Genomic DNA, 40,714 nt, shown 5'->3' with positions numbered 1-40,714 from the left:
ACCGGCCCGCAGAAGAACGCGGGGCCTGGGGGGCGAAGCCCCCGTGGCGGAGTGCAGGGGCCGCAGGCCCCGCCCGGGGTCCGGGGGCGCAGCCCGGGGTCCAGGGGCTCAGCCCGAGGTCCGGGGGCGCAGGCCCGCCCGGGGTCCGGGGGCTCAGCCCGGGGTCCAGGGGCTCAGGCCCCGCCCGGGGTCCGGGGGCTCAGCCCGGGGTCCAGGGGCTCAGGCCCCGCCCGGGGCCCGGGGGCGCAGACCCCGGCAAACCGCCTCCACCCCCGCCCACCCCCGGAGGGCCCGCGGGGTGGGGCCTCAAACCCTCAGCCACGTGCGGCGGTCCCTCGCCGTCCAGTACAGCCCCTCCACGTCCGCCGGTTTCAGAACCCCACCCAGCCGCGCCAGATCAGGAAGTTCCGCGTCGCGGAGGACCCGTACGTCCCGCACCGGGTCGGCAAGCTCGACCCGGTCGGAGTCCGCCACCACCAACACCCCCCGCACGCCCGCCGCCAGCGCCAGCGACGCCCGCTCCGCGTCCCGCCGGACCCACCGCAGTACCGGCGCAGGCGCGGCCCGGCCGACCCCGACCTGGGGGTCGGCGATCCGCACCCGGTGCCGGTGCGCCGCGAGCGTACGGACCGTGAGCACCCCGGCCGGGCCGATCGCCAGGTGGTCGAGGAGGCCGTCGCCCGGCAGCGGCACCGAGTGCAGGACCCGCCACCCCGCCCCCTCCAGCGCGTCGAGGCCCGCCCCGACCCGCTCCTGCGCCGCGAGCAGGACACGGCGCGGGTCCTCGCGGAAGCGGCGCGCCGGGCCCGCGTGTTCCAGTTCGCCGAGGAGCGCCTCGCCGGGGCGGTTCGGCGCCAGGTCGTCGTCGGGGTGGAGGGAGAGCCGGGCCAGGTCGGCGGAGGTCGGTACGGGCGGCGGGCCGACCGTCACCTCGCCCACCACGAAGGGGGCGAGCGCGGCCAGGACGGCGTCGCGGCACTCCTCCAGGAGCAGGCTGACCCGCCCGCTGTCCCTGTCGTACCAGGCGGCGCTCCTGCCGTCCGGGAGGCTGACGTACAGCCGTGCCCGTCCGTGCCGGTGCACCGGTGTCACCCGCAGTCCCGACATCCCGCATCACCCCCACGCCCATGGGAACAGCACCGGCCGCGCAGGGCAATATCGCGGCTCGTATAGTGCGAGCCGCTACTGCGTGCATACGCGCCGCTTTACCTCGGGAGGGGAAGTCCAATGCTCATTTGGGGCACCAAGGGATATCTGTACCAGCTCGCCATGATGACGCTGGTCTGCGGGAACTGCGGCAATCCGGCCGCTCATGGCCTGCGCAAGTACGTCACGAAGTTCACGCTGTTCTTCATCCCGCTCTTCCCGGTCTCCACCAAGTACCGCACGCAGTGCACCTTCTGCGGCATGGAGCAGCAGATCACCAAGGAAGCGGCCGAGCAGCTGCTCGCGACGGCCGCCGGGCCGCAGCCGGGCCACCAGCCGCAGCCGCAGCCGGGGCAGATGCAGGGACAGGCTCCCGGGCAGAACCCCTACCAGCAGTAACGACGCCGTCGCCGCGGCCATGGAGAGCTGTTACAAGGCCGGGAAAGCTCCGCGACACCGCCCGCCTACCGTGGTGGCCATGACTGCGTCCACACCCTCCCGCCTCCGCCCTCGCCGCACGGCCCGGCTCGCGGCCGCCGCCGCGCTCGCCCTCGCCGTGGGCGGCGGGCTGGCAGCCTGCGGCTCGGGTTCGTCCGGGGCCAAGGCTCCGGACGTCACCGTCCAGAACGCCACCACCACACAGGCCCGCCAGCAGGTGGGCCCGCTGAAGGCGGCCGAGCCGACCCGGGTGGTCATCCCGTCCGCGGGCGTCGACGCGAGCCCGGTGCTGCGTCTGGGCGTGGACGAGAAGCAGGAGCTGGAGGTACCCCCGGTCGACAAGGCGGAGCTGGCGGGCTGGTACACCGGCAGCGTCACGCCCGGCGAGAAGGGCGCGTCCGTGATCGTCGCGCACTACGACACCGCCAAGGGCCCGGCCCTGCTGCGCGATGTGAAGAAGATGCGCGTGGGGGATGTCATCGAGGTCGCGAGGGCGGACGGCTCCACCGCCGTCTTCCGGATCCGCGAGACTCAGCAAGTGGACAAAGCAGACTTCCCTACGAATAAGGTTTACGGAAAGACCGACCGTCCGGAACTCCGCCTCATCACCTGCGGCGGCCCGATCAAGAACGGCCACCGCTCGGCCAACATCATCTTCTACGCCGATCTGGTGAAGGTGAAGTAGCCGGGGGCGGCGCCGCTCCCCGGTGCCGACGTCCGCACGACAGGAGCACCTTGACCCGCCACCGCCGCCCCGCCCGCGCAGCACTCCTGCTGCTCACCGCCGGCGCCGCAGCCCTGCTGCTCTCCGGCTGCGGCAGCGCGGGCAGCCTGGAGGGTGCGGGCGCGACTCCCACGGCGGTCGGCCCGGTCCATCTGTGGCCCGATCTGCCCAAGCCCACGACGACGCCGCTGGACTTCGGCGAGGGCCAGACGGAACGGGTGCCCGGCATCAAGGTGCCCGGCGGCGACGTCCGCACCCTCGACCCGGTCGCGGTCGTCCAGGCCGAGGTGCGGGCCCACCCCGACCAGTACACGGGCGCCGACGGGCTCTACGAGGAAACGGTTCGCCAGCTCAATCAGTGCCGCCAGAAGCCGAAGGGCTGCCCGGTGCTCAAGGCGTACTACCGCGATCTGACCGGCGACGGCAAGGACGAGCTGATCCTCGGCATCAAGATGCCGGAGCAGCAGCTGGCCGTGCGGTGCTACATGCCCGACCGCGGCGCCCTCACCCGGATCATGTCCACCTCGGACCAGCTGATCGGCGTGGAGCTGGCCGGGCGGGACGTCATCCTGCACTCGGTGTCGGCGGGCATCCCGGGGTACGAGTACCGCACGGCCTGGTCGTGGGACGACCACCAGCGCGCGATGCTGCCCACCCGCGACGAGATCATCCGGGTGGAGCCGCAGCACTCCCTCAATCCCCTGCCCCACCCCAAGACCTCCGGCCCGTCGCCGCGCGCCTCCGCGAGCGCACGGTGAGAGGGCCCCGGCTGCCCGCCTGGACGGCGACGCTCACCTGGAAGGCCGCGGTCTTCATCACCGTGATGTGCTGCGCGCTCGCGGCGCTGCTCGGTGTGCTCGTCCATGTCTCGGTGACCCGGCAGACCGTCGGCCAGGCCCGCGACAAGGCGCTGGACAAGCTGGAGGAGGTCTCGCGCGCGTACGAGGCGGGCGAGCCGCTGCCGCCGGGCTCGGGCCTTGACCCGCGGGACCTGCCCGCCTCCCTGCGCGCGCTCGCCGTCTCCGGCAAGCGCGGCACGGTCGTCGCCGACGACCGGGGCCGCCCCACCATGTGGGCGGCGGGCCCGGCCGACGGCCGCGCGATCGCGGTCTCGATCGACTACAGCCAGAGCGCCCGCACCATCACGGGCCTGGACCAGGCGATCCTCGGGTCCTCCATCCTCGCCATCGGCGCCACCCTCCTGGTCGGCGTCTTCGGCGTCACCCGGGTCACCCGGCGGCTGCACCAGACGGCGACGGTGGCCCGCCGGATCGGCGCCGGCGACCTGGACGCCCGGGTCAACGACCCCCGTACGAAGGACCCTTCGCGCCCCCAGGACGAGGTGGCCACGGTCGCCGGGGCGCTCGACACCATGGCCGGGACACTCCAGAACAAGCTGCTGAGCGAGCAGCGCTTCACCGCTGACGTGGCCCACGAGCTGCGCACCCCGCTGACCGGGCTGCACGCGGCCGCCGAACTGCTGCCCGAGGGGCGGCCCGCCGAGCTGGTACGGGACCGGGTGAAGGCGATGCGCTCGCTCACCGAGGACCTCCTGGAGATCTCCCGCCTGGAGGCGGGCAGCGAGCGGGTCGACCTGGACCTGGAGCAACTGGGGCCGCTGGTGGAGCGCGTGGTGCGGACCTCCGGGACGCCCACCGAGCTCATGATCGTCCGCGACGCCTTCGTCGAGACCGACAAGCGCCGTCTGGAGCGGGTCCTGGCCAACCTCCTGGGCAACGCCCACAAGCACGGCGCGCTGCCGGTCGAGCTGCGCGTGAACGGGCCGGTGGTGACGGTGCGGGACCACGGCGCCGGCTATCCCCCGTATCTGCTCGACCACGGCCCCCAGCGCTTCAGGACCGAAGGCGGCAGCAAGGGGCACGGGCTCGGCCTGACCATCGCGGCCGGCCAGGCCTCGGTCCTCGGCGCCCGGCTGAGCTTCGCCAACGCGTCGGACGGCGGCGCGCTGGCGAGGCTGACCCTGCCGGAGTACGTGGACCCCGACGGCGCGCCGGAGGACCCCGGGCACCCGGACGGGCAGGCCGGGACGGGTGGCGGGACTCCGGCGCGTACCCCGTCCGGCGGTCCTCGCACCCCTTAGCGCTTTGCGGGCGGCAAGAAGCGAACCTAACGTGAGCGGGGCGAGCCAAGGGCCGTGGAACGCGGCCCTCCTCTCCCCAGGAGGCACTGTGTCCCCCCGTTCTCCGCTTGCCCTGTTGGGTCTGTGCGTGGCCACCGGGGCGGTCGCCGCCCTCGCGGCGGCCGGCCCCGCGACCGCCGAGGAATCCGTCAACAACGACTACCGGGGCCGGGTGACGGCCAAGTCCGGCCTGCTGCTCCGGGACAAGCCGACCCGCAGCAGCCGCATCATCGGCAAGGCGCCGTACAGGTCGATCGTCCACATCTTCTGCAAGACCCGCGGCGGCAGCGTCAAGGGCAACGACCGCTGGTACCTGCTCACCGACGGCACCTGGGCGTGGGGGGCGGCGTTCTACATCGACAACATCGGCCCGGCGCCCCGCTGGTGCTGAGCCCTCACCTCACAGCCCGAGCAGCTTCGCCTTCGCGGCTGTGAACTCCTCGGGAGTGAGCAACCCCTGCTGGGCGAGGCGCCCCAGCTGGGTCAGCCGGTCCACCAGGGCGGCGTCGCCGGGCCCGGGGGTCCCGGGCGGCGCCCCCGTGGCGGGCGCGGGCTTCGCGGGGCGCGGGCCGCCCACCAGGAGGCCGCGCAGCAACGGGGCGCCGGACGGGCGCACCACGGGTCGTACCGCCGCTCGGGCGGGCCGGATGAACATGGCTCAGCCTTCCTCTCGTACGGCCCGGGCCCGTGCGGCCAGGGCCGCCCTGACCTCCTCCAGGCGCTCCGGCGGGATCCGCACCGACCCGGCGACGTGTCCGCCCGCGGCCCGCACCCCCTTCGCCGCCTCCTCGGCCCACAGGTGCTCGATCAGGACCACCAGCGCGCAACTGCCCAGGTCGAGCAGGTCCGCCGCCTCCTTGACGTCCTCCGGTCCGATCAGCCGCTCGATGCCCTCGCCGACCAGCACCCCGGCGAGCTCCTCGAACGCGTCGAGCTCGGCGGCGAGCACCTCGCCGGCCGCGGTCCTGGTGACCACCAGCGCGTCGACCATCCGTACGGCGCGGGATCTGCGCACCCCCACGAGCGAGTCGACGGCCTGCACCCGAAGCTGCTCCTCGGGGAAGGCGAGGACGATGAACTCCACGGGCCCCATGGCCGTACTCCTCAGTGACGGTCCGTCAGTTTTCCGCCCGCGGTTTCCCGTCCCGGCGTTCCCGCCCCTCGGCACACTATGACATAAGGGACATAGCCGCCCCGGCTTGCTACGTTGCCCGACATGACCGCACCGACGGCCGCGGACGAGCCGCCGCCCGCCCTGCGCCTCCCCAAACGCCGGGGCGTCGAACTGACGCTGCTCGTCTGCGCCGTCCTCGCCTCGGTCTACGGGTACGCGGGCGTCGGCCTCGCCAAGAGCGGCGCCGTCCCGCCCGACGCGGCCCGCTACGGCGCGGGGCTCGGGCTGCTCGCCCTCCTCGCCCATCTCGCGGTCCGCCGGCGCGCCCCGTACGCCGACCCGCTGCTGCTGCCCATCGCGGTGCTGCTCAACGGCCTCGGCCTGGTCCTGATCTACCGCCTCGACCTGGAGACCCCGCACAGCGCGGCCGCCGCCACCCAGCTCGTCTGGTCCACGATCGGCGTCGGGCTCTTCATCGCGGTCGTCCTGATCCTGCGCGACCACCGCTTCCTCCAGCGGTACGCCTACCTCTCGGCCGCCTCCGCCCTGGTCCTGATGGCGGTGCCGATCCCGTTCCCCGCGGTGAACGGCGCCAAGATCTGGATCCGGGCAGGCGGATTCTCCTTCCAGCCGGGCGAGTTCGCCAAGATCCTGTTCGCGGTCTTCTTCGCCGGGTACCTGGCCGCCAACCGCAACGCGCTCGCGTACACCGGCCGCCGCTTCTGGCGGCTCCAGCTGCCCACCGGCCGGGTGCTCGGCCCGATCGTGGCGATCTGGGTGCTCAGCGTCGGCGTCCTGGTCCTGGAGCGCGACCTCGGCACCTCGCTGCTCTTCTTCGGCCTTTTCGTGATCATGCTGTACGTGGCGACGGGCCGCACCGGCTGGATCGCGGTCGGGCTGCTCCTGGCGGCGGTCGGCGCGGCGGCCGTCGGCTCGCTGGAACCGCACGTCCACAGCCGGGTGCAGGACTGGCTCCACCCGTTCGCCTCCATCGACGCGGGCCAGGGCCCCGGCCAGCTCGCCCAGTCGCTCTTCGCCTTCGCGGCGGGCGGCATGTTCGGCACCGGCCTCGGCGCCGGCCACTCCATCCTGATCGGGTTCGCCGCCAAGTCCGACTTCATCCTGGCGACTGCGGGCGAGGAGCTGGGCCTGGCGGGGCTGACGGCCGTCTTCCTGCTGTACGCGCTGCTCGTCGCCCGGGGTTACCGCGCGGCCCTGACACTGAGCGACGCGTTCGGGCGGCTGCTCGCCGTCGGGCTCGCCTCGATCCTCGCCCTCCAGGTGTTCGTGATCGCGGGCGGCGTGACGGGGCTGATCCCGCTCACCGGCATGGCGATGCCGTTCCTGGCCCAGGGCGGTTCCTCGGTGGTCACCAACTGGGTGATCGTGGCGCTCCTCATCCGGGTCAGCGACAGCGCGCGCACCCCGCGCCCGGCCGTGGAGACCGGCACGATCACCCCCGTCCGGACGGGAAGCCGATGATCCGTTACATCCGGCGGGCCGCCGCCTGCTGTCTGGTCCTGCTGGTGGCGCTGCTGGTCAACGCGGCCCGCGTCCAGGTCTTCCAGGCCGACGCGCTCGACGGCAACCCCGCCAACCGCCGTACCACGCTGGCCCGTTACGGCCAGCCGCGCGGCGACATCCTGGTGGACGGCCACGCGGTCACCGACTCCAAGGACACCGGGCAGCCGCTGCGGTACGAGCGCACGTACACCGACGGGCCGCTCTACGCGCCCATCACCGGATACGCCTCGCAGGTGTACGGCACGACGCTCGTCGAGGCCGCCGAGGACCCGGTGCTCTCCGGCACCTCCCCGCTGCTCACCCCGCTGTGGGGCGGCCTCACCCGCAAACGGCAGCCCGGCGGCGACGCCGTCACCACCATCAAGGCTGCCATGCAGCGGGCCGCCTACCGGGGGCTGGCGGGAAAGCGGGGCGCGGTCGCCGCCGTGGAGCCGGCCACCGGCAGGATCCTCGCGCTGGTCAGCAGCCCGTCGTACGACCCGGGGAAGCTGTCGGGCACCGGGCGGGCGGTCAAGGGCGCCTGGTCCGCGCTGAACGCCGACCCCGACCAGCCGATGCTCGACCGGGCGATCCGGCAGACCTATCCGCCGGGCTCCGCCTTCAAGATCGTGACGGCTGCGGCCGCGCTCGACGCGGGCGCGGTGACCGATGTCAACGCGCCGACCACCACGCCCGACCCCTACGTCCTGCCCGGCACCAGCACCACGCTGCCCAACGAGGCGGACGGCTGCGGCAAGGCCTCGCTCGCGTACGCCGTGGTCGTCTCCTGCAACACGGTGATGGCGCACCTGGGGGTGAAGGTGGGGTTGCCCGGGATGCTGGAGGCGGTGGGCCGCTTCGGCTTCAACGACACGAGGCTGCGGATCCCGTCCGGGGTGGCCAAGTCCAACTTCGACAAGAAGATGGGCCCGGACCAGCTGGCGCTCTCCTCCATCGGCCAGTTCGACACCACGGCGACGCCCCTGCAGATGGCGATGGTCGCGGCGGCGGTGGCCAACGGCGGGGAGCTCAAGTACCCGTACCTGGTGGAGCGGACGACCACCGCGCGCGGCACGACGGTCGCCCAGAACGGCCCCCGCACCTACCGCCAGGCGATGAACCCGGCCACCGCGTCGCAGCTCCAGCAGCTGATGGTGGACGTGGTGGAGAAGGGCACGGGCAGCAACGCGGCGATCCCCGGGGCGAAGGTGGGCGGCAAGACCGGCACCGCGCAGAACGGCGTGGGCAACCGGGGCCACCCGTACGCCTGGTTCATCTCCTGGGCCCAGGCCGCCGACGCGGGCCAGCCGGCGGTGGCCGTGGCGGTGGTCGTCGAGGACGCGGAGGCCAACCGCGCGGACATCAGCGGCGGCGGCGACGCGGCCCCCATCGCCAAGGCGGTGATGGAGGCGGCGCTGGCCGGATGAGCGCCGCCTCCGAGGACGTCGCGGTCAGCCCGTCGCGCCCTCCGTGATCGCGTCCGCCACCTCCGCGACCCGCGCCGTCTCCTCCCGGGCGAACCGCTCACGGTCCAGCTGCTCCGCGATCTCCTCGTCCTCGGCCATCAGCAGGTCGAGGTCGGAGTCGCCGAGTTCCAGGACGCCCATGTCCACGTACGCCTGCTGGAGGCGCTTGCCCCACAGGCCGATGTCCTTGACGCAGGGGACGATGCGGCTGAACAGCAGCTTGCGGAACAGGTGCAGGAACTCGTTCTGCTCCGAGAACTCCTCGGCCTCCGCCTTGGGGATGCCGAAGTTCTCCAGCACCTCGATCCCGCGCAGCCGGTCGCGCATCAAGTAGCAGCCCTCGATGACGAATTCCTCGCGCTCGCGCAGCTCCGCGTCGCTGAGCTGCTTGTAGTAGTCGCGCAGGGCCATCCGCCCGAACGCCACGTGCCGGGCCTCGTCCTGCATCACATACGCCAGGATCTGCTTGGGCAGCGGCTTGTCGGTGGTGTCGCGGAGCATGCCGAACGCGGCGAGCGCGAGGCCCTCGATGAGGACCTGCATGCCGAGGTAGGGCATGTCCCAGCGCGAGTCGCGCAGGGTGTCGCCGAGCAGCCCCTGGAGGCTGTCGTTGACCGGGTAGAGCATCCCGATCTTCTCGTGCAGGAACCGGCCGTAGACCTCGGCGTGCCGGGCCTCGTCCATGGTCTGGGTGGCGGAGTAGAACTTGGCGTCGAGGTCCGGCACCGACTCCACGATCCGCGCCGCGCACACCATCGCGCCCTGCTCGCCGTGGAGGAACTGGCTGAACTGCCAGGAGGTGTAGTGCCGGCGCAGCTCGCCCTTGTCCTTGTCGGTCAGCTTGGACCAGTAGCGCGTGCCGTAGAGGGTCATCGCCTCGTCGGGCGTCCCGAGCGGGTCGTACGGGTCGACCTCGATGCCCCAGTCGATCCGTTTGGCGCCGTCCCACTGCTTGTCCTTGCCCTTCTGGTACAGGGCGAGAAGGCGCTCGCGTCCGTCGTCGTAGTCCCAGCTGAAGCGGGCCGCTCCCGAGGCCGGGACCTCCCAGAGGGGGTCTTGTGGGCCGTTCACATACAGGTCGTGCGTCGACACGTGCGGCTCCTTCGCCTCGCGGAACTGCCTGATTCGCCTCGCTGGACTTCCTGACCGACTTCCCGACCGACTTCCTGACCGGCTTCCCGACCGGCTTCCCGACCGGCTTCCCGACCGGCTTCCCGACCGGCTTCCTGACCGGCCGTTACACGCTGCTTCATTGGCAGGCTCACACGTTGGTAGACGCCGGGTCAACAAGTCGGGCCCAAGGGATTGACGAGCTTGCTGACAGGCAGTCTCATAAGAGTTGACCGCCGGTAACCCCCTTCGAGGCCGACTCACCGAGGTGCCCCAGCCATGACGACCGAGACGACAAGCGAAGTGCTCCGCGACGCCCTCGGACTGCTCCGGGACCGCGAGGAAGTCGCCGAGCGGCTCCTCGCGTCGTCCGCCAAGCACTCCTTCGACCCCGACAAGGAACTGGACTGGGATGCGCCGTTCGAGGACGGCAAGTGGTTCTGGCCCCCGGAGCTGCTCTCCCTCTACGACACCCCGATGTGGCGCAGGATGTCCGAGGACCAGCGCTTCGAGCTGGCCCGCCACGAGGCCGCCTCGCTCGGCTCGCTCGGCATCTGGTTCGAGATCATCCTGATACAGCTGCTCGTACGGCACATCTACGACAAGCCGGTGACCAGCAACCACGTCCGCTACGCGCTCACCGAGATCGCCGACGAGTGCCGCCACTCGATGATGTTCGCCCGGGTGATCAAGCAGGGCGGGGCGCCGGCCTACCCGGTCCCCCGGCTCTACCACAACCTCGCGCGCGTCCTGAAGACCGTCTCCACCACCCCCGGATCCTTCGCGGCCACCCTGCTCGGCGAGGAGATCCTCGACTGGATGCAGCGGCTGACCTTCCCCGACGAGCGGGTGCAGACCCTGATGCGCGGCGTCACCCGCATCCACGTGGTCGAGGAGGCCCGCCATGTCCGTTACGCCCGCGAGGAGTTGCGGCGCCAGATGGTCACCGCGCCCGCCTGGGAGCGGGAGCTGACCCGGGTCAGCTGCGGCCAGGCGGCCCGTGTCTTCTCCACCTGCTTCGTCAACCCCCAGGTGTACGAGAACGTCGGCCTGGACCGCCGGGAGGCCGTCGCCCAGGTGAAGGCCAGCGGCCACCGGCGCGAGGTCATGCAGAACGGCGCCAAGCGGCTCACCGACTTCCTCGACGACATAGGCGTGCTGCGCGGCGTCGGCCGCCGGCTGTGGCAGAGCTCGGGGCTGCTGGCCTGACCGCCGCGCGTACCTTCACCGTGCCCTTCACTCCCGGCCAACCGCACGCGAGCACCGGCCTGAAGCGCCGACCCGGGGATTACGCTGCCCGTATGACCTCACCGGCCGCCACCCCCGCGTACCGAAGGCTCAGCGTCGAGGAGCGCCGCACCCAGCTCCTCGGCGCCGCGCTGTCGCTCTTCGCGCACCGGGCGCCGGAGGACGTCTCGCTCGACGACGTCGCCGAGGCGGCCGGGGTCTCCCGCCCGCTGGTCTACCGCTACTTCCCCGGCGGCAAGCAGCAGCTGTACGAGGCGGCGCTGCGCTCGGCCGCCGACGAGCTCGAACTCTGCTTCGCCCAGGCCCAGAGCGGCCCGCTCACCCAGCGCCTGACCCACGCCCTGGACCGCTACCTCGCCTTCGTGGACGAGCACGACGCCGGGTTCTCCGCCCTGCTCCAGGGCGGCAGCGTCGCCGAGACCTCCCGGACGACCGCGATAGTCGACGAGGTACGCCGGGCAGCCGCCGAGCAGATCCTCCTCCACCTGGGGGTGGAGCATCCGGGTGCACGGCTGCGGATGATGGTGCGCACCTGGATCGCGGCGGTCGAGGCCGCCTCCCTGATCTGGCTCGACGAGGAGAAGCAGCCGCCGCTGCCGGAGCTGCGCGACTGGCTGGTCGACCACCTGGTGGCCCTGCTCACCGCGACCGCCGCCACCGACCCGCAGGCGGCCACCGTGGTCCGGGCCGCACTGGCCCTGGAGTCGGCCGAAGGCCCGGCCGGACTCCTCGCCCGCCGGGTGGTCCCGGTCCTCTCCGAAGCCACCCACCTGCTGTGACGCGCGCGGCGCGGACCGCCGGTGTGACACTTGAGGCGTGCAGAGCGAGAACACCCTCTTTGTGGGCGGGCCCCTCGACGGGCGCGTCCTGCCCGTACTGATCGGCCCCACCGGCAAGCCGCCCCAGTGGTACGAGGTCCCGGTGCCGGACGCCGACGGCGGCCCGCCGGCCGTCCACGCGTACCGCCTCGAACCCGCCGGGCACAGCAAGCGGCTAGGGCTGCCGCGCGGCTGGAAGTACACCTACGCCCCCGAGGGACGCGAGCCGCGCCGCTGGCCCTGGAGCAAGCCGAAGCCCCGGGCATAGGTGCGCGCTCACGGTGTCCGTGGGGCGCGATAGGCTCGCTGGTCCACGCCGTGCCGCAGGGGGAGTTGAACCATGGAGGCGCTGACCGCCGAGGAACCGCGCGAGCTCGGTCCGTACCGGATGCGGGCCAGGCTGCGCGAGACCGGCACCGCCCGGGTCTATCTCGCCCACGGGGCGGACGGGCGCGGGGTCTCCGTCACCGCCGCCCGCCCCGACCTGGCCGCGCTGCCCGCCTTCCGCAGCCGCTTCCGCGCCGAGGCGCAGGCGGCCGAGCGGCTCGCCGGGCCCTGGGTGCCGCCGGTGCTCGCCACCGGCCCCGAGGAGTGGCTGCCGTGGCTCGCCACCCCGTTCACGGCCGCGCTCACCCTCGCCGAGGCGGTGGCACTGGCCGGACCGCTGCCCGAGCGAGCCGTGCGCACCCTGGGCGCGGCCCTCGCCGCCACCCTGGAGCGGGCGCACGCGGTGACCGGCGAGGCCTTCCAGGGCCTGGGCCCCGATGTCGTGCTGCTCACCGCCGACGGACCGCTGGTCACCGCCTTCGGCGTGCTCGGCGGCGCCAGCGCGGCGAGCGCCGGGGAAGGCGGCCGGCTCGGTGTGACCGTCGGCTATCTGACGCCGGAACAGGTCGCCGGGGAGCAGCCCGGACCCGCCGCCGACGTCTTCATGCTGGGCATGCTCCTCGCCTACGCGGCCGGCGGCGCGGGCCCGTTCGACTCCGGCCCGGCCGACGCGGCCGCCCACCGCATCGCGCACTCCGTCCCGGACCTCACCCCGGTCCCGGCCGCCCTGCGCCCCCTGCTCGGCCGCTGTCTGGCCAAGGCGCCCGGGACGCGCCCGGCCCCGGCCGAGGTGGCCGCCGAGCTGCTCCCCGGCGGGGCGGCCCCGGCGCCCGGCGCGGGGTGGCTGCCGCCGCGCGTGACGGCCGCGATCGCCGAACGGGCCGCGCAGGCCCAGGAGTTGCCGGGCGCGGTGGTGGCGGACCGAGTGCCGGAGCCCGCCGCTCCGCTGCCGCTGCCCGCGCCGGGGCTCAACGGGCACCCGGCCGCCACCGCTCCCCCGCAGCCCGCCTGGCCGTCGCCGCAGCCCCCGCCCGTACGACCGGAGCGGGCCCCGGACACGGCCCGGCCCGCCGCCGCCAAGGCCCTCTCCCGGCTCGCCGCCGACCGGCGGGCGCTGCTGACCGCCGGGCTCGCGGCGCTGGCCGGGCTCGCGGTCGGCACGGCCGGTGTGCTGGCGTTCGACGGGGACGACGGGGACGGCAGGGCCCCCGCCGCCGACAGCAAGCCCGCCGCCCGCCCGCAGCCGGTGCCCGGCACGCCCCCGGCCGCCCGCTGGGGGTACGCGGTGCCCGGCGGCAAGCTCCTCGGCACCCCGCTCGTACAGGGCGCGGTCCTGGTCGTGCCCGGCGCCACGCTCACCGGTGTCGACCTGCGCACCGGCAAGCAGCTGTGGACCCGTCCCGAGCTGGCCGGTCTCGCCCAGCTCCAGCCGGCGGGCCCGGACGCGGCGGTGGCGTTCGGCGTCGGCCCCACCGACTTCACCTGGTTCGCGGTGGCGGACGGCGCGATCCGCCAGAAGGTGGCGTACGCACAGCTCGCACCGGGCATGGGCACCCCCCAGGTGCGCGCGCACGACGGCACGACGGTGTGGTTCACGGCCACGGCCGGCAAGGACACGGCGCTGTACGCGTACGACATCGCGACCCGCACCACACTGTGGCGCCGCCCGCTCGGCCGGGGCGAGACGTTCGAGTGGGCGACCGTCGTAGGCGGCCGACTGATCGCGCGGCGCCCCGCGCCCAGCCCGCCGAAGGGCGCCAAGCAGGTGCTCGCGCAGTTCTTCGCGGTCGACCCGAAGACGGGCAAGGACCTGTGGGCGCGGTCGTACGGGGCGGTGCTGCCCACCGACGGGGCGGTGCTTTCGCCCGACGGCACGCTGCTCACCACGGCCGGCGGCGGCCTCCAGGCGTTCGACCTGGAGACGACGAAGCTGCGCTGGCAGCGGGGCAAGGGCGCGGGGACATACGGAACCCCCTTGGTGAGCAAGGGAGTTGTGTACGCCCCCGACACGACCACCAAGGTGGCTGCGGTCACCTCGGCGGACGGCCGGGAGATGTGGGTCGGCTCGACGGACCTGGCGCCGCCCGCCCCGGTGGAGACCCGCACGGTGGCGAGCGCGTCCGGCCGTACGGTCCTGGCGCTCGACCCGATCCAGGTGACGGCGCTGGACGCGGCGAGCGGCGAGCGGCTGTGGAAGTTCCAGGACGCGGGCAGCAAGGAGCAGTCGGCGGACCGGGGCACCTACCGGGCGGTGGCGGCGGGCACGGACACGGCGGTGGTGTGGCACGGGGCAACGCTGTACGCGCTGCCGGTGCGGTAGTTCGACTCCCCGTACGCACAGGGCGGGCGCTGGGGCAAGCGCCCGCACCGGAGTACGGCCGTACGGGCGACGGATTCGCACCATTCACCCGGCTCGGCGGGCGGCGGCCTGATCACCGTGCCACCATCCGACCGGAGGTGAGCACATGTCAGACAGATCTCTGCGTACGGTGTGCACGGCGGCGGCCGTCGCGGCGGCCCTCGTCTCGGCCGTCCCCACGGCGCAGGCCGCACCCACTCCGCCGACGAGTTCGGTGAGCGGTCTGCTGACGCAGATGCAGACGCTGTACCGGCAGGCCGAGGAGGCGTCCGAGGCGTACAACGCCGCCGAGGAACAGCTGAAGCGGCGCAAGGCGGAAGAGAAAAGGATCGCGGCCGGGCTGACGAAGGCGCGGGTCGCACTGGCGGAGAGCCGGGAGGCGGCGGGCCGGCTGGCCCGGGAGCAGTACCAGGGCCGTTCGGAACTCTCCACGTACATGCAGCTGCTGCTGGCCAGGGACCCGCAGGGGGCACTCGACCAGGGGCACCTCATGCGGCGGGCGACGGACGAGCGCCAGGCGTCGGTCGCGCGGCTCGCGCGGACGGAGAAGCAGGCGGACGGTCTCGCGCGGGCGGCGCGCAAGGCGCTGGACGAACAGACCCTGCTGGCCGCGCGCCAGCGGCGGGCGCGGGACGAGGTATGGAACCGGCTCAAGGACGTGGAGGGCCTGCTGGCGTCGCTGAGCGAGGAGCAACTCGTCGAGCTGGCCCGCCTGGAGCGGGACGGCATGGCGAAGGCCCAGCGGGATCTGCTGGCCACGGGGGCGCTGAGCGGGGCGCGGGCGCCTTCGGAGGAGGGCGAGCAGGCGCTGCGATACGCGGTCGGACAGCTCGGCAAGCCGTACGTCTGGGGGGCGGAGGGGCCCAGGTCTTACGACTGCTCCGGCTTGACCTCGCAGGCGTGGGCGCATGCGGGGCGGGCGATTCCGCGCACGAGCCAGGAGCAGTGGGCGTCGCTGCCGCGCGTCCCGCTCCGGTCGCTGCGGCCCGGGGACCTGGTGGTGTACTACCCCAAGGCGACGCACGTGGCCATGTACCTGGGCGACGGCCTGGTGGTCCAGGCCCCGCGCCCCGGCACCCGGGTCAAGATCTCCCCGATCGCGTCGAATCCTCTCCTGGGAGCGGTCCGGCCCGATCCGGGGGCGCGGGCGCTGCGGTCCTATCGGCCGCCGAAGTTGCCCGTGGGGGCGGCGGGGGTGGGGGCGGATGCGGGGGCGGACTCGGACGAGGGCTACGGGTCGGATGCCCCTCCGGGGGATTAGCCCCACCCCGCCCCTTCACCTGGACCCTCCGGGGGTGGGGGTGGGTTGAGGTGGGTTCTCCGGGGGCTACGCCCCCGGCCCCCCAGCGCGGGACCTGCGGCCCCTGCACCCCGCTCACGGGGGCTCCGCCCCCAATACCCCGCCGGGGCTGCGGCCCCAGGACCCCGCTCACGGGGGCTCCGCCCCCGATACCCCGCTGGGGCTGCGCCCCCGCCCCCGCTTCGGGGCTCCGCCCCGGACCCGGCACGGGGGTGGGTGGGTTAACGGGGCTGCGTGCCCCCCGTCCCCGCTACGGGGCTGCGCCCCCCGGACCCCGCTCCTCAAACGCCGGAGGGGCTGAATTGGCAGGCCCTGCTCCCAGCGCGCGGGAGGAGCTGAATGTGCGGGCCCCGCTCCTTGCACACCGGCGGGGCTGAATGTGCCGCGCCCCGCTCCCCGCACGCCGGAGGAGCTGAATGTGCCGCGCCCCGCTCCCCGCACGCCGGAGGAGCTGGATGTACGGGCCCCGCCCCGCACGCCGGAGGGACTGAATGTGGCCGCGCCCCCTTCTGCCTTCAGGGGCGCGGGGAACTGCGCGACCAGCCCCCACCCGCCCGCAGAAAAACGCGGGGTCCGGGGGCGCAGCCCCGCCCGGAGATCGGGCGAGCTGCCCCGCCCGGGGTCCGGGGGCGCAGCCCCCGGGAAACCCGCCTCAGCCCACCACCCGGGCCACGCGGCGGAGCCGCAAATGTCACAGCGGGAAGGGGCGGGGTGGGGGCTGTCGCCCCCCGGCGTCACGCCGCCCGCGCCGCCACCTCCGCCAAATACGCCCCCGCCTTCTCCTCCTCGAAGAAGAAGTTCTCGAAGTCCGACGGGTCGTCGAAACCGTTCGCGAAGCGGTCCGCGACCGGCTGGAGTTCGGTTGCCGCGCCGATCAGGTTGAGGACGTGCTCCGGCGGCACCCCCAGCATCGCGTTCGTCCACTTCACCACGTGCCGCGCCGTCTCCCAGTACCGGTCGAAGGTCGCACGCATCCACTCCTCGTCGAACGCCTCCTCCCCCCGCTCCACGATCGACGTCAGGTACGACGCCGCGCACTTGGCCGCCGAGTTGGAGCCCTGGCCGGTGATGGGGTCGTTGGCGACGACCACGTCCGCCACGCCCAGGACCAGGCCGCCGCCGGGCAGCCGGCCGACCGGGTTGCGGACCGTGGGGGCGTACCGGCCCGCCAGCGTGCCCCCGGCGTCCGTCAGTTCGACCTTCGTCGCCCGCGCGTACTCCCAGGGCGTGAAGCGCTCCATCAGCTCCAGGGTCAGGGACAGGTGCTCGCCCGGGTCCGTCACACCCCGGAACGCGTCCAGCGGGCCGCCGGGGACGCCCTCCCAGAAGAGGATGTCCGCCCGGCCCGACGTCGTGAGCGTCGGCATCACGAAGAGCTCGCCCACCCCGGGCACCAGGTTGCAGCGGACCGCGTCGAAGTCGGGGTGCTCGGGGCGCGGGCCGAGCCCGTGCACGTACGACACCGCAAGCGCCCGCTGCGGCTCCGTGTACGGGGAGCGCGAGGCGTCGCGGCCGAACATCGACACCAGCTCGCCCTTGCCCGCCGACACCAGCACCAGGTCGTACGTCCGCGCGAAGAAGTCCAGGTCCGAGACCGCCGCCCCGTGGATCACCAGCTGGCCGCCGCGCTGGGCGAACGTCTCCATCCAGCCCGCCATCTTGACCCGCTGGTCGACCGACTGCGCGAAGCCGTCCAGGTGACCGACCCAGTCGACGGGGCGCGAGGCGTCGGGGCCTGCCACCGAGACGCCCAGGCCCTCGATGCGCGGGGCCTGGGACTCCCAGAAGTTCAGGCCCAGGTCCCGCTCGTGCTGGAGCGCCGTGTGGAACATGCACTGCGTCGACATGACCCGCCCGGAGCGGATCTCGTCGGCCGTGCGGTTGGACATCAGGGTGACCTCGTACCCCTTCGACTGGAGTCCGAGGGCCAGCTGGAGCCCGGACTGACCGGCCCCGACTATCAGGATTCTCCGCATGCGAGTGTTCTCCGATACGTCAGCAGATACGTGAGTAAACAAACGAGCGAGTGCCGCGCTACTCCGGCAGCTCTTCCAGCGCGTGCGCCACCAGGGAAAGGAGCGACTCGATCACCGTGATCTTGTCGCGCGCGTCCATGATCACCACAGGAATGTGCGGCGGCACCGTCAGCGCCTCCCGGACGTCCTCGGGCTCGAACGACTCGGTGCCCTCGAAGTGGTTGACCGCCACGATGTACGGCAGGCCGCAGCTCTCGAAGTAGTCGAGCGCCGGGAAGCAGTCGGACAGCCGCCGGGTGTCGGCGAGCACCACCGCGCCGATCGCCCCGCGCACGATGTCGTCCCACATGAACCAGAACCGCTGCTGCCCGGGCGTGCCGAACACGTACAGGACGAGGTCGTCGTCGAGCGTGATGCGGCCGAAGTCCATGGCCACCGTCGTGGTGGTCTTCTCCGGGGTCGACGAGAGGTCGTCCGTACCCTCGCTCGCCCGGGTCATCACCGCCTCCGTCTGGAGCGGGGTGATTTCCGAGACGGACGAGACGAACGTCGTCTTGCCCACGCCGAAGCCGCCCGCCACCACCACCTTCGTCGCGATGGGGGCCCTCGTGCGGTCCTGCTGCCAGGGCCGCAGCTCCTCCTCGGCGGCTTCGGGCGCCAGGAGTTCAGAGGCGGCGGAGTCCACTCATGACCCTTTCGAGCAGTGCGCGGTCGGGCCGCCCGGGGCCGTGCCCGGTCCCGTACACGCGGATCCTTCCCTGGTCGGCCAGGTCGCTGAGCAGCACCCGGACGACCCCCAGCGGCATTCTCAGCAGCGCCGAGATCTCCGCGACCGTACGCATCGCCCGGCAGATCTCCACGATCGCCCGCATCTCCGGCATCATCCGCAGCGGCGATCCGCCCAGCGCCTTGCGCTCCTCGGGCGCCTCGATGGCCGCCACGAACGTCTCCACGAGGAGGACGTGGCCGAAGCGGGTGCGGCCTCCCGTGAGCGAGTACGGGCGGACCCGCGCGGGTTTGTGGCCGACGCCTCGTATCGGCAGCTTGGGGGCGGACGAAGTCACTGGACGGCCTCCATCGACTGGCGCAGCTCGCTGCGGAGCTCGGGGGTGAGCACATGTCCGGCGCGGCCGACGAAGAGGGCCATGTGGTACGCGACGACGCTCACATCGCAGTCCGGGGTCGCGTGCACGCCGAGCAGCGAGCCGTCGCTGATCGCCATGACGAAGACGCTGCCCTCCTCCATCGCGACCACGGTCTGCTTGACGCCGCCGCCGTCCATCAGCCGCGCCGCGCCATGGGTGAGGCTGGCGATGCCGGAGACGATGGTGGCGAGGTCCGCGCTGGAGCCGCGCGGCCCCTCGGGGCGGGGCTCCGTACGGGTCTGCCGCTGGTCCGGGTCGGACGAGAGCAGCAGCAGACCGTCCGAGGAGACGACCGCGACCGACCGCAGGCCGGGCACCTCCTCGACCAGGTTCCGCAACAGCCAGTGCAGATTGCGGGCTTCGCTGCTCAGTCCGAACGTGCCGGTGCCGGTCGCAGTCAACTGCGTGCCTCCTCGACTGTCTCCCCCGTCTGTGGCCTCTGTGCCTTCTTCTCTTCGCCGTGCGTTTCGTTCTGTACTTCGCCCGGTGGTTCCTGGATCTCGGTCTCGGCGTGCCTGCGGCCCTCCAGGGCGCCCTGCTGGAACCCGCCGAGCCGCCGCCGGAGCGCGTCGGCGAGGTCCGCGCCGCCCTTGCGCGCGGCGGGGGCGGCGGAGCCCGCCTTGACCACCTTCGGGGTGCGCTTGGGCAGCCCCTTGTCGGTGACGCGCTGTGCGGGGACGGTGGGCCGTGGCTCGGTTTCCGTCGCCTCGACGGCCGTCTCCGGCGTCGGGAGCCGCATCTCGAACGTCGGCTCGTCGACCCGCTCGTGCGTGTCCGCCTCGGCCGGGACGGCAGCCGGGGCGGGGGCAGGGGGCGGGACCGGGGCCTGGGCCTCTGCCTGGGCCTGGGCCTGGGCCTCTGCCTGGGCCGGAATCGAGATCTCCGCCGTGCGCTCCGCCCGCTCGGGCAGCACGTTGGAGTTGGCCTCCGCCAGCGCGCCCGGCAGTGTGAAGCGCGGCGCCTCGCCCTGCACCGGCACCACGTGCGGCGGCTCGGCCGGGAGCGTCTTCGGCAGGATCGGCTCGGGCAGTACGACCACGGCCGCGAGTCCGCCCTGCTTCTGCTCGCGCAGCTCGATCCGCACCCCGTGACGGCGGGCGAGCAGCGCGGCGACGTGCAGCCCCAGCCCCCCGGTCTCGGTGCCGGGCTCCCCGGGCTCGTACGTGGACGGGTCCGCGAGCCGCATGTTGAGCTCGGTGCGGCGGGCCGGGCTCACGCCGATGCCCTCGTCCTCGACCGACAGCATGACCTCGCCGCTCTCCAGCTGCCAGCCGGAGAGCTGGACCTGGGCGTCCGGCGGCGAGAACGAGGTGGCGTTCTCAAGGAGCTCGGCGACCAGGTGGCTGAGGTCGTCGGCGGCGAACCCGGCCACCTGGGCGTGCGGCGGCAGGGCCTGGATGACGACCCGCTCGTACCGCTCGATCTCGCTGACGGCGGCCCGCAGCACATCGACGAGCGGAACCGGGCCGGGGTGGTTGTGGTGGTGCTCGGCGCCCGCGAGGACCAGCAGGTTCTCGCCATGGCGGCGGATGACCGTGGCCATGTGGTCGAGCTTGAAGAGCGTGGCGAGCTGGTCCGGGTCCTGCTCGCGCTCCTCCAGACCCTCGATGATGCCGAGCTGGCGCTCGACCAGGCCGAGGCTGCGAAGGCCGAGGTTGACGAAGGTGTGCTGCACGGTGCCGCGCACCCGCTCCAGCTGCGCCGTCAACTCCCGTACGGAGGCGGCCAGTTCGGTCCGCTCGGCGGCGAGAGCGGTCTGCCCCTCGCGGGCGTCGTCCAGCTCCGCGCCGAGGGCGTCGGCGCGGGCCGCGTGTTCGCGCAGCCGGTCGTGGAGCGCGTTGAGGGACCGTACGGCCTGGGCGAACTCGTCGTTGCGACCGGTGAAGCGGACCGGCTCCTCCGTCTCGGGGGCCGCCGCGAGCCGGGCCGCGCCGCGCCGCAGCACGGCGAGCGGCCGGGTCAGGCTGCGGGCGCCGGCGGAGGAGACGCCGACGGCGAGCAGCAGCAGCGCGCCGACGAGCGCGACCCGGAGTTCGAGTCCGGTCACGTCGTCGTCGCGCAGCGCCTCGAACCGCTTCACCTCGGCCGCGGCGAGCGCCGACTCGGTGCCGCGCATCCGGTCGATCCGCGCGGTGAGCGCGGCGGCGACCTTGTCGGCGCCCGACTTCCGGTCGGAGGCGCTGAGTTGGGGCTGGTCGGTGAGGCGGGCGAGATAGCGCTCGGCGGCGGCCACGTCCGGGCCGGTCACATTGGTGGAGAGCTTCTCGCGCGCGGTGGCGGAGGCCGCCTGGTCGAAGTCGGCGAGCGCGGACTGCTCGCGCACCCGGGTCTGCTGCCCGGCGGCGCTCAGAGCGTCCCGGGTGCGCCCCTCTTCGCCGTCGCCCGCGTCCTTCTGGACGTACCGCCCGGTGATCGGGTCGTAGACCGTGGTGGCGGGCTTCTGCGGCACCGAGAGCGCGGCGACCAGCAGCCCCCGGGTGGCGGAGGCCTGTTCGACGGCGCGGCCGAGGTCGCCCGGGGCGCGGGTGGCCTCGGCGGCGCGCGGGGGCGTCCTGTCGGCCAGCTCGTCGGCGAGGCCGAGCAGCTTGGTGATCACGTCCGAGTACGTGCGGTGCGCCTCCAGGGCCGTGCCCTTGCCGGTGAGGGCGGTGCGGCGCAGGGAGGGGACGGTGGCCAGGTCGCGGCCGAGGGCCGCGGGCGCGGTGGCGCGGATCTCGTCGATGCGGCGGTCGACGCGGGTGGCGCGGTCCTTGAGGGCGGCGTCCTTGCGCGGGTCGCGGCCCCCCGCGATGTACGCGGTGACGTCGTCGCGTTCGTCGGCGAGGGCGTGGGCCAGGGTGACGGCCTGCTGGTTCAGCTCGGCCAGGGTGACCAGGCTCTGGGAGTCGTTGAGGTCCGAGGAGGCGGTGAGCAGCGCGGGGGCGCCCGCGCCCAGGACGGTGAGCGAGACCACGGCGACCGAGGTGACCAGCCGGGTCCGTACGCGCACGGTGCGCGCGGCGCCCGCGGTGTCCGCGGCGCCCTTGACGCTCTCGCCGCCCTTGCCCCGAGGCCGCTTGTTCTGCACCGGTGCTCTCAATCCTGTTTCGTCCACCCATGAAGCCGAGGTGACGACCGGTCATGCGTCTCTTGCGCCGTTGCGACGCGTTCCCACCCCTGCACGGCTTCCGACCATTCCAGTGGTTTTGGGAAGGAGGCATGCAACATCCACTCCGCCACCCGAACGAGTGAACAACACTCGGGAGTTGGGCATCAACTCCCGCGGAATGGCCGCCCCCGCTCGTGCGGGGGGCCGGTTGGAACTTCCGCGCGGCCTTTGGCAGGATGCCCGCGCACAGCTTCCCGGCGGCCCGTCAGGCCCGGCCGGAGCCGCACTCCGACCCAGTGGTCCAGGCCAATTGGCGGCCATGAAGGCCAGGTGGAGGCGTCGTGCAGACTGGCCGTATGCGCATCGAAATCGCCACGGCCCCCGGCGACCCCGCACGCCCCAACGAGGACTGGGCCGCCACCGCGCTGCCCGCCGCCGGACGGGGCGGGGTGCTGGTGTTGCTCGACGGGGTGACCCCACCGCCGGGCAACGGCGACTGTGTGCACGACGTGCCCTGGTTCACCGCGCGGCTCGGCGGCGCTCTGACCGAACTGTCCGGTTCGCGGCGCGAGATACCGCTGACCGAGATCCTCGCCGAGTCCATCAGGCGCACCGCCGATGCCCACCGCTCCACCTGTGACCTTTCTCACCCGCGCACACCTCAGGCGACCGTGGTCGTGGCGCGTTGGGACGAGGAGGCCGTGGAGCATCTGGTGCTCTCCGACTCCGCGCTGCTCCTGGAGTCCCCCGAGGGCGTGGTCCGGGCGGTCCTGGACGACCGGCTCGACCGGGTGCCGCGGTCCGCGCTCGTGTCGGACGAGGTGGCGGACGCGGTGGCCCGTAACCGGGAGGGTGGGTTCTTCACGGCCGCGGCGGATCCGGCCGTGGCCGGCCGTGCGGTGACCGGGCGCACCCCTGCCGGGGACGTGCGGGCGCTGGCCGCGCTCACGGACGGGGCGGCGCGGTGGGTGGAGACCTTTCGCGAGGGCGACTGGGCGAGGTGTCTGGCCGTGGTGGCCAAGACCGGGCCGCAGGGGCTGATCGACCGGGTGCGGGAACTGGAGCGTGCCGATACCGACCGTACGTATCTGGGGCGCAGCAAGACGCACGATGACGCGACCGCGGTGTACGTCGAGCTCTGAGCTCGGCTGCGCGCCGGTGGGGGCTGGTCGCGCCCACGCGGCGGAGCCGCATATGTCACAGCCCCGCGCCCCTGAAAGCAGGGGCCGTGGCGCGGCAGGACTCTCCCCGCGCCCCCGAAGGCGCGCCCCTATACCTGGCCCGGCTCCTGCATGTCCGCTCTCGCGTTCAGCTGGTGAAGGAGCCTCGCCAGTTCCGCGATCTCCCGGCGGTCCCAGTCGGCCAGCTTGGTGACGTACTGGGCGCGGCGGGCGTCGCGGACGCGGCGGAAGCGGGCCAGGCCCTCCTCGGTGAGGCGCACCAGCGAGGCGCGCCCGTCGGCCGGGTCCGGCTCGCGTGCCACCAGGCCCAGGTCCTCCAGGGCGCGCAGCTGGCGGCTCATGGTCGCCTTGCCCACGCCGAAGTACGCGGCGAGCTCGGTGGCCCGCTGCGGGCCGCCCTCCTCCAGGCGCACGAAGAGCCCGTAGGCCGCGGCCTCCAGCTCGGGATGGACCGCGCGGGCCATCTCGCCGGAGGACGCCCGGGCACGCCTCAGGAACACCGCCAGCTCGCGTTCGAGTGCGAGAAACTCCTGGTCCGGACCGTGCACATCAGCTCCCATCCCACGCTGTCCCGACGGGACAGTATTTCCCAGTCCCCTGTGGACAGGGGCCCCCGGCGCCGCGCACCGGGGGCCCTTTGGCTCAATTACGAGTCACGCGGGGAGCGCTTTTCAGCAGGTGCCCGCCGGCCGCTCCCGGGTGACCAGGTCCGTCCAGCCGGTGGTGCCGTCCAGCCAGACGACCTGCCGCCCGCCCGCGGCGGACGGGTACAGCTGTTCGCCGCGGTTGCAGGAGAGGCGCTCCTTACGAGTGCCGTCGGCGCTGAGCTGCCACAGCTTGGGCAGGGTCTCATTGCGGTACTGGGTGTCCGGCAGCAGGGTGTTCACCGTGACCGCGTCGTCCGTCGCCGTCAGGTCGAACGGGATGAGCGCGCCGGGGCCGGACTCGGCGCTGATGTCCGCCGTGCCGGTGCCCTCCAGGGTGGACCGGCGCACCGCCAGCTGACCCTGGTCGGCCAGGTTCTCGTCGACGAGCCAGAACACGTTCTTGCCGGTGATGCCGGTCTGGCCGATCGCCTGCGGCTCACCGAGCTGCTGGGCGAGGTGTGTCTTCCCGGTGGCGATGTCGTACGTCTCGACACCGATCCTGTAGTCGCTCTCGCCCGGGTAGAGCTTGGCGTACGCGATCCTGCCGTTCTTCAGCGAGGGCAGCGCGGTGCCGAGCTCGTACTTGCCGCCGTCCACCCAGGTGGGCTCGCGGTCGCCGGGCTTGAGGAAGCCGACGTGCCGCCCGCCGAACGGGTCGAAGGACTCGAAGACCACGGTGCCGTTCTCGACGTGCAGGTTCTGGACGTTGGTGTACGAGGTGTACAGCGTCCTGATGGGGCCGCCCGCGATCGGCCGGGACAGGATGTCGAGGCTGGACGTACCGAACGCGGCCCAGACCACCGTCTTGCCGTCGGTGGCCGGATACACGTGGAAGCGCCCGTCGTTGGGGCTGATCAGCTTGGGCGTGCCCTTGCCGTCGACCCGCCCGGCGTAGATCGAGTATGCCTCGCTGCCGTCGTCGTTGGACTTGGACGTGGCCCACCAGCCGCCGCCCGCGGCCGTGCCCGTACCGGCGATGTTGAGCTTGCCGAAGAGGCGGTCGGAGTCGACGCCGATGGCGTTCTCCCAGCCGGGCACGATGCCGTGGGCGTTGAACGACCGCTTGACGACGTTCTGCTGCTTCGCGGTCAGGCCCAGGTCCTTGGCGGCCGCGACGACCGCGTTGCGGGCCTCGGTGTAGCCGTCCAGCGGGGTCATGTACGTGGAGAGCGCCTTGTAGACCAGCCGGTCCGCGAGGAAGGGGTTCTTCGGGTCGAGGTCCTGGCGGATGTCCCACAGGGCGCCGGAGAAGATCGTCGAGTTGAGGTGGACGCCGCCGTTGTCGGTGCCGAAGGAGACACCGAGGAAGTCCTTGGCCGTGGTGCGGCCGTCGTTGAGGTCCCGGAAGGCGCACTCGCGCGGTTTGGTGGTGCGGCACAGGTCCTCGCCGATGAGCCCGGCGTCCGGGTCGTCCATCTTCGCGCCGCTCGCGGTGACGTCGATGGCGTTGCCGAAGTAGTCCGCGAGCGCCTCGTTGAGGGCGCCGGACTGGCCCGCGTAGACGAGGTTCGCGGTGTTCTCGACCACGCCGTGCGTCATCTCGTGGCCGACGACGTCGAGGTCGGCGGAGAGCGTCTTGTACTGCTCGTCCCCGGCGCCGTACACCATCTTCTGGCCGTCCCAGAAGGCGTTGACGAACGGGCCGCCCGCGTACGTCACACCGACCAGCGAGTTGATGGTCATGCCGCGCCCGTCCAGGCTGTCGCGGCCGTGCACGTTCTTGTAGTAGTCGTAGACCTGCCCGGCCGCCCAGTGGGCGTCGACCGCGCCGGACTCGGTGGCGTCGCCGCTGTAGTCGGGGGCCGGGTTGGTGAACTCCTTGAGCCCGTCCGGCCAGCGGCCCGAGGCGTCGTTGACGTCGACCGCGCGCGCGTCCCAGGTGTGCAGGGTGTTCTTGCTGGAGCCCGCCATCCGCGCGTAGTCGACGAGGCTGTACTGCTTGGCCGCGCCGTCGAAGTAGATGTCCAGCGGGACCTGGTCGCCGTTGGACCTGACGCCGGTGCCGCTGGTGCCGGGGTTGGTGGTGGCGGCCGGCGCCTGCCGTCCGGCGGCCTTCACGGCGGCCTTCCCGGCCGGGTGCGCGGTTTCGCCCCCGGGCTTCGGCGCGGTGATCGTCTTGATCAGGCTGTACTGGAGCACCGGGAAGCCCGCGTGGGCGTCCACGTACACGTCCTGCAGGACCGGCCTGCCGGTGGCGGTGTCGGTGCCGCGCACGGTGACGCGGTAGGTGAGGATGCCCGCGCCCTTGGGGATGACGACCAGGCCGCCCGCCCGCCCGGTGAGCGCGGCCGCCGCCTTCGTCTTCGCGCCCTCGGAGGGCTGGACGTCCTTCTTGCCGAGGGTGGCGCCGCCGACGCGGGCGGCGACCGAGGAGACGGCCCGGCGCACGGCGACATCCTCGGCGACGGTCGCCTTCGTGGCGGTGGTCAGGCCGGTGAAGTACTTGCCGGAGGTTCCGGTGACGACGCGCTTGCCGTCCTTCTTCTCCATCCGCACCACGTACTGGCCGCCGAGCACCTCGACGCCGTGGTGCTTCTGCTGCAGCCGTACGGTCTCGTCCTCGCCCTGCTTGAGGGTCTGGACGGGGCTGAGGTCGCGGCCGGGGTCGGCTATCCGGTAGCGGCTCTCCTTGGCGGCGAGGTGGCCGCGGGCCGCGTCGGCGGGCGCCGCCTTGGCGTCGGCGCTCTCGTGGAGGCCGTCCACGAGGGCGGGCGTCTCGGTGCCGGTGCCGGGCACGACGTCGGCGGCCGGCGCCTGCGCCGGGGGCGCGGCCTGGGCCGCCGGTACCGCGGTGGCGAGGAGGGCCGCGGCCCCGAGGAGCGCGGCGACGCCCGCGCCCCGGGCCGGTGAGCCGGCCGTCCTGTTCCCCCGGGTGCCGTCTGCTCCGGCTCTGCCTGCTCTGGGCTTGTGCAAGGTCTTTCCTCCACGGGCCGATGCGGATGCCTCCCGCGCACGGCGTCGGCCGCGCGGGGAGGCCGGTGGCGCCGGTGGGCGCCGACTGGTCATGGCCATGCAAGCCTGTGGGGCCTGAACTCCTCAATGGGGCATGTGAGTTGAGATGAGGACTTTGGCGCGAATGCGATCGGGGCGACCGGACGGGAAGGCGGGCAGCACGGGAAGACGGGCTGATTGTCCGTCAACTGCCCACGGCTGAAAGTTACTTGCAGGCACTCGCGGTCGGCGCAGCTCGCACCCGCTTGAGCCGTCCCGTCAGAGGCCTGGGCCAATGACAGTTCCAGAACCTCTTTCGCGTCACGTTCTACGTGCGTAGCTTTTCTCGTATGACATGTCCACAACGACATGTCGAATCCCCGGCACGTCCCCCCACCCACGCCTTTCGGAGGCACGCAATGCCCGTGCACAGACCCGGAACGGCCCGTCGCGGTCCCCTCGCCGCGGCCGGAATCCTCCTCTCGGCCCTCGCCCTCCTGCTCACCGCCCCCGGCACGTCCGGCGCGGCCCAGACCCCCGCCCGTGGCTCCGCCACCATGGGCATGGGGGTCGCCGCGCACGACGGCACCGGCGGTCCGCCGCGCGGCACCCGCGCAGTCCAGACCGAGGGCGTCGACACCAGCAGCCACAACGGCAACGTCGCCTGGACAACCCTGTGGAACAGCGGGGTGAAGTGGGCCTACGTCAAGGCCACCGAGGGCACGTACTACACCAACCCGTACTTCGCGCAGCAGTACAACGGCTCGTACAACGTCGGCGTGATCCGCGGCGCTTACCACTTCGCGACGCCGGACACCACGAGCGGCGCGACCCAGGCCAACTACTTCGTGGACCACGGCGGCGGCTGGTCGCGCGACGGCCGTACGCTGCCGGGCGCGCTCGACATCGAGTGGAACCCGTACGGCGCCGCCTGCTACGGGCTCTCCCAGACGGGAATGGTCAACTGGATCCGCGACTTCGTGAACCAGTACCGGGCCCGCACCGGCCGTGACGCGGTCATCTACACCGCCACCAGCTGGTGGACCCAGTGCACCGGCAACTCCGCCGCCTTCGGCTCCACCAACCCCCTGTGGATCGCCCGCTACAACACCGACCCGGGCACCCTCCCGGCCGGCTGGGGCTACTACACGATGTGGCAGTACACCTCGTCCGGCCCGACGGTCGGCGACCACTCGAAGTTCAATGGGGCGTACGACCGGCTACAGGCTCTCGCCAACGGCTAACACGGCCGCCCCGGCTGGGGGTCCGGGGGTTACCCCCCGGGAAAACACAGCCAACGGGGCGTACGACCGGCTACAGGCTCTCGCCAACGGCTAACACGGCCGCCCCGGCTGGGGGTCCGGGGGTTACCCCCCGGGAAAACACAGCCAACGGGGCGTACGACCGGCTACAGGCACTGGCCAACGGCTGGTACGCGCGCTTGTACGTGAGGCCCCCGGCGCGCCGACGCGCGTCGGAGGCCTCACCGCTTTACGTCCCGTCATACGACAGGATGGTCACCATGCGCGTGCTGCGAAAAGTGGGGCGGGTGTCCGCCGCCGGGATGCTGGCCCTGGTCACGGGGTGCGGCTGGTCGGCCGCCTCGGCGCCCCAGCAGGACCGGCCCGACGAGGTGCCGCCCGCGCCCGCCCCGCAGTCGTCCGCCGCCGGGACCGCCGGACTGCCGTCCGTGGGCGTCCTGGTCGACGGCGACAAGCACTGGTGCACGGCCGGCGTCGTCGCCAGCCCCAAGGGCAACGTCGTCGCCACCGCCGCGCACTGCGCGGACTCCGGGTCGGCGGGCTCGATGGCTTTCGCGCCCGGCTTCTCCGGCGCGGTCAAGGGCTCGTACCCGTACGGGACCTGGAAGGTCAGAGCCGTACAGACCGATGAGCGATGGTCCGGGGACGGCGACGACTCCTTCGACTACGCCTTCCTGACGCTGGAGCCGGACGCCAAGGGCCGCAGTGTGCAGAGCGTGGTGGGGGCGGCCGAGCCCGACTGGAGCTCGGGGCCGCGGCGCCGGGTCACCGTCTTCGGCTATCCGGACGAGGACCACAACCCGGAGAACCGGCCCATCGCCTGCACCACCGACACCCGCCCGGACACCGATCTGCCCAGCGACGTACGGATCGACTGCGCCGGGTTCTGGACCGGCACCAGCGGCAGTCCGTGGCTGGCGGACTACCGGGGGCCTGACCACCTCGGGCGGCTCATCGGCGTGCTGAGCGGCGGCGACACCGACGTGGCCTCCACGGCCGTGCTCTTCGACGCGCGGGCACGGCAGCTGTACGAACGTGCCGGGCGCGCTTAGGACTCCGCGGGAATTTGGAGTGCCTTGCCTGCGGGCCGGTGGGGGCTGAGCGCGCCCACGCGGCGGAGCCGCAAATGTCACAGCCCCGCGCCCCCAACCCCCCAGGGGCGCGGGGAACTGCGCGACCAGCCACAGACAACCCGCAGCCGAATGTCACCGCACTCCCAGCGGCTACGCCGCTACCGGCACCCGCACCTCCGCCGGGGCCAGGGCGATCTCCAGGACCTGGCGGACATCGCTGACCGGGTGGACGTCCAGCTTCTCCAGCACCTCCGCCGGCACGTCGTCCAGATCCGGCTCGTTGCGCTTGGGGATCACCACCGTGGTGATGCCCGCCCGGTGCGCGGCGAGCAGCTTCTGCTTGAGGCCGCCGATCGGAAGCACCCGGCCGGTCAGCGACACCTCACCCGTCATCGCCACATCGGTGCGCACCAGCCGCCCGCTGAGCAGCGAGGACAGGGCGGTCACCAGGGTGATGCCCGCGCTCGGGCCGTCCTTGGGGACCGCGCCCGCCGGGAAGTGGACGTGCACGCCCCGGTCCTTGAGGTCGGCCACCGGCAGCTCCAGCTCGGCGCCGTGCGAGCGCAGGAAGCTCAGCGCGATCTGCGCCGACTCCTTCATCACGTCGCCCAGCTGGCCGGTGAGGGTCAGCCCCGCCGCGCCCGTCTCCGGGTCGGCCAGGGACGCCTCGACGAACAGGACGTCGCCGCCGGCCCCGGTCACCGCGAGGCCGGTGGCCACGCCGGGCACCGAGGTGCGCCGCTCCGCCGGGTCCTGGGCGGACTCGGGGACGTGGTGCGGGCGGCCGATGAGCGCGCGCAGATCGTCGGGTGTGACCGTGAAGGGCAGTGCGCGCTCGCCGGTCTCGTGCTGGGCCGCGGCCTTGCGCAGCAGCCGGGCGAGCGAGCGCTCCAGGTTCCGCACACCCGCCTCGCGGGTGTACTCGCCCGCGAGCTTGCGCAGCGCGGCCTCCTCCAGGACCACCTCACCGGCGTCGAGTCCGGCCCGCTCCAGCTGGCGCGGGAGCAGGTGGTCGCGGGCGATGACGACCTTCTCGTCCTCGGTGTAGCCGTCGAGGCGGACGAGCTCCATACGGTCGAGCAGCGCCTCCGGGACGGCCTCCAGGACGTTGGCCGTGGCCAGGAAGACGACGTCGCTCAGATCGAGCTCGACCTCCAGGTAGTGGTCGCGGAACGTGTGGTTCTGCGCCGGGTCGAGGACTTCGAGCAGGGCCGCGGCCGGGTCGCCGCGGAAGTCGGAGCCGATCTTGTCGATCTCGTCGAGCAGCACCACCGGGTTCATCGACCCGGCCTCCTTGACGGCCCGGACGATCCGGCCGGGCAGCGCGCCCACGTACGTACGCCGGTGGCCGCGGATCTCGGCCTCGTCGCGGACGCCGCCGAGGGCCACGCGGACGAACTTGCGGCCCATGGCGTGGGCCACGCTCTCCGCGACGCTCGTCTTTCCCACGCCGGGCGGGCCGACGAGCGCGAGCACCGCGCCCCCGCGCCGCCCGCCGACCACACCGAGGCCCCGGTCGGCGCGCCGCTTGCGGACCGCCAGGTACTCGGTGATGCGCTCCTTCACGTCCTCCAGGCCCGCGTGCTCGGCGTCCAGGACCGCACGGGCGCCCGTGATGTCGTACACGTCCTCCGTCCGCTCCTGCCACGGCAGTTCCAGGACGGTGTCCAGCCAGGTGCGGATCCAGGAGCCCTCGGGGGACTGGTCGCTGGAGCGCTCCAGCTTCTCGACCTCCTTGAGGGCTGCCTCGCGGACCTTCTCGGGCAGGTCGGCGGCCTCCACGCGGGCCCGGTAGTCGTCGGACTCGTCGCCCTCCGACTCGCCGTTGAGCTCGCGCAGCTCCTTGCGCACGGCGTCGAGCTGGCGGCGCAGCAGGAACTCGCGCTGCTGCTTGTCCACGCCCTCCTGGACGTCCTTGGCGATGGACTCGGCCACGTCCTGCTCGGCGAGGTGCTCGCGCAGGTGCTCGGTGGCGAGCTTGAGACGGGCGACCGGGTCGGCCGTCTCCAGGAGCTCGACCTTCTGGGCGGTGGTGAGGAACGGCGAGTAGCCGGAGTTGTCGGCGAGGGCCGCGACGCCCTCGATCTGCTGGACGCGGTCGACGACCTGCCAGGCGCCGCGCTTCTTCAGCCACTCGGTGGCGAGCGCCTTGTACTCCTTGACCAGTTCGGTGACCTGGCCGGGCAGGGGTTCGGGGACGGTCTCCTCGACCGTCGCGCCCTCCACCCACAGGGCTCCGCCCGGGCCGGTGGTCCCGGCGCCGATGCGTACCCGGGACACACCGCGGATGAGCGCCCCCGGGTCGCCGTCGGAGAGCCGGCCGACCTGCTCCACGGTGCCGAGCACGCCGGTCGCGGCGTAGGCCCCGTCGATGCGCGGGACGAGCAGCACCCTGGGCTTGCCCGCCGAGGGGCCGTCGGCCCGGACGGCCGCCTGGGCGGCCTCCACGGCCGCCCGCACCTCGGTGTCGGACAGATCCAGCGGCACGACCATCCCGGGCAGCACGACCTCGTCGTCGAGCGGCAGCACGGGCAGGGTGAGCGGTGCGGACGAGTGAGCCATGATCTCCCCTTCGGCAGTCAAGTTGAGCTATGCCGACTCAATGCATGTGAGCTGAGGAATGTTCCCCCATGACTGTTCGCTCTGAGCGATCATCACTTGTAATGGTCACAGATAACAACAGACTATTACTCGTATCGCTACCACGGAGGGACAGCCATGGAATCCGTACCGGAGGTCGTCGAGGCCTGGGCCAAGGGGTGGGTCGCCTCGCGCGGCGCGGCGGCGCCGGTCGCCGAGCCCTGGGGCTGGACCATCGACGTCGGCCAGGTCAAGCAGGTCGCCCGGCACGTCCTGCCCGAGCCCGACGAGGCCTCGGTGCGCAAGCTGGTCGAGGCGACCTCCGCGCCCGGCACCTGGCTGAAGCTCTTCGCGGACGACGAGACGGTCCGGCCGTGGCTCGGCCCCGGCTGGCGGGACGACCTGCCCGGCTACCTGATGACGGTGCCGCTGGCCCCGGCCCGTACCGAGGTCCCGGCCGGTTACACGCTCACCCGCTGGACCACCGGCGGCGTGCTGCGCGTCCTGGTGCGCACCGAGGCGGGCCACTTCGCCGCGCGCGGCCAGATCGCCCCCACCGGCGCCACCGCCGTGGCCGACCAGATCGAGACGTCGCCCGAGCACCGGCGCCGGGGGCTCGGCAGCCTGGTCATGCGCGCGCTCCAGAACGGCGCGTACGCGTCGGGGGCCACCACCGGCGTCCTGGTCGGCACCCCCGAGGGGCAGGCCCTGTACGAAGCGCTCGGCTGGACGACGCGCTCACCCATGGCCAGCCTGTACTTCGCTCCCACTGATCCGGCATCCTCGGCTGCATGAGCCTCACCGGCAGGACCAGGACGACGGCCGGCGCGCTGCTGCTCGTCACTTTGCTCGCGGCGACGGCCTGCGACTCCACGAGCTCCACGGCGGACGGCGCCTCCAAGTCGCCCAGCCCGGCGCCGAGCACGACCCTGAGCGCGCAGACCCCGCCGCCCGCCTCACCGGACAGCGCCACGCCCACGCCGCCGGCCCAGCACGGGCAGCTGCTCAAGATGGTGGTGAGCGGCGGGTTCGCGGGGCTGCACAACGAGCTGGTGGTCAAGGCCGACGGCTCGTACACCTCGACGCGCCGCGACGGGCGGACCACCAGCGGCCGGCTGTCGCCCGACGCCCTGGCCAAGCTCCGCGAGGCCCTCAAGGACGCCGACTTCGCGCATCTGCCGCCGCGCCCGACCGGGCGCCCGATCGCCGACGCGCTGATGTACCAGTTCACGTACGAGGGACATGTCGTCCTCACCGACGACATCCATCAGAGCCCGGCGCTACGGGACGTACGAGCCAATCTGCCCGTCGGCTACCGCTGACGGCCCCTCATCGCGCCGGGCGGCCCGGCGCCCGTCCGCCCGGCGCAGCACCGGCCAGCAGGCGATGCCGACGAGCAGGGCGGTCGGATGGCCCCAGCTGGCCAGCGGATCCACCATGTCCAGCAGGTCCTGGGTGAGGAGCACGGTCATCACGCCGAGCAGCGGCCACCGCAGCAGCGGGGACAGCAGCCCCGCGAGCGCGCCGACGCTGGCCATCAGGCCGAAGCTGATGCCGTAGTCGAGGCGGTGCAGCGACGAGTCCGGCAGCTGCCCCGCCATGACGGAGACGCCCACCGGCACCTCGGTGACCAGCGTCGCCACCACATGCCCGAGCAGGAACACCCCGGCCGTGCGCAGCCCGCCGACGCGGCGCTCAAGCGCGGTGAGGATGAAGACGAAGCCGACGGCCCACGGCGAGGAGATGCCGCCCGCGATCCACAGCGCGCTGGCGACCAGCACGAGCACCGGGGTGCGGGTGAGGTGCTGCACATCGGTGCTGGAGCCTTCGAGCAGCGTGCGGACCGTGTCCTGGTCGCCGAACTCCATGTACAGCGACGTCATGAGCAGCAGCAGCGTGTACGCGAAGGTGAAGGGCGTGCCCGTCGGGGTCGGCACCAGCCGGACGGCGCGGCGCAGACAGGCACGCGCCCGCGGCCCGGCGGGCGCCTCGGCGGACCCGGCCGTCACAGGGGGCTTCGCGATGTCCCCGCCCTCCGGCATCTCGTCCGCCGTCAACCGAGCCGTCGGCCGCTGCCGCGGGATGCCGTCGAGCAGCCCAGCATGGTCCCGCGTTCTTCCAGGGTGCACCGGTGAGGCCCCTTCCACCGGGCGCCGCACGCTCGCACCCGGAACCACAAGCCACGCCGGTGATCGTCCGGCCTTGCCGCTTACGTTTCTACAACGCTCACCCTCTGCGAACGCTCCCCACCACGTCTATGACTTGTGCCACATTGGACAACCTTTGGCGCGGACCGCGCGTCCGTCCCCGAGCCGTTCGCTCCGTTTACGAGGAGGTCCTTCGATGCCCATCGCCGACCCGATCGACGCCCCGGTCGTACTCGACCGGCGCGAGGGACCGTACGGAGAGGTGGTGCTCCGGCGGCGCGGCCCGCACTTCGAGATCATCGCCAACGGCACCTTCCTGATGGACACCTCCGACGGACGCTCGGAGAGGCTGCTGGTGGACGCCGCGTACGAGGCGCTGCCGGGCGGCCGCGAGCGGCCCTCGGTGCTCATCGGCGGGCTCGGCGTCGCCTTCTCGCTGGCGCACGCGGCCGCCGACGCCCGGTGGGGCCGGATCGCCGTGGTGGAACGCGAGTTGGCGGTCATCGACTGGCACCGCTCCGGCCCCCTGGCACCGCTCTCCCGGGCCGCCCTGGCCGACCCCCGCACCGAGGTCCTGCACACCGATCTGGTCTCCTACGTGACCAGCGCCCCGGACACCTTCGACGCACTCTGCCTGGACATCGACAACGGGCCCGACTGGACCGTCACCCAGAGCAACGACAGCCTCTACTCCCCCACCGGTCTCGCGGCCTGCCGGGACCGGCTCACCCCCGGCGGAGTACTGGCGGTGTGGTCCGCACAGCCGTCCCCCGCCTTCGAGGAAGCTCTCCGTAATGCCGGATTCTCCGGGGTTAGGACCGAAGAGATCACAGTTGCCCGGGGCGTCCCTGACGTGGTCCATCTCGCCGTTCGCCCTGCGTAGCCGGGACGCGGCCGGTGCCTCTAGTCTCTGACGGACACAGGGGATCACCCCACGGATCCCCGGAAGCAATATCAGGGCGGGGCGATGGAGCAGGGACACAACACCCACAACGGCGTCGCGGCGACCCCCGGCGCCCAGCGCCGGGTGCTGGTCGTCGAGGACGACACGACGATCGTCGACGCCATCGCGGCACGGCTGAGGGCCGAGGGCTTCCAGGTCCAGACCGCCCTCGACGGCCCCGCGGCCGTGGACACGGCCGAGGCGTGGCAGCCGGACCTGATGGTCCTGGACATCATGCTGCCGGGCTTCGACGGCCTGGAGGTCTGCCGCCGGGTCCAGGCCCGCCGGCCGGTACCGGTGCTGATGCTGACGGCCCGCGACGACGAGACGGACATGCTGGTCGGGCTCGGCGTCGGCGCGGACGACTACATGACCAAGCCGTTCTCCATGCGGGAGCTGGCGGCCCGGGTGCACGTCCTGCTGCGCCGGGTAGAGCGGGCCACGCTCGCGGCGGCCACCCCGCGCACCGGGATCCTGCGCCTGGGCGAGCTGGAGATCGACCACGCACAGCGCCGGGTCCGGGTGCGCGGCGAGGACGTCCACCTCACCCCGACCGAGTTCGACCTGCTGAGCTGTCTGGCCAACACCCCGCGCGCGGTGCTCTCCCGCGAGCAGCTGCTCGCGGAGGTCTGGGACTGGGCGGACGCCTCGGGCACCCGGACCGTGGACAGCCACATCAAGGCGCTGCGCCGGAAGATCGGGGCCGAGCGCATCCGTACGGTCCACGGCGTGGGCTACGCGCTGGAGACCCCGGCGCCATGAGCCGGGCGGCGGCCGGGGCGGTGAACGGGCGGGCCCGGCGCAGCGAGCCGCGCGTCCGGGCCCGCGACCGGGTGCGCGACCGGCTCAGGGGCGGCCTGCGGGAGGTATCGATCTCCATCAAGACGAAGCTGGGCACGCTCGTCGTGGTCTCGGTCTTCATCACCACCGGGCTGCTCATGGTGGCCGTGCAGACCCGCACCGAGCTGCGGTTCATCACCGTCTTCTCGGTGATAGCCACCCTGCTGATCACCCAGTTCGTGGCGCACGGCCTGACCGCGCCGCTGGACGAGATGAACACCGTCGCCCGGGCGATCTCGCACGGCGACTACACCCGCCGGGTGCGCGGCGACGGCCGCCGCGACGAGCTGGGCGACCTCGCCTCCACCATCAACCGCATGGCGGACGACCTGGAGGCCGTGGACCGTCACCGCAAGGAGCTGGTGGCGAATGTCTCGCACGAGCTGCGCACACCGATCGCGGCGCTGCGGGCGGTCCTGGAGAACGTGGTGGACGGCGTCTCGGCCGCCGACCCCGAGACGATGCGCACGGCCCTGAAGCAGACGGAACGGCTGGGGCGCCTGGTGGAGACCCTGCTGGACCTGTCCCGCCTGGACAACGGCGTCGTACCGCTGCGGGCGCACCGCTTCGAGGTGTGGCCGTACCTCTCCGGGGTGCTCAAGGAGGCCAATCTGGCGGCCTCCCGGCGCGGGCTCTCCTCCGGCTCCGGCAACCACACCCGTACCGACGTCCATCTGCACCTGGACGTCTCGCCGCCGGAGCTGACCGCGCACGCGGACCGCGAGCGGCTGCACCAGGTGGTGGCCAACCTCATCGACAACGCGGTCAAGCACTCGCCGCCGCACGGCCGCGTCACCGTACGGGCCCGGCGCGGCCCGCAGCCCGAGTCGCTGGACCTGGAGGTCCTGGACGAGGGCCCGGGCATCCCGAAGTCCGAGTGGCACCGGGTCTTCGAGCGGTTCAACCGGGGCGACGCCTCGGCGCCGCACGGGCCGGGCAGCGACGGCGGTACGGGCCTGGGCCTGGCGATCGCCCGCTGGGCGGTGGATCTGCACGGCGGCCACATCGGCGTGGCCGAATCGTCGCGCGGATGCCGCATCCAGGTCACTCTTCCGGGCGCCCCCCGGACGACGAATTGACGTAGGGTTCGAACCGGAAGCACACGTTCTGCGTGTATGTGGTGAGGGTCACACTCCCCAGGGGGCCGTGGCCGCTGCGAGTCGTACCCACTCGCTAGCAGAACCTGATCCGTTTCCCGCCAAATCCTGCCCTGAAACTCGCTTTCCGGTGTGACTTACGCGACTGTGGCACGCCCGGTCTGCACCTCCAGGCCAGGGAGGCGTAGCCTTTATTTCCGCTGTCCATCACCTTGTGAAGCGGAAGAGGGCGGTTGCCGCCGTGTCGTCTCAGTCCCCCAGTAATTCGAGCGTCTCGACCGACCAAGACGGGCAGGGCAAGAACCCTGCAGCCGGCTTTGGTGCCAATGAGTGGCTCGTCGACGAGATCTACCAGCAGTACCTCCAGGACCCCAATTCGGTCGACCGTGCCTGGTGGGACTTCTTCGCCGACTACAAGCCGGGTTCCACCGGCACGGCGGACAAGCCCGTTGAGGGCGCTCCCGCCGCAGCCGCGGGGGCTGCGGTAGCCGCCCCCGACGCCGCTGCCCCGGCCGCCGCGCCCGCCACCCCGGCGCCCGCCGTCCAGGCCCCGGCTCCGGCCGTTCCCGCGCCGGCCGCTGCCGCCCCGGCCGCCCCGGCGCAGCCTGCCGCGGCTGCTCCGGCGCCCGCCGTGGCGAAGCCCGCGGCCAAGGCCCCCGGTGCAAGCACCGGCTCCACTGGAGCGGCTAACGCCGCGCAGCCTGCTGCCGAGGCCCCGGCCGGTCCGGAGTACGTCACGCTGCGCGGCCCCGCCGCCGCCGTGGCGAAGAACATGCACGCCTCCATCGAGGTCCCGACGGCCACGTCCGTCCGCGCGGTCCCGGTGAAGCTGCTGTTCGACAACCGGATCGTCATCAACAACCACCTGAAGCGCGCCCGGGGCGGGAAGATCTCCTTCACCCACCTCATCGGGTACGCGATGGTGCAGGCCATCAAGGCCATGCCGTCGATGAACTACTCCTTCACGGAGAAGGACGGCAAGCCCACCCTGGTCAAGCCGGAGCACATCAACTTCGGTCTCGCCATCGACCTGGTGAAGCCCAACGGCGACCGCCAGCTGGTCGTCGCGGGCATCAAGAAGGCCGAGACGCTCAACTTCTTCGAGTTCTGGCAGGCGTACGAGGACATCGTCAAGCGGGCCCGCCAGGGCAAGCTGACGATGGACGACTTCTCGGGTGTGACGGTCTCCCTCACCAACCCGGGCGGCCTCGGCACCGTCCACTCCGTGCCGCGTCTGATGCCCGGACAGTCGGTCATCATGGGCGTCGGCTCGATGGACTACCCGGCCGAGTTCCAGGGCACCTCCCAGGACACCCTGAACAAGCTGGGCATCTCCAAGGTGATGACCCTCACCTCGACGTACGACCACCGCGTGATCCAGGGCGCCGCCTCCGGCGAGTTCCTGCGGATCGTCGCCAACCTCCTCCTCGGCGACGGCGGCTTCTACGACGACATCTTCGAGTCGCTGCGCATCCCCTACGAGCCGGTCCGCTGGCTCAAGGACATCGACGCCTCGCACGACGACGACGTCACCAAGGCCGCGCGCGTCTTCGAGCTGATCCACTCCTACCGGGTCCGCGGCCACGTCATGGCCGACACCGACCCGCTGGAGTACCGCCAGCGCAAGCACCCCGACCTGGACATCACCGAGCACGGGCTCACGCTGTGGGACCTGGAGCGCGAGTTCGCGGTCGGCGGCTTCGCGGGCAAGTCCCTGATGAAGCTGCGCGACGTCCTCGGCGTCCTGCGCGACTCGTACTGCCGCACCACCGGCATCGAGTTCATGCACATCCAGGACCCCAAGCAGCGCAAGTGGATCCAGGACCGCGTGGAGCGCCCGCACTCCAAGCCGGAGCGCGAGGAGCAGCTGCGGATCCTGCGCCGTCTGAACGCGGCGGAGGCGTTCGAGACGTTCCTGCAGACCAAGTACGTCGGCCAGAAGCGCTTCTCCCTTGAGGGCGGCGAGTCGGTCATCCCGCTGCTCGACGCGGTCATCGACAGCGCCGCCGAGTCGCGTCTGGACGAGGTCGTCATCGGCATGGCCCACCGCGGCCGCCTGAACGTCCTCGCCAACATCGTCGGCAAGTCGTACGCGCAGATCTTCCGCGAGTTCGAGGGCAACCTCGACCCGAAGTCGATGCACGGCTCCGGCGACGTCAAGTACCACCTGGGCGCCGAGGGCACCTTCACGGGCCTGGACGGCGAGCAGATCAAGGTCTCGCTCGTCGCCAACCCCTCGCACCTGGAGGCGGTGGACCCGGTCCTGGAGGGCGTCGTCCGCGCCAAGCAGGACGTCATCAACAAGGGCGGCACGGACTTCACGGTCCTGCCGGTCGCCCTGCACGGTGACGCGGCCTTCGCGGGCCAGGGTGTCGTGGCCGAGACCCTGAACATGTCGCAGCTGCGCGGCTACCGCACCGGCGGCACGGTCCACATCGTCATCAACAACCAGGTCGGCTTCACCGCCGCCCCGGAGTCGTCGCGCTCCTCCATGTACGCCACGGACGTGGCCCGCATGATCGAGGCGCCGATCATCCACGTGAACGGCGACGACCCGGAGGCCGTGGTCCGCGTGGCCCGCCTGGCCTTCGAGTTCCGCCAGACGTTCAACAAGGACGTCGTGATCGACCTCATCTGCTACCGCCGCCGCGGTCACAACGAGGGCGACAACCCGCAGTTCACCAACCCGCAGATGTACAACCTGATCGACAAGAAGCGCTCGGTGCGCAAGCTGTACACCGAGTCGCTGATCGGTCGCGGCGACATCACCCTGGAAGAGGCGGAGCAGGCGCTCCAGGACTTCCAGGGCCAGCTGGAGAAGGTCTTCGCCGAGGTCCGCGAGGCCACCTCGCACCCGGGCGAGATCCAGTCCCCGGAGCCGCAGGCCGAGTTCCCGGCGGCGGTGACCACCGCGGTCTCCCAGGAGGTCGTGAAGCGCATCGCCGAGTCGCAGGTGAACATCCCCGACCGGATCAAGGTCCACCCGCGACTGATGCCGCAGCTGCAGCGCCGCGCCGCCTCGGTCGAGGACGGCACGATCGACTGGGGCATGGGCGAGACCCTCGCCATCGGCTCGCTGCTGATGGAGGGCACCCCGGTCCGCCTCTCCGGCCAGGACACCCGCCGCGGCACGTTCGGCCAGCGCCACGCGGTCCTGGTCGACCAGGAGACGGGCGAGGACTACACCCCGCTGATGTACCTCACCGAGGAGCAGGCGCGGTACAACGTCTACGACTCGCTGCTCTCCGAGTACGCGGCGATGGGCTTCGAGTACGGCTACTCGCTGGCCCGTCCGGAATCCCTCGTCATGTGGGAAGCGCAGTTCGGCGACTTCGTCAACGGCGCGCAGACGGTCGTGGACGAGTTCATCTCGTCGGCGGAGCAGAAGTGGTCGCAGACGTCCGGCGTCACCCTGCTCCTCCCGCACGGCTACGAGGGCCAGGGCCCGGACCACTCGTCCGCGCGTCCCGAGCGCTTCCTCCAGATGTGCGCGCAGAACAACATGACGGTCGCCATGCCGACGCTCCCGTCGAACTACTTCCACCTCCTGCGCTGGCAGGTGCACAACCCGCACCACAAGCCGCTCATCGTCTTCACCCCGAAGTCGATGCTGCGTCTGAAGGCCGCGGCGTCGAAGGCGGAGGAGTTCACCACCGGCGGCTTCCGCCCGGTGATCGGTGACGAGTTCGTCGACCCGAACGCGGTCCGCAAGGTCGTCTTCTGCGCCGGCAAGGTCTACTACGACCTGAAGGCGGAGCGCGACAAGCGCGGCGCGACGGACACGGCGCTGATCCGTCTGGAGCGTCTGTACCCCCTGCCGGGTGCCGAGCTCCAGGCCGAGATCGCCAAGTTCCCGAACGCCGAGAAGTACCTGTGGGCCCAGGAGGAGCCGGCGAACCAGGGTGCCTGGCCGTTCATCGCGCTCAACCTGATCGACCACCTGGACCTGGCGGTCGGCGCGGACATCCCGCACGGCGAGCGCCTGCGCCGCATCTCGCGCCCGCACGGCTCGTCCCCGGCGGTGGGCTCGAAGAAGCGGCACGAGCAGGAGCAGGAGCAGCTGGTGTCGGAGGTCTTCGACGCGTAGCGGTTGGCTGTACGCCTAAGGGCC

General features: G+C 72.5%; 34 protein-coding genes. 21 read left to right on the top strand and 13 right to left on the bottom strand.

What is annotated here, in order from left to right; translation table 11 throughout:
* Positions 1–306 precede the first annotated feature (306 nt).
* Entirely contained in the window at positions 307–1,107 is an 801-nt protein-coding gene (locus tag ACFWA7_RS27485) for an NERD domain-containing protein (protein ID WP_385542268.1), read from the bottom strand.
* A gap of 120 nt (positions 1,108–1,227) precedes the next feature.
* Here ACFWA7_RS27485 and ACFWA7_RS27480 point away from each other — a divergent pair, with 120 nt between their 5' ends.
* The 5 genes from ACFWA7_RS27480 to ACFWA7_RS27460 all read left to right on the top strand — a co-directional run bounded on the left by ACFWA7_RS27480 (position 1,228) and on the right by ACFWA7_RS27460 (position 4,839).
* On the top strand, positions 1,228–1,545 hold the full coding sequence (locus tag ACFWA7_RS27480; protein ID WP_385542270.1) for a zinc-ribbon domain-containing protein: 318 nt from the start codon (positions 1,228–1,230) through the stop codon (positions 1,543–1,545).
* A gap of 79 nt (positions 1,546–1,624) precedes the next feature.
* The gene (locus ACFWA7_RS27475) at positions 1,625–2,269 is read left to right on the top strand and encodes a class F sortase (protein WP_385825681.1); all 645 of its coding nucleotides are present in this window, start codon (positions 1,625–1,627) and stop codon (positions 2,267–2,269) included.
* 50 nt (positions 2,270–2,319) lie between these two features.
* Entirely contained in the window at positions 2,320–3,066 is a 747-nt protein-coding gene (locus ACFWA7_RS27470) for a hypothetical protein (protein ID WP_385542274.1), read from the top strand.
* Positions 3,063–4,409 carry an ATP-binding protein gene (locus ACFWA7_RS27465; RefSeq protein WP_385825679.1) on the top strand — a complete coding sequence of 449 codons (1,347 nt, stop codon included), beginning with the start codon at positions 3,063–3,065 and terminating at the stop codon, positions 4,407–4,409. The genes ACFWA7_RS27470 and ACFWA7_RS27465 overlap by 4 nt, the downstream gene beginning before the upstream one ends.
* 127 nt (positions 4,410–4,536) lie before the next feature.
* Entirely contained in the window at positions 4,537–4,839 is a 303-nt protein-coding gene (locus tag ACFWA7_RS27460; protein WP_385825677.1) for an SH3 domain-containing protein, read from the top strand.
* Between the two features lie 9 nt (positions 4,840–4,848).
* Here the strand turns inward: ACFWA7_RS27460 and ACFWA7_RS27455 are convergent, their stop codons facing one another.
* Together ACFWA7_RS27455 and ACFWA7_RS27450 are read right to left on the bottom strand one after the other, a co-directional pair.
* On the bottom strand, positions 4,849–5,103 hold the full coding sequence (locus ACFWA7_RS27455) for an SHOCT domain-containing protein (protein WP_385542280.1): 255 nt from the start codon (positions 5,101–5,103) through the stop codon (positions 4,849–4,851).
* Positions 5,104–5,106: 3 nt separating this feature from the next.
* Positions 5,107–5,541 carry a DUF6325 family protein gene (locus tag ACFWA7_RS27450; RefSeq protein ID WP_385542282.1) on the bottom strand — a complete coding sequence of 145 codons (435 nt, stop codon included), beginning with the start codon at positions 5,539–5,541 and terminating at the stop codon, positions 5,107–5,109.
* 123 nt (positions 5,542–5,664) lie between these two features.
* On the opposite strand from ACFWA7_RS27450, the gene ACFWA7_RS27445 reads away from it, so the two are divergent.
* Complete coding sequence (locus ACFWA7_RS27445) at positions 5,665–7,044, top strand: FtsW/RodA/SpoVE family cell cycle protein (RefSeq protein WP_385542283.1); 1,380 nt, start codon at positions 5,665–5,667, stop codon at positions 7,042–7,044.
* Positions 7,041–8,492 carry a penicillin-binding transpeptidase domain-containing protein gene (locus tag ACFWA7_RS27440; protein ID WP_385825675.1) on the top strand — a complete coding sequence of 484 codons (1,452 nt, stop codon included), beginning with the start codon at positions 7,041–7,043 and terminating at the stop codon, positions 8,490–8,492. The genes ACFWA7_RS27445 and ACFWA7_RS27440 overlap by 4 nt, the downstream gene beginning before the upstream one ends.
* Positions 8,493–8,516: 24 nt before the next feature.
* Here the strand turns inward: ACFWA7_RS27440 and ACFWA7_RS27435 are convergent, their stop codons facing one another.
* Complete coding sequence (locus tag ACFWA7_RS27435; RefSeq protein ID WP_385542287.1) at positions 8,517–9,623, bottom strand: ferritin-like domain-containing protein; 1,107 nt, start codon at positions 9,621–9,623, stop codon at positions 8,517–8,519.
* Positions 9,624–9,920: 297 nt separating this feature from the next.
* Between ACFWA7_RS27435 and ACFWA7_RS27430 the strand changes: the two genes are divergently transcribed.
* From ACFWA7_RS27430 to ACFWA7_RS27410, 5 genes are all read left to right on the top strand, one after another.
* A complete protein-coding gene (locus tag ACFWA7_RS27430; RefSeq protein ID WP_385542289.1) occupies positions 9,921–10,850 on the top strand; it encodes a diiron oxygenase in 930 nt (309 codons plus the stop codon).
* 92 nt (positions 10,851–10,942) lie between these two features.
* A complete protein-coding gene (locus ACFWA7_RS27425) occupies positions 10,943–11,668 on the top strand; it encodes a TetR/AcrR family transcriptional regulator (RefSeq protein WP_385825673.1) in 726 nt (241 codons plus the stop codon).
* A gap of 37 nt (positions 11,669–11,705) precedes the next feature.
* Entirely contained in the window at positions 11,706–11,975 is a 270-nt protein-coding gene (locus ACFWA7_RS27420) for a hypothetical protein (RefSeq protein WP_385542292.1), read from the top strand.
* A gap of 72 nt (positions 11,976–12,047) precedes the next feature.
* Entirely contained in the window at positions 12,048–14,354 is a 2,307-nt protein-coding gene (locus tag ACFWA7_RS27415) for a PQQ-binding-like beta-propeller repeat protein (RefSeq protein ID WP_385825671.1), read from the top strand.
* A 145-nt stretch (positions 14,355–14,499) separates the two neighbouring features.
* Positions 14,500–15,654: an NlpC/P60 family protein gene (locus tag ACFWA7_RS27410; RefSeq protein WP_385825669.1), complete on the top strand. Its 1,155-nt coding sequence runs from the start codon at positions 14,500–14,502 to the stop codon at positions 15,652–15,654.
* 773 nt (positions 15,655–16,427) lie between these two features.
* Here ACFWA7_RS27410 and ACFWA7_RS27405 read toward each other — a convergent pair.
* From ACFWA7_RS27405 to ACFWA7_RS27385, 5 genes are read right to left on the bottom strand one after another with little or no spacing between them, the layout of a single operon-like run.
* A complete protein-coding gene (locus ACFWA7_RS27405; protein ID WP_385542298.1) occupies positions 16,428–17,669 on the bottom strand; it encodes a styrene monooxygenase/indole monooxygenase family protein in 1,242 nt (413 codons plus the stop codon).
* A gap of 58 nt (positions 17,670–17,727) precedes the next feature.
* Positions 17,728–18,354, bottom strand: a complete 627-nt coding sequence (locus tag ACFWA7_RS27400; RefSeq protein ID WP_385825667.1) for an ATP/GTP-binding protein — start codon at positions 18,352–18,354, stop codon at positions 17,728–17,730.
* Complete coding sequence (locus tag ACFWA7_RS27395) at positions 18,335–18,733, bottom strand: DUF742 domain-containing protein (RefSeq protein ID WP_385542302.1); 399 nt, start codon at positions 18,731–18,733, stop codon at positions 18,335–18,337. Before ACFWA7_RS27395 ends, ACFWA7_RS27400 begins: the two co-directional genes overlap by 20 nt.
* On the bottom strand, positions 18,730–19,215 hold the full coding sequence (locus ACFWA7_RS27390) for a roadblock/LC7 domain-containing protein (RefSeq protein WP_385542304.1): 486 nt from the start codon (positions 19,213–19,215) through the stop codon (positions 18,730–18,732). The genes ACFWA7_RS27395 and ACFWA7_RS27390 overlap by 4 nt, the downstream gene beginning before the upstream one ends.
* Positions 19,212–21,881 (bottom strand): nitrate- and nitrite sensing domain-containing protein, encoded by a 2,670-nt coding sequence (locus ACFWA7_RS27385; RefSeq protein WP_385825665.1) that lies wholly within the window; start codon positions 21,879–21,881, stop codon positions 19,212–19,214. The genes ACFWA7_RS27390 and ACFWA7_RS27385 overlap by 4 nt, the downstream gene beginning before the upstream one ends.
* Positions 21,882–22,258: 377 nt before the next feature.
* On the opposite strand from ACFWA7_RS27385, the gene ACFWA7_RS27380 reads away from it, so the two are divergent.
* Positions 22,259–23,044 (top strand): hypothetical protein, encoded by a 786-nt coding sequence (locus ACFWA7_RS27380; RefSeq protein ID WP_385542308.1) that lies wholly within the window; start codon positions 22,259–22,261, stop codon positions 23,042–23,044.
* Between the two features lie 128 nt (positions 23,045–23,172).
* On the opposite strand, the gene ACFWA7_RS27375 is transcribed toward ACFWA7_RS27380, so the two are convergent.
* Together ACFWA7_RS27375 and ACFWA7_RS27370 are read right to left on the bottom strand one after the other, a co-directional pair.
* Positions 23,173–23,643, bottom strand: coding sequence for a MarR family winged helix-turn-helix transcriptional regulator (locus tag ACFWA7_RS27375; RefSeq protein ID WP_385542310.1), 471 nt, complete (start codon positions 23,641–23,643; stop codon positions 23,173–23,175).
* 111 nt (positions 23,644–23,754) lie between these two features.
* On the bottom strand, positions 23,755–26,643 hold the full coding sequence (locus ACFWA7_RS27370; RefSeq protein WP_385825663.1) for a M4 family metallopeptidase: 2,889 nt from the start codon (positions 26,641–26,643) through the stop codon (positions 23,755–23,757).
* Positions 26,644–27,080: 437 nt separating this feature from the next.
* Between ACFWA7_RS27370 and ACFWA7_RS27365 the strand changes: the two genes are divergently transcribed.
* Together ACFWA7_RS27365 and ACFWA7_RS27360 are read left to right on the top strand one after the other, a co-directional pair.
* Positions 27,081–27,905, top strand: coding sequence for a lysozyme (locus tag ACFWA7_RS27365; RefSeq protein ID WP_385825661.1), 825 nt, complete (start codon positions 27,081–27,083; stop codon positions 27,903–27,905).
* A gap of 278 nt (positions 27,906–28,183) precedes the next feature.
* Positions 28,184–28,975, top strand: a complete 792-nt coding sequence (locus ACFWA7_RS27360) for a trypsin-like serine peptidase (RefSeq protein WP_385542316.1) — start codon at positions 28,184–28,186, stop codon at positions 28,973–28,975.
* A gap of 171 nt (positions 28,976–29,146) precedes the next feature.
* Here ACFWA7_RS27360 and lon read toward each other — a convergent pair whose 3' ends face one another.
* Entirely contained in the window at positions 29,147–31,558 is a 2,412-nt protein-coding gene (gene lon, locus ACFWA7_RS27355; protein ID WP_385542318.1) for an endopeptidase La, read from the bottom strand.
* A 156-nt stretch (positions 31,559–31,714) separates the two neighbouring features.
* Here lon and ACFWA7_RS27350 point away from each other — a divergent pair, with 156 nt between their 5' ends.
* Together ACFWA7_RS27350 and ACFWA7_RS27345 are read left to right on the top strand one after the other, a co-directional pair.
* Positions 31,715–32,371 carry a GNAT family N-acetyltransferase gene (locus ACFWA7_RS27350; RefSeq protein WP_385542320.1) on the top strand — a complete coding sequence of 219 codons (657 nt, stop codon included), beginning with the start codon at positions 31,715–31,717 and terminating at the stop codon, positions 32,369–32,371.
* Positions 32,368–32,898 (top strand): hypothetical protein, encoded by a 531-nt coding sequence (locus ACFWA7_RS27345; RefSeq protein WP_385825659.1) that lies wholly within the window; start codon positions 32,368–32,370, stop codon positions 32,896–32,898. Before ACFWA7_RS27350 ends, ACFWA7_RS27345 begins: the two co-directional genes overlap by 4 nt.
* Here the strand turns inward: ACFWA7_RS27345 and ACFWA7_RS27340 are convergent.
* Positions 32,857–33,705 carry a rhomboid-like protein gene (locus ACFWA7_RS27340; protein ID WP_385542324.1) on the bottom strand — a complete coding sequence of 283 codons (849 nt, stop codon included), beginning with the start codon at positions 33,703–33,705 and terminating at the stop codon, positions 32,857–32,859. The genes ACFWA7_RS27345 and ACFWA7_RS27340 overlap by 42 nt on opposite strands.
* Before the next feature lie 214 nt (positions 33,706–33,919).
* On the opposite strand from ACFWA7_RS27340, the gene ACFWA7_RS27335 reads away from it, so the two are divergent.
* From ACFWA7_RS27335 to ACFWA7_RS27320, 4 genes are all read left to right on the top strand, one after another.
* Positions 33,920–34,606 (top strand): spermidine synthase, encoded by a 687-nt coding sequence (locus ACFWA7_RS27335; protein ID WP_385542326.1) that lies wholly within the window; start codon positions 33,920–33,922, stop codon positions 34,604–34,606.
* An 84-nt stretch (positions 34,607–34,690) separates the two neighbouring features.
* The gene (locus tag ACFWA7_RS27330; protein WP_385542328.1) at positions 34,691–35,428 is read left to right on the top strand and encodes a response regulator transcription factor; all 738 of its coding nucleotides are present in this window, start codon (positions 34,691–34,693) and stop codon (positions 35,426–35,428) included.
* Positions 35,425–36,585 (top strand): ATP-binding protein, encoded by a 1,161-nt coding sequence (locus ACFWA7_RS27325; protein WP_385542330.1) that lies wholly within the window; start codon positions 35,425–35,427, stop codon positions 36,583–36,585. Before ACFWA7_RS27330 ends, ACFWA7_RS27325 begins: the two co-directional genes overlap by 4 nt.
* 259 nt (positions 36,586–36,844) lie before the next feature.
* Complete coding sequence (locus tag ACFWA7_RS27320) at positions 36,845–40,690, top strand: multifunctional oxoglutarate decarboxylase/oxoglutarate dehydrogenase thiamine pyrophosphate-binding subunit/dihydrolipoyllysine-residue succinyltransferase subunit (RefSeq protein WP_385825657.1); 3,846 nt, start codon at positions 36,845–36,847, stop codon at positions 40,688–40,690.
* Positions 40,691–40,714 lie beyond the last annotated feature (24 nt).

Source organism: Streptomyces sp. NPDC059994, assembly GCF_042737755.1.
Classification (GTDB): Bacteria; Actinomycetota; Actinomycetes; order Streptomycetales; family Streptomycetaceae; genus Streptomyces.
The sequence above is the reverse complement of the archived record's forward strand: the minus strand, read 5'-3'. Positions and strand labels throughout refer to the sequence as shown.

What these genes read in the sequence shown, in the direction of transcription:
- ACFWA7_RS27485 (WP_385542268.1), bottom strand. Translation starts at nt 1,107, where the DNA reads ATGTCGGGACTGCGGGTGACACCGGTGCACCGGCACGGACGGGCACGG.
- ACFWA7_RS27480 (WP_385542270.1), top strand. Translation starts at nt 1,228, where the DNA reads ATGCTCATTTGGGGCACCAAGGGATATCTGTACCAGCTCGCCATGATG.
- ACFWA7_RS27475 (WP_385825681.1), top strand. Translation starts at nt 1,625, where the DNA reads ATGACTGCGTCCACACCCTCCCGCCTCCGCCCTCGCCGCACGGCCCGG.
- ACFWA7_RS27455 (WP_385542280.1), bottom strand. Translation starts at nt 5,103, where the DNA reads ATGTTCATCCGGCCCGCCCGAGCGGCGGTACGACCCGTGGTGCGCCCG.
- ACFWA7_RS27450 (WP_385542282.1), bottom strand. Translation starts at nt 5,541, where the DNA reads ATGGGGCCCGTGGAGTTCATCGTCCTCGCCTTCCCCGAGGAGCAGCTT.
- ACFWA7_RS27445 (WP_385542283.1), top strand. Translation starts at nt 5,665, where the DNA reads ATGACCGCACCGACGGCCGCGGACGAGCCGCCGCCCGCCCTGCGCCTC.
- ACFWA7_RS27440 (WP_385825675.1), top strand. Translation starts at nt 7,041, where the DNA reads ATGATCCGTTACATCCGGCGGGCCGCCGCCTGCTGTCTGGTCCTGCTG.
- ACFWA7_RS27430 (WP_385542289.1), top strand. Translation starts at nt 9,921, where the DNA reads ATGACGACCGAGACGACAAGCGAAGTGCTCCGCGACGCCCTCGGACTG.
- ACFWA7_RS27425 (WP_385825673.1), top strand. Translation starts at nt 10,943, where the DNA reads ATGACCTCACCGGCCGCCACCCCCGCGTACCGAAGGCTCAGCGTCGAG.
- ACFWA7_RS27415 (WP_385825671.1), top strand. Translation starts at nt 12,048, where the DNA reads ATGGAGGCGCTGACCGCCGAGGAACCGCGCGAGCTCGGTCCGTACCGG.
- ACFWA7_RS27410 (WP_385825669.1), top strand. Translation starts at nt 14,500, where the DNA reads ATGTCAGACAGATCTCTGCGTACGGTGTGCACGGCGGCGGCCGTCGCG.
- ACFWA7_RS27405 (WP_385542298.1), bottom strand. Translation starts at nt 17,669, where the DNA reads ATGCGGAGAATCCTGATAGTCGGGGCCGGTCAGTCCGGGCTCCAGCTG.
- ACFWA7_RS27380 (WP_385542308.1), top strand. Translation starts at nt 22,259, where the DNA reads ATGCGCATCGAAATCGCCACGGCCCCCGGCGACCCCGCACGCCCCAAC.
- ACFWA7_RS27375 (WP_385542310.1), bottom strand. Translation starts at nt 23,643, where the DNA reads ATGGGAGCTGATGTGCACGGTCCGGACCAGGAGTTTCTCGCACTCGAA.
- ACFWA7_RS27365 (WP_385825661.1), top strand. Translation starts at nt 27,081, where the DNA reads ATGCCCGTGCACAGACCCGGAACGGCCCGTCGCGGTCCCCTCGCCGCG.
- ACFWA7_RS27360 (WP_385542316.1), top strand. Translation starts at nt 28,184, where the DNA reads ATGCGCGTGCTGCGAAAAGTGGGGCGGGTGTCCGCCGCCGGGATGCTG.
- lon (WP_385542318.1), bottom strand. Translation starts at nt 31,558, where the DNA reads ATGGCTCACTCGTCCGCACCGCTCACCCTGCCCGTGCTGCCGCTCGAC.
- ACFWA7_RS27350 (WP_385542320.1), top strand. Translation starts at nt 31,715, where the DNA reads ATGGAATCCGTACCGGAGGTCGTCGAGGCCTGGGCCAAGGGGTGGGTC.
- ACFWA7_RS27345 (WP_385825659.1), top strand. Translation starts at nt 32,368, where the DNA reads ATGAGCCTCACCGGCAGGACCAGGACGACGGCCGGCGCGCTGCTGCTC.
- ACFWA7_RS27335 (WP_385542326.1), top strand. Translation starts at nt 33,920, where the DNA reads ATGCCCATCGCCGACCCGATCGACGCCCCGGTCGTACTCGACCGGCGC.
- ACFWA7_RS27330 (WP_385542328.1), top strand. Translation starts at nt 34,691, where the DNA reads ATGGAGCAGGGACACAACACCCACAACGGCGTCGCGGCGACCCCCGGC.
- ACFWA7_RS27325 (WP_385542330.1), top strand. Translation starts at nt 35,425, where the DNA reads ATGAGCCGGGCGGCGGCCGGGGCGGTGAACGGGCGGGCCCGGCGCAGC.